59 protein-coding genes, 1 tRNA gene and 3 pseudogenes (1 of these 63 cut by a window edge) are annotated in these 53,992 nt (G+C 62.9%); 30 read left to right on the top strand and 33 right to left on the bottom strand.

The annotated features are described in order from the left end of the window. The 8 genes from QCM77_RS06255 to QCM77_RS06220 all read right to left on the bottom strand — a co-directional run. On the bottom strand, positions 1–897 hold the 5' portion of the coding sequence (locus QCM77_RS06255) for a flavodoxin family protein (RefSeq protein WP_279682444.1). It extends 180 nt beyond the left edge of the window; 897 of the gene's 1,077 nt are visible here — the first part of the coding sequence; its start codon is at positions 895–897; its stop codon lies beyond the left edge, outside the window. Positions 898–1,005: 108 nt separating this feature from the next. Then, positions 1,006–1,212, bottom strand: a complete 207-nt coding sequence (locus QCM77_RS06250) for a hypothetical protein (protein WP_279682443.1) — start codon at positions 1,210–1,212, stop codon at positions 1,006–1,008. A gap of 330 nt (positions 1,213–1,542) precedes the next feature. Further along, entirely contained in the window at positions 1,543–1,743 is a 201-nt protein-coding gene (locus QCM77_RS06245) for a hypothetical protein (protein ID WP_279682441.1), read from the bottom strand. 148 nt (positions 1,744–1,891) lie between these two features. Next, positions 1,892–2,074, bottom strand: a complete 183-nt coding sequence (locus QCM77_RS06240) for a hypothetical protein (protein WP_279662319.1) — start codon at positions 2,072–2,074, stop codon at positions 1,892–1,894. Between the two features lie 181 nt (positions 2,075–2,255). Continuing rightward, positions 2,256–3,002: a Crp/Fnr family transcriptional regulator gene (locus QCM77_RS06235; RefSeq protein WP_279662318.1), complete on the bottom strand. Its 747-nt coding sequence runs from the start codon at positions 3,000–3,002 to the stop codon at positions 2,256–2,258. After that, complete coding sequence (locus QCM77_RS06230; protein WP_279682439.1) at positions 3,002–6,172, bottom strand: CheR family methyltransferase; 3,171 nt, start codon at positions 6,170–6,172, stop codon at positions 3,002–3,004. Before QCM77_RS06230 ends, QCM77_RS06235 begins: the two co-directional genes overlap by 1 nt. 350 nt (positions 6,173–6,522) lie before the next feature. Then, on the bottom strand, positions 6,523–6,789 hold the full coding sequence (locus QCM77_RS06225) for a hypothetical protein (protein WP_279662316.1): 267 nt from the start codon (positions 6,787–6,789) through the stop codon (positions 6,523–6,525). 8 nt (positions 6,790–6,797) lie between these two features. Beyond that, positions 6,798–7,805, bottom strand: a complete 1,008-nt coding sequence (locus QCM77_RS06220; protein ID WP_279682437.1) for a chemotaxis protein CheB — start codon at positions 7,803–7,805, stop codon at positions 6,798–6,800. A 93-nt stretch (positions 7,806–7,898) separates the two neighbouring features. Between QCM77_RS06220 and QCM77_RS06215 the strand changes: the two genes are divergently transcribed. Beyond that, complete coding sequence (locus QCM77_RS06215; RefSeq protein WP_462676075.1) at positions 7,899–8,300, top strand: response regulator; 402 nt, start codon at positions 7,899–7,901, stop codon at positions 8,298–8,300. 348 nt (positions 8,301–8,648) lie between these two features. Here QCM77_RS06215 and QCM77_RS06210 read toward each other — a convergent pair. Then, a pseudogene (locus QCM77_RS06210) lies at positions 8,649–8,750 on the bottom strand (SDR family NAD(P)-dependent oxidoreductase); the annotation flags it as partial. A gap of 31 nt (positions 8,751–8,781) precedes the next feature. Further along, positions 8,782–9,390: a cysteine hydrolase family protein gene (locus tag QCM77_RS06205; RefSeq protein ID WP_279682436.1), complete on the bottom strand. Its 609-nt coding sequence runs from the start codon at positions 9,388–9,390 to the stop codon at positions 8,782–8,784. A gap of 41 nt (positions 9,391–9,431) precedes the next feature. Here QCM77_RS06205 and QCM77_RS06200 point away from each other — a divergent pair, with 41 nt between their 5' ends. The 3 genes from QCM77_RS06200 (at position 9,432) to QCM77_RS06190 (ending at position 11,323) form a co-directional block, all read left to right on the top strand. Continuing rightward, complete coding sequence (locus QCM77_RS06200) at positions 9,432–9,761, top strand: formate dehydrogenase accessory sulfurtransferase FdhD (RefSeq protein WP_347882355.1); 330 nt, start codon at positions 9,432–9,434, stop codon at positions 9,759–9,761. Positions 9,762–9,806: 45 nt separating this feature from the next. Then, complete coding sequence (locus tag QCM77_RS06195; protein ID WP_279662312.1) at positions 9,807–10,436, top strand: DUF1326 domain-containing protein; 630 nt, start codon at positions 9,807–9,809, stop codon at positions 10,434–10,436. Between the two features lie 65 nt (positions 10,437–10,501). Continuing rightward, positions 10,502–11,323: a DUF2182 domain-containing protein gene (locus tag QCM77_RS06190; RefSeq protein WP_279682435.1), complete on the top strand. Its 822-nt coding sequence runs from the start codon at positions 10,502–10,504 to the stop codon at positions 11,321–11,323. Positions 11,324–11,423: 100 nt separating this feature from the next. Here QCM77_RS06190 and QCM77_RS06185 read toward each other — a convergent pair whose 3' ends face one another. Then, a complete protein-coding gene (locus QCM77_RS06185; RefSeq protein ID WP_279682433.1) occupies positions 11,424–11,660 on the bottom strand; it encodes a hypothetical protein in 237 nt (78 codons plus the stop codon). Continuing rightward, positions 11,660–12,484 carry a universal stress protein gene (locus tag QCM77_RS06180; protein WP_279682432.1) on the bottom strand — a complete coding sequence of 275 codons (825 nt, stop codon included), beginning with the start codon at positions 12,482–12,484 and terminating at the stop codon, positions 11,660–11,662. Before QCM77_RS06180 ends, QCM77_RS06185 begins: the two co-directional genes overlap by 1 nt. 130 nt (positions 12,485–12,614) lie before the next feature. On the opposite strand from QCM77_RS06180, the gene QCM77_RS06175 reads away from it, so the two are divergent. Beyond that, positions 12,615–12,776, top strand: a complete 162-nt coding sequence (locus tag QCM77_RS06175; protein WP_279662308.1) for a hypothetical protein — start codon at positions 12,615–12,617, stop codon at positions 12,774–12,776. On the opposite strand, the gene QCM77_RS06170 is transcribed toward QCM77_RS06175, so the two are convergent. The 3 genes from QCM77_RS06170 to QCM77_RS06160 all read right to left on the bottom strand — a co-directional run bounded on the left by QCM77_RS06170 (position 12,773) and on the right by QCM77_RS06160 (position 14,201). Beyond that, a complete protein-coding gene (locus QCM77_RS06170; protein ID WP_279682430.1) occupies positions 12,773–13,051 on the bottom strand; it encodes a metallothionein in 279 nt (92 codons plus the stop codon). The two genes, QCM77_RS06175 and QCM77_RS06170, sit on opposite strands and share 4 nt — an antisense overlap. Before the next feature lie 169 nt (positions 13,052–13,220). Beyond that, positions 13,221–13,556 carry a hypothetical protein gene (locus tag QCM77_RS06165; protein WP_279662306.1) on the bottom strand — a complete coding sequence of 112 codons (336 nt, stop codon included), beginning with the start codon at positions 13,554–13,556 and terminating at the stop codon, positions 13,221–13,223. A 483-nt stretch (positions 13,557–14,039) separates the two neighbouring features. Next, entirely contained in the window at positions 14,040–14,201 is a 162-nt protein-coding gene (locus QCM77_RS06160; protein WP_279682429.1) for a hypothetical protein, read from the bottom strand. 45 nt (positions 14,202–14,246) lie between these two features. Between QCM77_RS06160 and QCM77_RS06155 the strand changes: the two genes are divergently transcribed. Genes QCM77_RS06155 through QCM77_RS06145 form a run of 3 tightly spaced genes read left to right on the top strand, consistent with a single transcriptional unit; the run spans position 14,247 to position 16,965 of the window. Next, a complete protein-coding gene (locus QCM77_RS06155; RefSeq protein ID WP_279682427.1) occupies positions 14,247–15,368 on the top strand; it encodes an erythromycin esterase family protein in 1,122 nt (373 codons plus the stop codon). 2 nt (positions 15,369–15,370) lie between these two features. Further along, positions 15,371–16,699 carry a phosphoribosyltransferase family protein gene (locus QCM77_RS06150; protein ID WP_347882354.1) on the top strand — a complete coding sequence of 443 codons (1,329 nt, stop codon included), beginning with the start codon at positions 15,371–15,373 and terminating at the stop codon, positions 16,697–16,699. After that, positions 16,696–16,965: a hypothetical protein gene (locus tag QCM77_RS06145; protein WP_279682585.1), complete on the top strand. Its 270-nt coding sequence runs from the start codon at positions 16,696–16,698 to the stop codon at positions 16,963–16,965. Before QCM77_RS06150 ends, QCM77_RS06145 begins: the two co-directional genes overlap by 4 nt. A gap of 220 nt (positions 16,966–17,185) precedes the next feature. Here the strand turns inward: QCM77_RS06145 and QCM77_RS06140 are convergent, their stop codons facing one another. Beyond that, positions 17,186–18,139, bottom strand: coding sequence for a ribose-phosphate diphosphokinase (locus tag QCM77_RS06140; protein WP_279682425.1), 954 nt, complete (start codon positions 18,137–18,139; stop codon positions 17,186–17,188). Between the two features lie 429 nt (positions 18,140–18,568). On the opposite strand from QCM77_RS06140, the gene QCM77_RS06135 reads away from it, so the two are divergent. Further along, complete coding sequence (locus tag QCM77_RS06135) at positions 18,569–18,865, top strand: hypothetical protein (RefSeq protein ID WP_279682424.1); 297 nt, start codon at positions 18,569–18,571, stop codon at positions 18,863–18,865. 176 nt (positions 18,866–19,041) lie between these two features. On the opposite strand, the gene QCM77_RS06130 is transcribed toward QCM77_RS06135, so the two are convergent. Further along, positions 19,042–19,494, bottom strand: a complete 453-nt coding sequence (locus tag QCM77_RS06130) for a DUF2267 domain-containing protein (RefSeq protein WP_279662377.1) — start codon at positions 19,492–19,494, stop codon at positions 19,042–19,044. A 462-nt stretch (positions 19,495–19,956) separates the two neighbouring features. On the opposite strand from QCM77_RS06130, the gene QCM77_RS06125 reads away from it, so the two are divergent. Further along, a complete protein-coding gene (locus QCM77_RS06125) occupies positions 19,957–20,361 on the top strand; it encodes a hypothetical protein (RefSeq protein ID WP_279662301.1) in 405 nt (134 codons plus the stop codon). Between the two features lie 32 nt (positions 20,362–20,393). On the opposite strand, the pseudogene QCM77_RS06120 reads toward QCM77_RS06125, so the two are convergent. From QCM77_RS06120 to QCM77_RS06110, 3 genes and pseudogenes are all read right to left on the bottom strand, one after another. Beyond that, positions 20,394–20,953: pseudogene (locus tag QCM77_RS06120) on the bottom strand (NuoB/complex I 20 kDa subunit family protein). A gap of 141 nt (positions 20,954–21,094) precedes the next feature. Further along, positions 21,095–21,817, bottom strand: a complete 723-nt coding sequence (locus tag QCM77_RS06115) for a metallophosphoesterase family protein (RefSeq protein ID WP_279662300.1) — start codon at positions 21,815–21,817, stop codon at positions 21,095–21,097. Positions 21,818–21,821: 4 nt separating this feature from the next. Next, positions 21,822–22,613: a nucleotidyltransferase family protein gene (locus QCM77_RS06110; protein ID WP_462675952.1), complete on the bottom strand. Its 792-nt coding sequence runs from the start codon at positions 22,611–22,613 to the stop codon at positions 21,822–21,824. A 411-nt stretch (positions 22,614–23,024) separates the two neighbouring features. Between QCM77_RS06110 and QCM77_RS06105 the strand changes: the two genes are divergently transcribed. After that, positions 23,025–23,237, top strand: coding sequence for a DUF4167 domain-containing protein (locus tag QCM77_RS06105; RefSeq protein ID WP_279682423.1), 213 nt, complete (start codon positions 23,025–23,027; stop codon positions 23,235–23,237). Positions 23,238–23,347: 110 nt separating this feature from the next. Here QCM77_RS06105 and QCM77_RS06100 read toward each other — a convergent pair whose 3' ends face one another. From QCM77_RS06100 to QCM77_RS06085, 4 genes are all read right to left on the bottom strand, one after another. Beyond that, complete coding sequence (locus tag QCM77_RS06100) at positions 23,348–23,818, bottom strand: YbhB/YbcL family Raf kinase inhibitor-like protein (protein WP_279662299.1); 471 nt, start codon at positions 23,816–23,818, stop codon at positions 23,348–23,350. Between the two features lie 53 nt (positions 23,819–23,871). Beyond that, positions 23,872–25,101 carry a S1C family serine protease gene (locus tag QCM77_RS06095; RefSeq protein ID WP_279682422.1) on the bottom strand — a complete coding sequence of 410 codons (1,230 nt, stop codon included), beginning with the start codon at positions 25,099–25,101 and terminating at the stop codon, positions 23,872–23,874. A 55-nt stretch (positions 25,102–25,156) separates the two neighbouring features. Next, positions 25,157–26,347, bottom strand: coding sequence for an NADH-quinone oxidoreductase subunit D (locus tag QCM77_RS06090; RefSeq protein ID WP_279682420.1), 1,191 nt, complete (start codon positions 26,345–26,347; stop codon positions 25,157–25,159). 323 nt (positions 26,348–26,670) lie between these two features. Further along, complete coding sequence (locus QCM77_RS06085) at positions 26,671–26,868, bottom strand: hypothetical protein (protein WP_279662296.1); 198 nt, start codon at positions 26,866–26,868, stop codon at positions 26,671–26,673. A 392-nt stretch (positions 26,869–27,260) separates the two neighbouring features. On the opposite strand from QCM77_RS06085, the gene QCM77_RS06080 reads away from it, so the two are divergent. The 4 genes and pseudogenes from QCM77_RS06080 to QCM77_RS06065 all read left to right on the top strand — a co-directional run bounded on the left by QCM77_RS06080 (position 27,261) and on the right by QCM77_RS06065 (position 28,911). Continuing rightward, complete coding sequence (locus QCM77_RS06080; protein ID WP_279662295.1) at positions 27,261–27,413, top strand: hypothetical protein; 153 nt, start codon at positions 27,261–27,263, stop codon at positions 27,411–27,413. Positions 27,414–27,646: 233 nt separating this feature from the next. Next, positions 27,647–28,150: an Hsp20/alpha crystallin family protein gene (locus QCM77_RS06075; RefSeq protein WP_279662294.1), complete on the top strand. Its 504-nt coding sequence runs from the start codon at positions 27,647–27,649 to the stop codon at positions 28,148–28,150. Positions 28,151–28,349: 199 nt separating this feature from the next. Further along, positions 28,350–28,523 (top strand): annotated as a pseudogene (locus QCM77_RS06070) (transketolase family protein); the annotation flags it as partial. A 28-nt stretch (positions 28,524–28,551) separates the two neighbouring features. After that, positions 28,552–28,911, top strand: coding sequence for a hypothetical protein (locus QCM77_RS06065; protein WP_279682419.1), 360 nt, complete (start codon positions 28,552–28,554; stop codon positions 28,909–28,911). Between the two features lie 26 nt (positions 28,912–28,937). On the opposite strand, the gene QCM77_RS06060 is transcribed toward QCM77_RS06065, so the two are convergent. Both QCM77_RS06060 and QCM77_RS06055 read right to left on the bottom strand, forming a co-directional pair. Continuing rightward, positions 28,938–29,022: transfer RNA gene (locus tag QCM77_RS06060), tRNA-Leu, on the bottom strand. 177 nt (positions 29,023–29,199) lie between these two features. Then, positions 29,200–29,442, bottom strand: a complete 243-nt coding sequence (locus QCM77_RS06055; protein ID WP_011088012.1) for a FliM/FliN family flagellar motor switch protein — start codon at positions 29,440–29,442, stop codon at positions 29,200–29,202. Between the two features lie 81 nt (positions 29,443–29,523). Here QCM77_RS06055 and lipB point away from each other — a divergent pair, with 81 nt between their 5' ends. Together lipB and QCM77_RS06045 are read left to right on the top strand one after the other, a co-directional pair. Further along, positions 29,524–30,261 (top strand): lipoyl(octanoyl) transferase LipB, encoded by a 738-nt coding sequence (gene lipB, locus QCM77_RS06050; RefSeq protein ID WP_279662293.1) that lies wholly within the window; start codon positions 29,524–29,526, stop codon positions 30,259–30,261. Positions 30,262–30,459: 198 nt separating this feature from the next. Further along, a complete protein-coding gene (locus QCM77_RS06045) occupies positions 30,460–31,173 on the top strand; it encodes a DNA helicase (RefSeq protein ID WP_279682571.1) in 714 nt (237 codons plus the stop codon). A 58-nt stretch (positions 31,174–31,231) separates the two neighbouring features. On the opposite strand, the gene QCM77_RS06040 is transcribed toward QCM77_RS06045, so the two are convergent. Beyond that, positions 31,232–31,654: a tautomerase family protein gene (locus QCM77_RS06040; RefSeq protein WP_279682418.1), complete on the bottom strand. Its 423-nt coding sequence runs from the start codon at positions 31,652–31,654 to the stop codon at positions 31,232–31,234. Between the two features lie 112 nt (positions 31,655–31,766). Here QCM77_RS06040 and QCM77_RS06035 point away from each other — a divergent pair, with 112 nt between their 5' ends. The 6 genes from QCM77_RS06035 (at position 31,767) to QCM77_RS06010 (ending at position 37,897) form a co-directional block, all read left to right on the top strand. Next, on the top strand, positions 31,767–32,621 hold the full coding sequence (locus QCM77_RS06035; RefSeq protein ID WP_279682416.1) for a LysR family transcriptional regulator: 855 nt from the start codon (positions 31,767–31,769) through the stop codon (positions 32,619–32,621). 195 nt (positions 32,622–32,816) lie between these two features. Further along, on the top strand, positions 32,817–32,939 hold the full coding sequence (locus QCM77_RS06030; RefSeq protein WP_279662289.1) for a hypothetical protein: 123 nt from the start codon (positions 32,817–32,819) through the stop codon (positions 32,937–32,939). Positions 32,940–32,972: 33 nt separating this feature from the next. After that, complete coding sequence (locus QCM77_RS06025) at positions 32,973–33,998, top strand: hypothetical protein (protein ID WP_279682414.1); 1,026 nt, start codon at positions 32,973–32,975, stop codon at positions 33,996–33,998. After that, complete coding sequence (locus tag QCM77_RS06020; protein ID WP_279682413.1) at positions 33,995–35,074, top strand: acyltransferase family protein; 1,080 nt, start codon at positions 33,995–33,997, stop codon at positions 35,072–35,074. Before QCM77_RS06025 ends, QCM77_RS06020 begins: the two co-directional genes overlap by 4 nt. A 137-nt stretch (positions 35,075–35,211) precedes the next feature. Next, positions 35,212–36,222: an acyltransferase family protein gene (locus tag QCM77_RS06015; protein ID WP_279682411.1), complete on the top strand. Its 1,011-nt coding sequence runs from the start codon at positions 35,212–35,214 to the stop codon at positions 36,220–36,222. A 154-nt stretch (positions 36,223–36,376) separates the two neighbouring features. Further along, a complete protein-coding gene (locus QCM77_RS06010) occupies positions 36,377–37,897 on the top strand; it encodes a PAS domain-containing hybrid sensor histidine kinase/response regulator family protein (protein WP_279662285.1) in 1,521 nt (506 codons plus the stop codon). Between the two features lie 39 nt (positions 37,898–37,936). On the opposite strand, the gene QCM77_RS06005 is transcribed toward QCM77_RS06010, so the two are convergent. The 4 genes from QCM77_RS06005 to QCM77_RS05990 form a co-directional block, all read right to left on the bottom strand. Further along, entirely contained in the window at positions 37,937–38,236 is a 300-nt protein-coding gene (locus QCM77_RS06005; protein WP_279662284.1) for an acylphosphatase, read from the bottom strand. Then, positions 38,233–39,099 (bottom strand): isocitrate lyase/PEP mutase family protein, encoded by an 867-nt coding sequence (locus QCM77_RS06000; protein WP_279662283.1) that lies wholly within the window; start codon positions 39,097–39,099, stop codon positions 38,233–38,235. Before QCM77_RS06000 ends, QCM77_RS06005 begins: the two co-directional genes overlap by 4 nt. 63 nt (positions 39,100–39,162) lie before the next feature. Continuing rightward, positions 39,163–41,178 (bottom strand): acetyl-CoA carboxylase biotin carboxylase subunit, encoded by a 2,016-nt coding sequence (locus tag QCM77_RS05995; protein ID WP_279682410.1) that lies wholly within the window; start codon positions 41,176–41,178, stop codon positions 39,163–39,165. A 172-nt stretch (positions 41,179–41,350) separates the two neighbouring features. Continuing rightward, a complete protein-coding gene (locus QCM77_RS05990) occupies positions 41,351–42,433 on the bottom strand; it encodes a zinc-binding metallopeptidase family protein (RefSeq protein WP_279682408.1) in 1,083 nt (360 codons plus the stop codon). Between the two features lie 213 nt (positions 42,434–42,646). Between QCM77_RS05990 and QCM77_RS05985 the strand changes: the two genes are divergently transcribed. From QCM77_RS05985 to QCM77_RS05970, 4 genes are all read left to right on the top strand, one after another. Continuing rightward, the gene (locus QCM77_RS05985) at positions 42,647–45,121 is read left to right on the top strand and encodes a PAS domain S-box protein (protein ID WP_279682406.1); all 2,475 of its coding nucleotides are present in this window, start codon (positions 42,647–42,649) and stop codon (positions 45,119–45,121) included. A gap of 203 nt (positions 45,122–45,324) precedes the next feature. Further along, complete coding sequence (locus QCM77_RS05980) at positions 45,325–45,765, top strand: EamA family transporter (protein WP_279662279.1); 441 nt, start codon at positions 45,325–45,327, stop codon at positions 45,763–45,765. Positions 45,766–45,845: 80 nt separating this feature from the next. Beyond that, the gene (locus QCM77_RS05975) at positions 45,846–47,129 is read left to right on the top strand and encodes an MFS transporter (RefSeq protein WP_279682404.1); all 1,284 of its coding nucleotides are present in this window, start codon (positions 45,846–45,848) and stop codon (positions 47,127–47,129) included. Positions 47,130–47,154: 25 nt separating this feature from the next. Beyond that, complete coding sequence (locus QCM77_RS05970) at positions 47,155–48,405, top strand: arsenic transporter (protein ID WP_279682401.1); 1,251 nt, start codon at positions 47,155–47,157, stop codon at positions 48,403–48,405. Positions 48,406–48,499: 94 nt separating this feature from the next. On the opposite strand, the gene QCM77_RS05965 is transcribed toward QCM77_RS05970, so the two are convergent. Both QCM77_RS05965 and QCM77_RS05960 read right to left on the bottom strand, forming a co-directional pair. Further along, entirely contained in the window at positions 48,500–49,864 is a 1,365-nt protein-coding gene (locus tag QCM77_RS05965; protein ID WP_279682400.1) for an MFS transporter, read from the bottom strand. Between the two features lie 25 nt (positions 49,865–49,889). After that, on the bottom strand, positions 49,890–50,654 hold the full coding sequence (locus tag QCM77_RS05960) for a GntR family transcriptional regulator (protein WP_279682399.1): 765 nt from the start codon (positions 50,652–50,654) through the stop codon (positions 49,890–49,892). A 178-nt stretch (positions 50,655–50,832) separates the two neighbouring features. Between QCM77_RS05960 and QCM77_RS05955 the strand changes: the two genes are divergently transcribed. The 3 genes from QCM77_RS05955 to QCM77_RS05945 are packed head-to-tail and all read left to right on the top strand — an operon-like array spanning position 50,833 to position 53,869. After that, a complete protein-coding gene (locus QCM77_RS05955) occupies positions 50,833–52,032 on the top strand; it encodes a mandelate racemase/muconate lactonizing enzyme family protein (protein ID WP_279662275.1) in 1,200 nt (399 codons plus the stop codon). 11 nt (positions 52,033–52,043) lie between these two features. Next, a complete protein-coding gene (locus tag QCM77_RS05950; RefSeq protein WP_279682397.1) occupies positions 52,044–52,811 on the top strand; it encodes an SDR family oxidoreductase in 768 nt (255 codons plus the stop codon). Between the two features lie 26 nt (positions 52,812–52,837). After that, positions 52,838–53,869, top strand: a complete 1,032-nt coding sequence (locus QCM77_RS05945; RefSeq protein WP_279682395.1) for an L-idonate 5-dehydrogenase — start codon at positions 52,838–52,840, stop codon at positions 53,867–53,869. Positions 53,870–53,992: the final 123 nt, after the last annotated feature.

Raw genomic sequence — 53,992 nt, 5'->3', positions numbered from 1 at the left:
GAGCTCGGCGAAGCGGCCCGCCGAGATCAGCTGCATGTCAGTCAGCCAGTCGGACAAGGCGCGGCGCACGCCCTCGGCGCCGACGGCGTCGCCGTGAACGACGAGGCCGAAATGACGGCCAGCGAGATGGCGCGGATACGGCCAGCCCTTCAGCTCCAGCGCCTTGGCCTCGTCCGCCTTCTTGCCGTGGGTCGAGGTCGGATCGGGATTGCCGCCGTCGGCGCAGACCATGCGGTCCATCATCGCCTTGAGCCCGGCGGGCACGTGATACCAGTTCACCGGCGTCACGATCAGGATGCCGTGGGCCGCGACCCACAGCGGATAGATCTCGTTCATCCAGTCGCCGACCTGCCCCAGCGAATAGTCCGGATAGCAGCTGCACGGCCAATGGCAGAGCGGCATCGCGGTTCCGACGCAGGACTTGCAGGGATGGATATTCTTGCCGAACTCCGAAGCGAGGCGCGACAGATCGAGGATGTCGATGGCAAACCCCATCTCGGTGAAGACCGGCTCGGCGAGCTTGACCAGACGCCAGGTCTTGGACATTTCGCCGGGACAGGTGTGCTCGCTGCGGGCCGAGCCGTTGATGATCAGGATGCGCGGGGTCTCGTCCGCATCGTCATGGCGTCGCTGTGCCGCCAGGATTTGCGCGCGCGCATCGAGCCAGTCGACGGCGATGTCATAGTCGGGATCGGAGAAGCCGGCGCCCGCCTTGCGCGTCAGCGGGGCCTTGCGCGAATGGCTGTAGGCATCCCAGGCCGCGCCGACGATGGCATCGAGCTCGCGCTGGAGCGGTGCAAAGGCGGGATCGACAAACTGGCTTCTGTAACGCCGCTCGAACGCCTCGCGCGACAGCTTGACGGGCGGCATCCCCTTGCGAACGTCGGCTTCCGTCATGCTGGCTCCTGGCGAAGTCGGACCAGACCGACCAACCCGGGGCGCAGCGCGCGGTTCCTCGTTGCGCTAGAGCATCATCGGTTCTGATTGAATCAGAACCGAAGCTCGTCACGGTCCTCGTCTCGGGTAGACGGGCGTGCTCAGCCAGTCCGTCAGGGTCGAGGTCATTTCGTTCTGCCTGGCGCGGCGAAGCAGCAGGTCGCGCTCCTTGCCGGGCGGCAGGCTGCGCGCGCGCTCGCGGGCGGTTTCGGCGAACATCGCCAGCCGCTCCTGGAGCGATTGGGTCTGTTTCCTGCGATTGCGTTTGGCGGTCATTGGCTTTCACTGAGCAATTCGGGTGTAAGGAAATCGGCCCCGGCGGGAGGTCGGGCGCCGGGGCTCAGGTTTCTTGTCAATCAAGGCTCCTGCCGGTTGGGTGGCCCAGCCGGCATCATTTGCAGCTTCGGCCGCAACCGCGGGTTCCGCATTTCAATAAGTTAATGGCGCGTTTTTTTTGCTCGCGCGACCTCACCGATCGGCCGCAAAGGACCACGCAAGGCAAATCCCGCGTAGCAAATCCCGCGTACAAGCGCCGCGCAAAGCGGCGAAGCGCCGTTGACTGGCGCACTCATCCCGGTGCGTGCCGCACGTCCCGATCGGCCGCTTCTATTCCGGCGGCTGTAGCCCCGGCGACCGCAGCCACTCGGTCATCTGGGAACCGGTTTCCGCCTGACGCGCCTTACGCAATATCTCGTCGCGTGCAGCGCCGGGCGGAAGCGACTTGGCCTGCTCGCGAAGCCGCTCGGCTTCCGCGGCCAGGCGCATTTCCAGTGCATCCGTTTGCTTAACACGATGCCGCGTCAACATGAGGAGTTCTCCCTGTTCATGGGCAAAGCGCGCCGTTGCGTCTTCTCTGGTGGCTTCCATAGCCAGACCGGAGCGAAGGCTCAACGTTCCGGACCGCGAACGGTTTCTCCATGCCTGGCAAGGCATCGGAGGCAAGGCATCGGAGGCTCTACTCTTCCCGGTTGTCGCGAAGGGCCTTGATCTCCGAGCGCAACATCGCGCTTTCCATCACCACTCGGCGCGCCTCGCGCGTGGCATCATCAAGCTGATCCGCGACCACTCTGCGCTGCGCCCGGAGGGCGCGGCTCGCTTCGATCGCGCGCGCAGCGCGGGCCAGCAGGAGGTCGTTCATGGAACGACGATAGAAGCTTCGGGACGAACGCGCCTTTACGTAAGTTACGTAAACTGCTCAAAACCAGCCACCCGCTCAAAATCTTCCGCGCACGCTAACCTCGATCAAGGATCTCGGAACCCGTCGACCGGGTACGTTCCTCGGCCGAAGACCTACGAGCCGGTCCCAAGCGAGAGAGCCCTCAGCCCCGCCGATACAGTTGCAGATAGCTCGGCGAGAACAGCGCCGCGTCCTTGAGCGCATCGAGATCGGTGACGGTCAGCGTGCGATCGCGCAGCACGATCAGGCCCGAGGCACGCAGCTCCTGGACCGTGCGGTTGAGATGGACCACCGACAGCCCGGTGGCGTCCGCAAGATCCATTTGCGTCACCGGCATCACGCAGGAATTGCCGTCGACCATCCCGACGGGACGCAGCCGTTCGATGATCTCGCAGAACAAATGGGCCACGCGCTCAAAGGCCACCCGGCGGCCGAGATTGATAGCCCATTCGCGCTGGATGGCGGTGTTGACGAGGGTCTCGCACCAGAACGCTTCTGCCAGCGCGCGGTCGCTCGCAACCAGACCCTCGAACCGCGCGCGCCTGATTTCGGTGTAGACGACCGGCGTCATCGCCGCGATGGAATGATCCATCACCGACAGCAGGAACGCGTGCGCGTCGCAACTTTCGCCGGGAAAGAGAAAATTGACGATCTGGCGCCGACCGTCTTCGAGCATCTTGTAGCGGCAGAGCCAGCCCGACAGCACGAGGCGGACACTGTCGACCGGATCGCCCTCCGAGATCAGATCCTCGCCCGATCCTGCGCGCTGGATTCCCTCGAGCATCGCGTATTCGAGCGAGGTGCGGGCCTCAGTCGACAACGGCCGCAGCACGTTCAGCCGGCGAATGACCGGCTCCACCAGACTGCGATCTAGCGTCGACAAGGGCATCAGCTGGCCACCGCCGGCGTATGAAACGCCCGCTTGCTGAGGGGAATGGTGATCGTGCATTGCAGTCCCTTGGGATTGAATGCCATCGTGGTCTGCCCCTTGAACTCGAACGCGAGTGTGCGCTCCAGAAGCTCGGTCCCAAATCCTTTGTGCGGCGGCGGCGCAACCGGCGGCCCGCCGCGCTCCCGCCACTCGAACACAAGCTGCGCCGGCTCGGCGCTCTGCTCAATCCGCCAGGAAATCTCGATGCGACCTATCGGCCGGCTGAGGGCGCCGTATTTCAGCGCGTTGGTCGCGAGCTCGTGAATGGCAAGCGCAAAGGTTTCCGCTGCCTTCGACTGAAAACGCACCGTGGGACCGGTGACACGCACCTGCTCGCCTTCTCTGGCATTATAGGCCAGCAGCTCCTCGACGGCGAGGTATTCGAGATCTACACCACCTTCAGGATCGCGGGTCACCAGCGCCTGGGTACGGGCAAATGCGTTGAGCCGGCCATCGAGATGGGAAGCGAACTCCTCGACCGTCGAGCTCGAATCGGCCGTGCGACGGGCGATCGAGCGCACCACGCCCAGCGTGTTGCGGACCCGATGCTGGAGTTCGGCCAGCAGCAGGCGCTGGCGCTCCTCGGCGCGGGTAATGGCGGTGATGTCGACGAAGGTGATGACGACCCCGGCGATGAAATTGTCGATACTGCGATAGGGCAGGATGCGCACGATGTAGCGCGTACCGCTGTCTGGCGCCCTCAGCTCGCGCTCGGCGCTGGCAAGCGTCCGCAGCACGCCGCGAATGTCGTCGTAGAGCTCCTCGATCGGGATGCGCGCCTTGATGTGCGCGATGGGGCGGCCCGTGTCGGTTTCGACGAGATGCAGAACCTGCGCGATCGCCGGCGTGAAGTTCATCACGCGCAAATCGTTGTCGAGGAACACGGTCGCGATCTGCGTGCTCTCCAGGAAATTCTCGAGGTCGCTGGTGGCGCGCGTCAATTCCTGGACGCGGTGAGCCAGCTCGCCGTTCACGGTGGTCAGCTCCTCGTTGACCGACTGCAATTCCTCGCGTGAGGTTTCGAGCTCCTCGTTTGCGGACTGAAGCTCTTCGTTGAGCGACTGGTATTCCTCGTTCGAGGACTTCAGCTCCTCGTTGGTGCTTTCGAGCTCTTCGATGGTTGCCTGGAGGCGCTCCCGCGTCGCCCGCAGCTCGCCTTCGATGCGCTCGACATGCTCGGTCTGCACCAGCGCATTGGGCTTGCTCTCGTCGGCACCGATGGTGCGCACCGGGCCGTCCTTGAACAGGACGACGAAATTGCGGTGGCCGCTGCCGCCATCCTGGATCGGCTCCACCGTGATGTCGATGAGAATGCGATGGCCGTTGTCGCCGAGCTGCACCTGCTCGGTATGGGCGGGCTCGTTGGTCTCCGCCGCGCGGCTGAGCACCGTGCGCAGTTCCAGGCGGAGATCGCGATGGACGAGTTGAAGCAGGTCGAGCGTGGCGGCGCCTGCCGTCGGCTCGATGTAGCGGCCGGTGCGCCCGGAAAAGTGCAGGACCTGAAAGTTACCGTCGGTAATGACATAGGCGGGGGCGTAGCGCTCCGCGATCCGTTGCGCGCGGCGCTCCAGCCCGACGTCGGGGCGGAACGAGCGCGACGGCGGCACCTCGACGGCTGCTGCCCTCCCCGCAGCGGCGGTGATCGGAAATTCCGGCGGCAGCCGCGTTCCGGTCTCGAGCTTCTTGAAAATGCGGGCGCGGCGGTCGATCGGCACGAACAGTTTCGGATGCCGCGTCACGTTCTCGGAATTGCCGAGGAACAGAAAGCGATCCGGCAGAAGCGCGAAGTGGAATAGCGGGATCACCCGGTTCTGCAATTCGGCATTGAGGTAGATCAGCAGGTTGCGGCAGGAGACGAGATCGAGCTTCGAGAACGGTGCGTCCTTGATCACGTTGTGCTGCGAGAAGATGCACATCTCGCGCAGCTCCTTGACCACGCAATAGGTATCGCCCTCGCGCACGAACCAGCGCGCCAGGCGCTCGCTGGTCATGTCCGCCTCGATCTTGGTGCGGTAACGGCCGACGCGCGCGGTCGCCAGCGCCCGTCCGTCGATGTCGGTAGCGAAGATCTGAACCTGCGGCGCGGAGTCCATTTTGGCCATGTGCTCGCGCAGGAGGATACCGATCGAATAGGCCTCCTCTCCGGTGGCGCAGCCGAGAACCCAGACGCGTACTTGCTTGCTCGCGTCCTTGCCTTCGAACAGCTTCGGGACGATCTGCTTCTCCAGCACCTCGAATTCGCGCTTGTCGCGGAAGAATTCGGTGACGCCGATCAAGAGGTCGTTGAAGAGGTGCTGCGCCTCGTCCTTATCGTTGCGCAGGAAATCGACATAGGCGGAAATATCGGCGATCTGGACCACCTGCATCCGCCGCTGCACGCGGCGCAGGAAGGTGTTCTGCTTGTAGCCGTGGAAATCATTGCCGGTCTTGCTGCGTAGGATATCGGCGACGCGCGCGAGCGAGGTCGCTGCAGCGGCCAGCACCTCGTCGAACCCCTGCTTGGCGTCCAGCCGCCGCAAATGACGGGCATAGACCTGGATGTGCTCGGCGATCTCTTCCGGAGAGAGCACATAATCGGCGATCGCCGCCGGCGTATTGGCGTCCTTCAGATGGTCAGCCTCGTCACTCGCCCCCTTTTCGGCGATGGCGAGACCACCGTGGTCCTTCAGCGTCGCGGCACCCAGCGTGCCGTCGCCGCCGATGCCGGACAGGATCACGCCGATCGATTGCTCGGCGCGTTCTTCCGCCAGGGACACCAGGAAGCTGTCGATCGTGGCCCGCTCGCCGGGCGCCTGCTCGGCCTCGCGCACCGCGAAGCGACCGCCCTGGATCGTCGTGATCATCGCCGGCGGGCACAGATAGATCGTGCCGCCCTCGATGGTCTGGCCGTCGCCGACGTCGGAGATCTTGCCGCCGTTGGAATTTTGCAGGATCTGGCGCAGCCGCGGCTCGTCGAGGGCCTCATGATGTTGAAGCGCCAGCACGATGGCCTGGTCGGCTCCTACGGTCAGCTTGGCAAAGAAGCGCTTGATGCTATCCAGAGCGGTCGGCGGGGCACCCACCCCGATGATCAGCGGGGGGCTGATCTGGCGCTCTCTTTCGACCGGCTGGTCGCCGACTTCATGCATGGTCTCGGTAGCTCTCATTCAGTGACGGGAACCAGCGGACGCCCGCTCGCCGCAAATAGCAGAACTGATGTTACCCCAACAGGTGAAAGCCGGAAACGTCACGCTGCGTTCCATACAGCGAGCATCGTTGTCTATTCCCGACCAAAGGCCCATAGTTGCCTACGGCAGGAGCCCCGTCATGCAGACGTCGGAAGAACTCGCGGCCCTGATCAGGCGGGCCGAGGACGCCACCGCCACCGCCCGCCGGCTGCTCCGTGAGAACGATCGTTTGCGCCGCAGCGTCGAGCGGCAACTCGACTTTATGTACGAACTCGGCGCCGATTTCAGGCGGCCTTTCAACGCCCCCCGGATCACTCCGGGTCGACTTGCTGCCGAAGATAGGCAATACGCTGCTCGATCAGGACGCGATGGCGCAGCCATTGCGTCAGGGTCTGCTTCAGCGCCTCGACCAACCGCTCCGCCTGGCCCGCATCGCAGCCGCCGGCACTGAGTTCACGGACCCGGTCCTCCTGGTCGCGGATGCGCTGCCAACCCTCCTCGATATCCCGATCGGCCTTGATCAGATGGCGGCGCTCGGAATCGAGCTGCTCGGTCCATTCGGCGAGGGAAATGGTCATGGCGACCCTCAAGCCTCCCGCTTGCGAGCCGGAGGATCGAGGGACTTTAGCACGACCCGCCGGATCATGTCGGCATATTCGCGATATTCGGCCGCCCGCGTCTGGTACATCTCGGCAACCGCAGGCCGGCCGCTGCGCCGGCCGTCGGCGGCCATGCGCTGCACCAGCTCAGCCCGCTCCTCGATGATGCGCAGCGCGACCCGCAGGGCTTCATCCACTTGCCCCTCCTGCTCTTTTGCGAGGACGTCGATGGTGAAGGCGTGACCGACCTGGCAACGGAAGCGCATCGGATGCGATGCCTTGATCTCGGACAGCACGCCCCCGCAGGCCGGGCAGGTCAGCGCAACCGGATCGGCCACCGATGTGAGCTTGTCACTGCCGATCCGTTCGCCGGCCGCGATCTCGACCTCGAGCCGGATCTCCGGCGGGATCGGCAGTGCGGCGCCCGCAACCTCCCTGGCGAGATCGGACAGAACGTCGCCCATTCCGGCGCCGGGGACGCAAAGATCGACGATGGTCGCCTCCAGGGCGCTTCTTGGCATTTCATCGGCGATGGCGTCCGAGGGGTCCTGCACCACCGAGATCCCGCCGCAACGCTTGATGGCGCTGAGACCGGCCGCACCGTCGGACAACAGGCCGCTGAGGAGCACGCCGATGACGCGCGGGCCGTAACTGATGGCGGCCGAGCGAAACAAGGCGTCGATGGCCGGCCGCACCATGTTCTCGCGCGGACCGCGCCCGAGGGACACGTGATCCTGGGACAGCAGCAGATGATGGTCCGGTGCGGCCAGATAAACCTGGCCGGGCTCGATCTTCATGCCGTTTTCGGCTTGCCGGACCGGAAGCGGCCCGGCGCTGCTGGCGACCGTCGAGAGAATGCCGATGCCCTGCGCCGGGATGTGCAGGACGACGAAAACGGCTGCCGGCAGATCCGGCGGCAGGCGGCCCAGGATCTGCTTCAGCGGTGCGGTCGCGCCGGCCGAGCCCCCGATGACGATGATGTCGTGGTTGCTCATGGAACCCGCCTTCGTTTGCATCGTTTGTACCAAGGCGGGTCACCGCCCTATGTTCCTATGGACCGAAAAGGAAGCATGGGAGGCACCATGGCGATGTCGGGCAGCATGCCGTCACGTCCGCGGGCGTCGCTCAGCGGGCGGCGGATCTTCATTGTCGAGGACGAATATTTTCTCGCCGATGACATTGGCAAGGCATGTCGCGCGCTCGGCGCAGACGTCGCTGGCCCGGCGGGTGATCTCCACGACGCACTCAGGATCCTGCACGACGGCAGCATCCTGGATGCCGCCGTGCTCGACGTGAACATCCGCAGTGAGATGATCTTTCCGGTCGCCCGTGAGTTGAAGGCAAGGAGCGTACCCTTCATCTTCACGACCGGATACGACAAGGTCACAATCAGTCCGGAATTTCACGACGTGCCGATCCTGGAAAAGCCGATCGATCTGCCGGCTATGGCACGGAGGCTGGCCGCGCTCATCGCCGATCCGCAAGGTTGAGCAGAACGGCGATCAGAACAGATGCGCGAAAGCGAGCCAAGCGGTCACCGCCAGGCACAGGACCACGGCTGCGTAAGGCAGCATGACGCGCAAGACATAACCCCTTCCCGCCGTCAGCCCATCATCATCCACACCATTGCTCCCACCATCAAGAGGAAACCCGTGATTGCCGTTGCGACAAAAGCCTGTTCGACGCGATCCATCGCCATCGCAGCCCCCTTTTTCCAGCCGAACCAATCTGACGGCTTGGGAAGCTTCGCGCATTAGGCTATGTGAATCGGCATCCTCCTTTGTCGGTCCGCGGGATTGGCCGCGCTGCTGCGCGCAGATTGCGACGGCGTCGTTCCACGACTTCGCCGTGCCCGGCTCCGCCATCTTGCGATGCTGCTTGGCCAGCATTTCGTTCGGCGTGACGTTGGCGACGGTGGTGTGGATCTTGTTCTTCAGTCCCCTGCTGGGCGAACCTTATCCGCTTCGCATCCTACTCGCGCCAGAACTCCGCCAATTCCTCGGCGGTCATCAGATCGACCTGGCCGTGAAAGCGGGTGCGGTACATCGTCATGAGCGCATCGTGGCCGACGTCGGACGAGCTGCACAGCGCATCCTCGACGATGACGACCCGAAAGCCGAGATCGACGGCGCTCAGGACCGTCGAGAGCACGCAGACGTCCGTCTCTGCGCCCGTGATCACGACCGTGCCGACGTTCTTGTCGATCAGCAGGCTGGCGAGGCCGGGATTGCTGAACGCGGAATAGGCCGGCTTGTCGATGACAGCTGCGGGAGGAACGAACCGGCACAGGGCCGGCAGGAGTTCGAGAGCGGACGGAGGCAGATGCTTGCGGGTCGCCTGTCGCCAGCGATGAAAATAGCTCCGCCATTGTCCCGGACGATCTTCCGGGTCTTGGGGCGTGATGAATCGCGTGAAGATCGTTCTGGCCGGACGGCGCGAAACGATCGAGGCGATGGTCGGCAGGACGCGTTCCATCCAGGGCGTCGCCCACAAGCCGCCGGGCGCGAAGATGTTCTGCATGTCGATGCACAAGTGAACGGCGTCGCTGATCTCGGCAACTTCCGACGCGCTGTCTCTCATCGTCCGCCACCCCTGACCTTGTGGGCATCAGCAGGACCATAATGGTGCGCGAGAACGTGGGCCGACACAACGCTCTCGACAAGCTTGCTGGCGCTCTCGCCATGGAAGGGGCATCGCCGTCATCCTCACCATCCGGGGAAACGCGTTCGAGATCTTCAGCCATCCGGCGAGGGTGTTCATGCCGGCGGCCGCACAGATCGAGCTGCCGAGTTTCGACCGTACCTGTCGGACCCCTCAGCACGGGCGAACTGAGGGAACTCCGGCGTCAGGGGAATAGAGAACTTCGCCGCGCTCACCCTCCTCGACGCATTTCGATAGTGGAATCGGCTTGCGGTGCTTCGCCACGAAGCGTAATTTTCAACTCTACGTAGCTCATTCGAAAGCATCTATCGGGTTCGGCCAAGCGGGAGACAGCAATGGCGGATGTCCCATGGCACCTTTCCGGTGACTATTTCGAGAATTGCAGTTGCAGCATCGTGTGTCCCTGCCTGGTGTCGGCGGCGCCCCCGTTGACCGCGCGACCGACCGAGGGCTTCTGCAACGTACCGCTGATCTTCCACATCGAGAGCGGCCGCTATGGCGATATCGTGCTCGACGAGCTGAATGTGCTCGTCATCCTCCACGCACCTGGGGTCATGGCAGACGGAGACTGGTCGGTGGCCGCCTATATCGATCAGCGCGCCAATGATGAGCAGACCGAGGCCCTGGCTGCAATCTTCACCGGCGGTGCCGGCGGCCCGATGGCCGCGTTCGCGCCGCTGATCAGCAAGAACCTGGGCGTGCGCAAGGTCCCGATCACGTTCCGGATCGACGGCAAGACGCGGTCCGCGGAAATTCCCGGCATCCTGCACATGTCCGTCGATCCCCTACCGACCATGCATCCGAGCGGCGAGATGTGGACGAACATCGGCCATCCGGTCAGCCCCGACGCCATGGTGATGGCCGTCGGCGCCGCCGGCAATACCTTCAGCGATCATGGCATGCACTGGGATAATTCCGGCAGGAACGGCCTCTATGCGCCGATCCGCTGGTCGAACCAGGCGTGATGTAAACTCCCGATACCGGCCTGCATCAGCGGCCGGCAACATCGATCGCACAACATCGATCGCAAATGACGGACAGCCCCCTGGAAAGCGTGCTGCGGCGCGATCGCTGGATCGTCGGCAGCGCGATCGGCCTCATTGTCGCGCTAGCATGGAGCTATGTGCTCTGGCTCGCCAACGACATGGACATGGGCGGCATGGACATGACCGAATTCCGGATGATCCCGGCCGGGATCGGAATCATGCTGCCAGCCGACGAGCCGTGGCGAACGATCGAGTTCGCCTATGTGTTTCTGATGTGGGCGGTAATGATGGTCGGAATGATGGCTCCCTCGGCCGCGCCCATGATCCTGATGTACGCCCGCGTAGGTCGACAGGGCAAAGCGCAGGGCAAGCCATTCGCCGCGACCGGCTGGTTTGCCGCCGGTTATCTCCTCGCCTGGTGCGGCTTTTCGCTGGCAGCCACCTTGCTCCAATGGGCGATCGAGCGGGCCGCCCTGCTGGATCCCCGGATGGCGATCGCGAACAACCTGCTCGGCGCCATCGTGCTGATCGCGGCGGGCGCCTATCAATGGACACGGCTCAAAGACGTCTGTCTCGCCCAATGCCAGTCGCCGTTTCTGTTCCTGATGCGCCACGGCGGCTTTCGCGGCGACCTGCGAGGCTGCCTGCTGCTGGGCGTTCGGCACGGAGGCTATTGTGTCGGCTGCTGCTGGGTTTTGATGGCGCTGTTGTTCGTGGGCGGAGTGATGAACGTGCTCTGGATCGCGCTTTTGGCGCTGCTTGTACTTTTGGAGAAACTGACGCCGGTGGGAAGCTGGATCGCGCGCGCTGCCGGCATTGCCTGTGTGGCCGCGGGCACCTGGCTCCTGCTGACCTTGCCGCAGTGAGTCCCGCAAAGACAAAACGACCCCGCCAGTTACCGTAGTAATCTGACGGGGCTTGTGAAACGATCTTTGGTTTGATTTGCCGTTGCTCTCGTCTGGCTTGTCATTCCGTCGACCACTCACTGACTAAATAACGAGGCGCGCTGGTTGCCGTTCCGCGGTCGGCGCAATTTTTTCGCGCCTCGGCGACAATAGGTTTCGACCAGCTCAGCCCGGCGGCGAAGCCCATCGCCATCACGGGTTGCCGCGCTTTACCCCTATATCGCCAGGCATCCCAGAACGCGCCGAATTTCGGCTGCACAATATTCGTCGGTGCATCGACGATGGCGTCTTTGCTCATCAGTGCGCGAGGAAGGAACACTTTGGACTGCCTGTCAGCAAGTCGGACGTGACGCCGCCAAACACCCATTCGCGCAGCCGCGTATGTCCATATGCACCTGCGACAATCAAATCGGCATCGCGTTGCTCCGCCGCTAGCATGAGTGCGTCCGCCACCGATCGTTCCGCGCGCACACGCGGCTCCGCGTCTGCGCGGACATCATGACGGCCAAGAAACGCCGCAACGTCCGTGACCCTCGCTTTGGCAGCCTCGATTTCAGATTCATCGACGACTTCGACGACCGATACGAGATCGGCCTTCTGAAGCAACGGCAGCGCATCGTGACATGCGCGGCGCGCTTCTCGCGTATCCTTCCAGCCGACGACGATGCGCTTCGCATCCAGGCTCCGTGTTCCGTCTGGGACAACCAGCACCGGTCGGCCAGCGTGCATCAGCACGTCGCCTAAGTCCATTAAGCTGAAAACGCCAAGCTGGGCGGGGGCCCGGCCGAGAACAATGACATCGGCCGCACGGCTTTCGCGTACTACTACGTCTTCGGGCAACCCAAACATGGAGCGCCATTCAATTTGCAGCCCGTCGACCGCGGGAGAGTTCCGGAAACTGGCCTCCGAGTTTTTAAACCCCGTTCGAATGCGCTCCTCTTCTGCCTCCATCTCGACTGCGATGGCAACTCCGCCGTAATTATCGACCAACGGTGCCCGCAGCTGAGCTGCGGCTACACCGATCAGTTTGGCGTTAAAACGACGCGCGACTTGCGCGGCGCATTCGAGGCGGTTGCGCGATATGTGATCCGGTTCGATATGAACAAGAATGGATGTCAACATCCGATTTCCCTCGGTTGCTTGCCGTCGGCGGTAAAGGCGATTCAGCTATCGCCATCCGACGCAGAACGCTCAAGGCTGGATGCAAAATGAAAGGCCACGATCCCGCGCGGATCTTTTCGAAGATTCCACAATGAGCAAAGCGATCACCCTTAAAGCGATCACCCTTGCAGGCACATTCTCGCATCACCACCACGCCATCAAACGCGGCGATTGTGAAATCAACTGGCGGTCAAACCGTTCCCGGAAAATCAGAGATCCCGGTTCAACCACCGGCGTCAGGCGCGCGGGCTAGATTCGATCACGCAGGCCTTTGACACCCTCGTCTTGGGCGCAATGCTCGCAACAGAAAAACGTACCGGCCTTCTCCAGGCCGTGTCCGACGATACGGATTCCACAATGTTCGCAGGTCGGCGCGAGCGCGTGAATGGCGCATTCGAAACTATCGAACGTATGCGCTTTGCCGTTCATCGAGACCTGAAAGGTCTTGTCATAATCATTGCCGCAGGTTTCACATGTCGCCATGATCTCGCCTCCGCTGATGTCGCAGATGGATGCTGAATTCGCCAAACGGCACCCGGTTCCAATTGGGTGATGCGGCTAGACGTCCCACAGATACGGCAGCGAGATCGTAGCCCGCGCATACCACCCACAGCGTATTGAATGATGATATTTCGGGTCACGTTTCCATTCATGCGATCCACTTACCGAAATGGATCAGTCGTCCGGAAGCCGTTTGTCAACCGATTGCCTCGCGCCGATCGGCTGAACGGTTCTCGATAAACTTGTGAAGACGGCTGGCACAGCAATAAGCCCGCTCCGGCTGCTGTGAAAGAGGCCAAGAACTGAATATCCGGCGGTTGTGCGGGATTGCGCGCGATTGATGCTGCTTCATATTGAAGTCTTGCGTTGCAAGCGCAGCTCGGAAGGGCATTCGAACGTCCGCAGGCATCGTGGCGCATACAAGCAGCATCCAGAGCGTCAACAGGGCGAGTTCCTGGTCGGTTGCCCGGGCCACAGTAATTCCCATGGAATAACAAACCGCCGGGGTCGATGTGATGGCCGTCTCCAGCAATCGGTTGCCCCACAGGGAATTGCCGAGCTTCCCTCCCTGCTATTGGCGCAACCGACGCGCATAGCAGGAAAACCGCGCACAAGCATTCCCGCCGAAAACGCATGGCATAAGACCTCATCTGAACCCACCCAAACGCGGGTCGGCTGGAAACTCCACTGAGTCCAATGTGCGAGGCGTGCCTCGGTTCCAGATGAAGTCCGCCAAAGTGTGAGATCGCTCTGACTTGTCCATTCGGGGTACGGACCTCCTGCTATCACCGTTCGGCTGCAAACGCCCGGAGACAGATCCTTGCGAGACAGATCCTTGCGAGCATCGGCTCCTCCGGCCGATGCGAAGGAACGTCCAGGAGCGGGGTGAGTTGCGCACATGAAGAACAGCGATCGTCAGCTTGCCGATCGACCCGCCCTGGGTGCGGGGGTCGCGCACCGGTAACGCTAATGGAGCGCCGAACCACCATCACGGAAGGAATTCGGCATGGCCCTCTCACCAGCAGCCGAGCGCATTCGCGAGCAGACCGAGCGCGAATTGATCGAGCTCCTGCATCGGGCCGGTGAGCACCTCCCTGCACCCGAACGCGACGATTTCGGATCTTATTTCGAGCGGTTTTCTCCCGCGAAAGTCGTTCTGCTCGGCGAATCGACGCATGGCACATCGCAATTCTATCGGGCGCGTGCGGCGATCACGCGCCAGTTGATCGAGCGGCACGGTTTCAACATCGTCGCGGTCGAGGCCGACTGGCCGGATGCGGCGACCCTCGATCGGCTGGCACGGCAACTACCACCCGGATCGCCCGGGGAGCGGCCGTTCGAACGCTTTCCGACCTGGATGTGGCGCAATGTCGAGGTAAGCGCGTTCATCGATTTTCTGCGAATCCATAACGACGCGCGCCCGATGGCGCAGCGCGTCGAGTTTCGAGGCCTCGATGTCTACAGCCTCAGCGGCTCGATCGCGGCCGTGATCGACTATCTCGAACGGGTGGACCCGGAGCGCGCCCGCGCAGCGCGCGAACGCTATAGCTGTCTAACACCTTGGCAATCGGATCCCGCGCTTTATGGCCGTGCTGTCCACTCGGGCCGGGACACTTGCGAAGATGAGGTGGTCGCGCAGTTGCGCGAGTTGCTCGAGAGTCGTCTTACCTATGCCGGGCACGATGGCGAAGCCTTCTTCAACGCGGCACAAAATGCGCGCATCGTACGGGCGGCGGAGCAGTATTACCGCATCATGTATCGCGGTTCGACGGAATCGTGGAATCTGCGCGATCGGCACATGTTCGACACGCTGCAATATCTGATGCAGCGGCGTGGGCCGCAGGCCAAAGCCGTGGTCTGGGCGCACAATTCCCATATCGGAAATGCCGCAGCTACCTCCATGGGCTGGGCCGGCGAGTTCAACATCGGAGAACTCACGCGCAATGCCTATGACGACGAGGCTATCATGATCGGCTTCGGCACCGATCGTGGGACGGTCGCAGCCGCCTCCGACTGGGGTGGCCGGATGCAGATCAAGTCAGTGCGGCCGGCGCGCGACGATAGCTATGAATACCTGTTCCGACGCACGGGGCTTGCACGATCATTGACCGATTGGCGGCCGCCCGGCCGAAGCGGTCTGCGCGAGGCCTTGGCGGGGCCGCGGCTTGAACGGGCGATTGGCGTCGTCTACCGCCCCGAAACGGAATTACTCAGCCATTATTTCCAGGCGGTGCTTCCGGAACAATTCGACGCATTCGTTTGGTTTGAGGAGACGCAGGCCGTGACCCCGCTTGCGGCGAAGCCGGCCAAAGGCGCGGCAGAAACGTATCCGTTCGGGTTCTGATCATGATGTCCGGAAAAGACCAACTTGGCGAAGTCTCGATCGGGCCGCATCGTCTTGCGGCGATACTTGGTGTGCCCAACGTCGCGACCGGCATCGTGATCTTCGCCCATGGTAGCGGCAGCGGCCGAACGAGCCCGCGCAACAATCAAGTGGCGGCGGGACTTCGAAAGGTCGGTCTCGCCACCCTATTGCTGGATCTTCTCACGGTCGAGGAAGAGCGGAACCGTCGCAACGTGTTCGATATCGGGCTGCTGGCCTCTCGGCTCGCCGAAGCTGCCGAGTGGACCCGCAATCAACCCGAATTGGGTTCACTGCCCTTCGGCTATTTCGGGGCGAGCACAGGTGCGGCCGCGGCCCTGGTGGCGGCCGCCGAAGGGCAGAACGTCGCGGCAGTTGTTTCACGCGGCGGTCGCCCGGATCTCGCCGGTGAGGCATTGCGGGCCGTCGGCGCACCGACATTGTTGATCGTGGGCGGGGCCGATCGGCCAGTGATCCCTCTCAACCAGTCCGCTTTCGAGCAGCTTTCGTGCGAGAAGGACCTCGTCATCGTGCCGGGAGCGAGCCATCTTTTTGAAGAACCCGGCACGTTGGAGCAGGTCATGCAACACGCCAAGCGATGGTTCGGCCGATTCTTGTCTTCGCCATTGCAGAGCGCGCCGGACGATATGGTGTTCGCGGATCGGCGCGAGGCTGGCCGACGCCTCGCGCCGCTACTCATGAAATACAAGGACCAACACCCGGTGGTACTCGCGCTGCCGCGCGGCGGCGTACCCGTCGCTTTCGAGGTGGCACAGGCCTTGATTGCACCGCTCGACGTCGCGCTCGTGCGCAAGATCGGTGCACCCGGCCACGACGAGCTTGGGCTTGGCGCGGTGGTAGACGGTGCCCACCCGCAGATCGTCTTGAACGACGAGATCGTTCGCGCGGTCCAGCCCGGAAACGCCTACCTGGAGGCGGAGACATCCCGCCAACTGGCTGAGATCGAACGCCGCCGTCACCTCTACCGGGACGGCGAACCGCCGATCGACGTTGCCGGACGGACGGCCATCGTGATCGATGACGGGATCGCGACCGGCGGAACCGTCAAAGCAGTCCTGAAGGCACTCGCCAGGGCAAAGCCAAGCCGCCTGGTGCTTGCGGTGCCGGTCGCACCAAAGGACTCCCTCGCCGATCTCAATTCTGAGGCCGACGAAATCATTTGTCTGGCCACCCCCGATCCATTCTATGCGGTCGGCCTGAATTACCGGGATTTCCGTCAGACTTCAGATCAGGAAGTGGTCGAACTGTTGCATCGTTCGAAAGTGAGCAGCCATTTGCACGAGAGCCCATGATGTCTCTCCAGATTTTCGCAAGGCTACGCAACGAGCCAAGCTGGAGATTTGCGGCGAGTCGCATGGCAAGGATAGGCAAACGTGGAGGATATCATCCGATGACAACGGTTGCGACCCTGCTTGCCCGGAAGCAACAGCTATTGGAGCGGCTGCAGGAGAATCCCGGCCCGAACGAGCGGGACGAAATTCAACGCCTTCTCGAACAGATCGAATCCGCACTCGATGCGCTCGAACGCGCGCGGCCTAGCGACCGCAGCGCGCAATAACGCTGCAATACATCTGAACCTAACAGAGCGATCTATACCGATGATCGAGGCAACGGCCTTGAGTTTCCCGAACATGGTTGAGCAAGCATGCACTGCGTTCCTGGCCGTTGTTGGTTGTTCACCGGCCGGAGCGCCGATACGGCACCCACGTCATGCGCGGTGGGTGCGTGATGCGGGCATCTCTCACGTACGCAGCAACCATCGGACACAGCCAGGACGCTTACGCAGCGACAATGCTGCGAATACCATCCGCGATCAGCTGGCTGGCCGACAGGATCGTGACCTTCTCCGTTACCAAGCCAGCATCGAGACGGAACGGCGGTATCGTATCCGAGATAATGATCCGATCGACCAAGCTGCTCGCAACGAGCTTCTGCGCGCCGGGAAGAAACAAGCCATGTGTCGCCGCCAGGATGACATAGGCAGCGCCGCCCCGGCGGCAGGCCTTCACGGCGCGCAGCATGGTCGAGCCGCTGGCGATCATATCGTCGAAGATGACCACGGTCCGTTCGCGGACGCCGCTTGGAGTCTCCTCATCGCTGACGATGTGATCCAGTCGGCGTTTACCCAGCGTGCCCAATTCGACATCTTCATTCATGGTCATGCTGAGAGCGTCGCGGAAGCGCTCGGCGCGCTTCACCCCACCGATATCGGGCGAAATGACTTCGATATCCTGGTCAGCGAGAGCTTTGCCGAAATGCGCGGCGAAGAGCTCGGTACATTCGATGTTCGCCGTCGGTATCCGAAATGCGTTCTCGAAGGCGGCGGGATTGTGCACGTCCAGCGTCACGATCGCATCCACCCCGGCGGCTTCGATCAATTGCGCAACATACCGCAGAGACAGTGGCTCTCCGGGTTTCGTGCGCCGATCCTGCCGCGCATAGCAAAGATAAGGCGCGATCAAGATCACGCGCGCTGCTCCGGAATCCTTTAAAGTGCCCGCGAACAGCAAGGCATCGCATAGCTTGTCATGCACGCTGCGCGACGGTCCGTCATATAGCGACTGGACAACGAGTGCATCCCGCCCGCGTGGGTCCACCAGTGGCCGCACCTTGCGCTCGCCATCTTGGAATATCCTTTCTTCGTGCTCCGCCAAGCTGGTGCCCAGGCATCCGGCGATGCCCTCCGCTTCAGGACGGCCGGCGTCGTAGGCGAAGATAAGCGGCTTATCCATCACAACCCCGCTGCGATGCGAATGCCCAGCACCAGAAGCATGCAGCCCACGAGTCCGGCAATGAAAACACACGCATCCACGGCTTGCGCAGGATGATCTCGCCCTGCCGCGCCTTCTCGGCGGGATAGCCGCGGGCACCCTCATTTGTAGGCGAATGCGTCATATCCCGCGTTTCAAGCATCTGCACCGACCGTTGCAAGATGTTCCAATAAGGAACCTCAAAGGACTTCTTTGACTAGCGTCTCGGCGTCTGCCCAGGATAATAACTACCCAGGGCAAGATGCGATCCCTGGACGAGGCAATCCGAAGAGTTGGCCAAGACAAGAGAAGAGTCGGCCAAGACAAGCGTCAGTTCCGAGCATCACTTTATGGAACGGTGATTTGGCTGAGGCGTTCGTTTGTTGGGGCTCGCAGTCAGAGGAGACAGACATGAGAAAGCTCATGCTGATACTGCTCGCCGGCGCGGGTGCTCTTGTCATGTCGAGCGCTTACGCTGCCGACGACTTTCAAATCGGAGACGGGTCGCCTCTGCTCCATCAGGCACGACTCGTTTGTGATGACGCCGGCCGATGCTGGCACACCAGGGGAGATCGCCGCGTGATTATCGGGGACGGCTATTATTCCGGACCGCGCAGGTACGATTATTACGATCGCGGCTACTATGACCGGCCAGGCGTCGGAGTTCATGGGCCGGGCTTCAGCTTTGGCATCGGCCCAGGCTGGTGATATTGTCGCGATGCGGCCTTTCCACCGATCGGCGCCGCCGAGCCCGAGTTAAGAGTTCGGCGGGCCGTCTGGCTTTGCGCACGTACCTCGATGGATTTCCTTGCCTCGATGGATTTCCTTGCGGTTTCCTTGCGGTCAAGGCCGCACTTCTTCTTCAGCGAGTGGTCCCGTGCCGGTTAGGCGACAGACCGTCCTTGTTGATGACCGACTGTCCAGAGAGCCCGCACTTCTTCAGGCAATGCGTGGCGGACCTTCTCGACCTGATTTGGGTCAAGGTGATGGTTCAAGACCTGGAACGTCGCGTGCGCGGCATCACCTGCGCCGATCGGCCGCAACGAGCTCAATTCTGCTGAAATGATCCCGAGAAACTCGGCGGCGGAACGCCAGTTTTTCGGGACTTCACTCGGCCGCCACTGATCGTAGTAGACGCCTCGGATCAGCAACGGAAGTTGAGCACCCAGGTGTGCGGCAAGATTGACCGGGATCCGATCGCGAATGGTTCGAAGCACTGTCCCCAACGCATGCCAGGCAAGTTGCTTGTCATGCGGCAGCGTCGTCATCATCTCATCCAGCCACGTGTTTGTGAGGTGGATCGTTCTGTCGAATACATCGAGACCTGTCGCACTCATGATAGCGTCCCCTTTCTCGAAGATAGCTAGACGGACAACGTCGTCCGCGACCATCGGTTCTCGCTTTTTGGGATTGATACCGGCTGCGATATCCGTCGAAGCTTTCGACGGCGCGACGAACGAGTTAACGGCGAAATCCTGGGGGCATGGATGCGGGGAACCAGCGACTGAAAGCAAACCGAGTGAGCCCTTCTCGCGTTATCTTGGATTGACTGCAGACGAACTTGATTCGTCGGGCGGCTGACCCAAGTCACGATCAAGGAGCTCTCTCTTACTTGTCACAGCACAGTGAACCGCGCCGAAGAGCCAACCGCCATTGCGTGGATTTTCCTGGTCAATTCGCTGGCGCTCAACCATCTTTCATGAAACTTCTGCACGACAAATTCGATTGTCGTTACACCAATGCCCGTGTGCCACTGCTCCGGCGGGCATCTGTTCTCACGATTGAGCTGGAGAACGGCAATGAATGAGCCTCTTGAGCAGCGTCGCGAACCCTCGTTGGACGCCCCATCGGGATTCCACCCCCTCGTCTACAAAGCCGCAATCGGATTTGTGGCTCTTTTCGTCGCAGCAGCCTGGGTGGCCTTTGATCGGCAAAGCGATATCGAACTTCCTCTCGCTATGCTGAGCGTCCTGCTGTTTGTTGCGGTGCTCCTTCCTTACCTTCTTTGGAGGATATGGCGCACAGGTCAGACACGACCACCGACGCTGAAGACCAACAAGGGCTTCCGGAAATGGATGAAAGGGTCCACCCAAGTCTGGCAAAGCAGACTCAAGAACAGCGACGCTGCGATCGATATGCTGTTACCTCTCGCGGCCGTCGCGCTCGGCCTCGTTGCGCTGGGCATCGTGTTCGAATTGAGCTGAGCGCGGCTGACGGGGGCGCCCCGCACTCACGCTCAACGCTCGATCGTTCCGGTCCGGCGGATCTTCTTTTGCAGGAGCATCACACCGTAGAGGAGCGCCTCTGCAGTCGGCGGGCAACCGGGGACGTAGATGTCCACGGGAACAATGCGGTCGCATCCGCGGGTCACCGAATAGGAGTAATGATAGTAGCCCCCGCCATTGGCGCATGACCCCATCGAGATCACATATCGCGGTTCCGGCATCTGGTCGTAGACCTTGCGCAGCGCCGGCGCCATCTTGTTGCACAGCGTGCCGGCCACGATCATGACATCCGACTGCCTTGGGCTGGCACGTGGCGCAAATCCGAACCGCTCTGATCATAGCGCGGCATCGCCATTTGCATCATTTCGATCGCGCAGCAGGCGAGCCCGAACGTCATCCACATCAACGAACCGCTTCGCGCCCAGGTGATGAGGTCATCAGCCGCGGTGACAAGGAAGCCCTTGTCGGCGAGATCGCTCCTAACAGCGCCGAAAAACTCGTCGCTTATCGGTTTGCCGGTTCCGGGGTCCAGGAGCCCTCTGCCAGCAGGCACGATCAACGGACGGTCCATGCGCCTCTCCTGTGCGGCACTCTTTCATGCAACGCACAGACGGCATTACCGTTCGTTTCGTGAGAAATGCTTCGCGGGAATGCGATGAACTCGCCTCCGTCTCCTGTACTCGGATCCCGATGATGACTCCAAACAACCAGCCTAGACCTCGATCAAGGCATAAGGTCGACCTGTGGGCTTTTCGATCGATCGGGCCACGTTGTATACCAGCGCGCCGCCAGGCGTGCGGCCTTCATAACGGCCCTGATGAGCATGGCCGTGCACCACCGCACTCACCTTAAATCGATCGATGGTTTCGCCGAGACGTGACGAGCCGAGGAACGGAAGAATCTCCATGGGCTCGCCCTCCACCGTATCGAGAATCGGCGCATAATGAAGAACGACGACAGCCTGCTTGCTCGCCACGGCGCGCATGGCGTTTTCGAGGCGCGTCGCTTCGTTGACGGCTTCGGCGACCACGCTCTTGACGACGGCCTCGCCGAACGAAGCAAGCATGCGGCGGCCAAACCCACCGATGAAGCCCTTCACCCCGACGAAGGCGACGCCATCGATTTCGTACGACTGCCCATTGAGCAAATGCATCCCGGCCGCCTTCAAAATGCTCTTTACCTCTTCAGTCTGCCCGGACTCATAGTCGTGGTTTCCAAGCACGCCGACAACGGGAATGGAGCAGGCGCGCAAATCCTCTGCCAGAAGTTTCGCTTCCGACGGCCTACCGAGGTCCGTGAGGTCGCCGCAAAGGACGAGCACCTGGGCCTTGGTCGAGAGCTCGGCAAAGAGTTCGCGGAACGATAACGTACGGTCCTCCTTCACGTGGAGGTCGCCAATGGCAGCGAAGGTGAGCTTGTCGGGCCTTTCGGACATCGCGCTACTCACTATCCTCGTCTGCGTTGACAAAGCCCCATTGCTCAACGGCCGGCTGATAATCGACCTGGGAAAACATGCGCCCCCGACATATCCTCACGCGCGGAGGAGGAAGCTCGAACTGTGCCTTCAGCCGGGCGACCAGTTCGTCCATCAGCCACCGTGGCACGCAGTCACGCTCGCTCGGATAGGCCCAGCGGAAATTGAGCAGATGTGCCAGGAGCACCTCCCAATGCAACTCCATGTAGCCAAGCAGACGCCGCCAGTCGATCTGATCGTGCTGTTTGAGAATGAGATGCGCAATATCCGCGCCGTCATAACGGTGCCGTAGCTGAACGAAGGCCTTCGACCAGATCAACTCGGTCGGCGCGATGATGCGCATCTTCGTGCCGAACACCTCGACGTGGGGCGCGGATTCGAACCATTGGTCGGCAACGGGAGCCATGCCATGCCAGAACGCGAAGATCACGTCGAAGAAGTGCTCGTCCTGGAAGACTTTTCCGAGCCAGCGTTCGTCCTCGATTGCGACGGTGTATCCGAGGTTCCGGAAGTGGCCAAGGACACGGGGATAATCTGCCGGTTTGCACACGATATCGAGATCTTTGGTCGCGCGCGTCACGCCGGTATAGGCGCTGAGCGCATACGTGCCCGCCAACAGAAACGGAAGATCGAGCTTCGCGAGCTCGCGCAAGGCCAGAGCGTAAAATGCCTCGGCGCTGGCCGATGTGACAACCGGCGCGGCGGCTGCGGTGACCATCTCAATAGATCCGGTGACCGGTCTGATGTCCTTCACCATCGAGGTTCACTCGAAGCTCATCGGCTTCGGCCATGAAGCTACCCATTTGACAATCGAATAGACCGTGCAAAGTTCCGCGGTCGCCGAGGTCGCATTGCGCCCTTGCCGCTTCGGTCGCAATGGCGCGGTCCGTCGAGTTGGACGCAACTTGAATTGTCGGCCCAGCTTCCTATATTGTGTTTAGCAGTTGATTTGGATCGCTTCGGTCCTCGCCGAGGTAAGGCTTCAGCGGATGGTGACGGTCGATCGTCCCGAAGTCCATGACTGCACTCAATACAGTATGCTCAATACACTATGGATGAACGTCGCGCGGCTTCAGCTGGGCGACTATGGACGGACATGACAACTTCTGAACTCAGGGGGGTGGCGGTCGAACCGCGACCCAACATCAAAATGCCGCGCAAGCCTCACATGCGGAAAGCCAAGCACGCCGCCCAGAACAGCATCGGGACCAATTCGTCCCGGAATGCACAAAGACACTACGAGCGCTATCTGGCGCTAGCCCGCGCCGAAGCCTTGAAGGGTGATCGGATTGCTGCGGAGAATTACTTTCAACACGCCGAGCACTATCTGCGATCGATGCACGAGAATGGTGCGGCCGCTCCCTCCGGTGGCCGCTCGTAGTGGTGGACTTTGCCACGAGCAGCGTGCTTGCAACCCGCGCGAGCTGCTGCGGGTAACAGCTCTTCTGGATCACCGTCGTAGGCGCTCTCAAATCGTGCCCCCCGTTTGCGTCACCGACTATAGATGCCGATGAGCTCGGCCTGCCCGAGCATGTGCTTTTCAGCCGACTTCCAGATATCGGCAACGGACATCTTGGGCCCTCGCGAAAGCGCTTCGACATCCAGCGCCGCCAGCTTGAAGTGGTAGTGATGGGTTCCGTGTCCCTTCGGCGGGGCGGGTCCGCGGTAACGCGGCTCGCCGAAATCATTGACGCCCTTTCCGAGCTTCTCCGTTTTGGTCTTGGCGCCGTGGCCGATTCCCTCCGGCAGCAACGTTCGTTCGCCCATGATGTTGTAAAGACCCCAATGATGAAAAGTGCCGGACGGCGCGTCCGGATCCTCAACAACGAGGGCGAAGCTTTTGGTTCCCGCCGGCGGATCCGACCACTCCAGCGGAGGTGACAGGTCGTCTTCATCCGCCGTATATTTCGCGGGAATTCGGCCGCCATCGCCGAATGCAGGGCTTTTCAAGCTGAACGTCATTTGCGTTCTCCTGATATTCGCACCATCGATCTCTTGGCGGGACTGCAATCCCGCTATCTTGGAATGCTTGGGAAGACATTGGGTTCATTAGGCAGCTGGCCCACGATCACGCTCAATGGGTTCACTTTTCCCTGTCTAAGCATAGTGAACTGAAGCCGAGAGCCCGGCGCCGTCGCATGGACCTTCTTGGTCAATTCACCGGCGTTCTTGATCGGCTCACCATTCACCGAAGTAATCACATCCCCGGTCCTCAATCCTGCCTTCGCCGCGGGACCATTCTTTTCAACGCCTGCCACGACCACGCCGTGGAGATCGCTTCCACCCACGCTGTCGGCAAGTTCCGGAGTGACCGACTGAACCTCGACCCCCATCCACCCGCGGGTCACCGCGCCCTTGTCTTTCAATTGCGGTATCACCGCCTTGACGGTCTCGGCGGGGATCGCAAAGGCAACGCCGACCGAGCCTCCGGACGGCGAAATGATCATGCTGTTGACGCCGATGACTTTGCCGCTCGTGTCAAAGCTCGGCCCGCCAGAATCGCCCTGGTTGATCGGCGCATCAATCTGGATGAAATCCTGCGCAGAACCAGTCTCGATGTTGCGCTCGCGCGCCGAAACAATGCCGGCCGTGACCGAGCCTCCGAGCCCGAACGTATTGCCGGCGGTGAGCACCCAATCACCGGCGCGCGGCTGTTGATCGGCGAGCTGCACGTAGCTGAAGTCGTTGCGACCGTCGACTTTGATCAAAGCGATATCGCTCAAAGAATCCTTTCCCACCACTTTCGCGGAATAGGTCTTCTTGTCATTGGTGCGGATCTCCGCCGTATCGCTGGCTTCCACGATGTGATTGTTGGTCACGGCATACCCGTCAGGCGAAATGAAGAAACCTGATCCAATGTTGACCCTGCCTGTCGTTTTTGGAGCGGTACCGTGATCGGGGGCAGCCGGCGCGGGATTCTCGCTTTGCGGCGATTCCTCGTCGGGCTGACCGAATTCGAACGATTGATCGGGCAAGGAATTGGGCATTGCAGCTTTGGAGCTGACCGCTACCACGGCCGGTACAACTCTTTCGGCGATATCTGCGAAGCTACCCGGTCCAACATTGTCGCCACGTTCCGCAATCTGACGTATGAAGTTCATGGCTATCCCCGCGGATAGGGCCTGTTGCGCCGGATTGTTGGCCAGCGCCTGCCCGCCAGTCGCAACCGACACGATCGCGGACGCGATCACACCGCTGACGATGGACGCCCGGCGGCAGTTGAAAGGTCGTTTTTCATGAACCATTTCCGCTTCCCTTCCACTGCTTGTCAGCTTTAATCGCGGTCTCCTCTTCGAGAGATCAGCGATCGATTTCGCCGAACACAATGTCCAGCGAGCCGATGATTGCCGAGACGTCCGCCAACAAATGGCCGCGGCTGAGCAAATCCATCGCCTGTAGATGCGCGAACGAGGGTGCGCGGATCTTGCACTTATAAGGTTGGTTCGTGCCATCGGAGATCAGGTAGACGCCGAATTCGCCCTTGGGGGCTTCCACCGCGGCATAGACCTCGCCGGCCGGCACGCGAAACCCTTCTGTATAAAGCTTGAAGTGATGGATCAGGGCCTCCATCGAGCGCTTCATCTCGCCGCGCCGCGGGGGAAAGACCTTATTGTCCTGCACCGCGACCGGACCCTGTCCGTCGCAAGCGCGCAGCTTGGTGATACACTGTCGCATGATGCGCACCGATTGGCGCATTTCTTCCATGCGGACCAGATAGCGGTCGTAGCAGTCACCATTCTTGCCGATCGGAACGTCGAATTCCATTTCCGGATAGCACTCATAGGGCTGCGCCTTGCGCAGGTCCCAGGCCGCGCCCGAACCGCGCACCATGACGCCGGAAAAGCCCCACTCCCAGGCTTCCTTCAGCGTCACCTTCCCGACGTCGACATTGCGCTGCTTGAAGATGCGATTTGGCGTCAGCAGCCGATCCAGGTCGTCTACCACGCGAAGGAACGGATCACAAAACGCTTCAATGTCATCAATCAGCTTCGGGGGAAGGTCCTGATGCACTCCGCCGAACCGGAAATAATTTGCGTGCATGCGCGCGCCAGAGGCACGTTCGTAAAACACCATGAGCTTCTCACGCTCTTCAAATCCCCACAACGGCGGCGTCAGCGCACCGACATCCATGGCTTGGGTCGTGATGTTGAGAAGATGCGAAAGCAGACGCCCGATTTCGCAGAACAGCACGCGAATCAGTTGGCCGCGACGCGGCACTTCGAGGCCAAGCAGTCTCTCTCCTGCGAGGCAGAATGCGTGCTCCTGGTTCATCGGCGCGACGTAGTCGAGCCGGTCGAAATACCCGATCGCTTGCAGATAGGTCTTGTTCTCAATCAATTTTTCGGTCCCGCGGTGAAGCAGACCAATATGAGGATCGACCCGCCGCACAACCTCACCGTCAAGTTCCAACACAAGCCGAAGCACACCATGGGCCGCAGGGTGTTGCGGGCCGAAATTGATGGTGAAATTGCGAAGGCCGGCTTGTTCCATGGGCGAGTTCAAAGCTTGTCGCGGGCAGCTCGGCTGGTCGCTGAGCTTTAGCCATGAAGCGCCAATGGCCTTGGTTGTTCCAACGCCAGGATCGCGTTGTTGACCGTCACGCGAGCGTCACGTGCCGCGCGCCCGAGAGGGGCCAGAAACTAGCCACGCAAATGGGGTCGCAAATGGGGTCGTGGCGATAGCCGGCATCTATGCCACGCCCGTCGTGGCGCGCGCTGTTGCCGCGCCGCCCGCAACAATAATGGTCTGTCGGCGCCTTATGGAACTCCCGCGCCATCATAACGCTTGCCGCAAAACGGCGATACCGTTCCTCGTCAATCAAGTCCGGTGCGTAACATGGTTTGCGCGACCTGGAGTTCGCTGATTGCGCCGCGCAGCGATCTCCGCGCTGCGGCCTTGTCGCCGTCCGCGCAGGCTGCACAGAGTTTCTTGAGATGGTCGGTCGCAGCCTCCGCGTGTACGACAAGCTCCGCGGCGCCTGCAAAACTACGAGGGCGTTTCGTATCCGTCATGGGAACCACTTCCAGCCTGATCTGCTTAACGCCTGCACATTCGTGAGCGTGCCCTACGCGACTCGCTCCCTCCGTTCGGGCGCTACGCAGCGCCGGTTGGTCAGGAGAGGCCAACAAGGCGGCGTTGCGGAGCAATCAGCGCAGAAAACGATTCACTCGGCCCAAAGCTCCATCTGGAAGCGCAATTGGCAAGATTAAATCCGCAAAGGTGCTGGCGAGCAGCCGGGACCAAAAGCGCCATACGCGGCGTCTGTCCGCTGCGGAACCCAGGCCGCCGCAATCAGTTCTGTCCGATGCAAACGGCGGAATGAGGCCGCCAGCTAAGAGCTGACAAGAACAAGCATTACATCGGATGTCGACCAATGTTCCGGTATCACGAACTCGAACCTCAGATGACCAGCATTGCAGCGCTCTTGATGCAAAAGCAGCACCTGCTCGGCCGCCTGGAAGAATGTCCCGGCCCCAACGAGCGGGAGGAAATCGAGCGCCTCCTCGACAGAATCGATGCTGAACTGAACGCCCTGGATAGAGCAGATCGGCTGTGAGCCTGCGGCGATGAAGCACCGGGCCGCCCGCGGCGCGTCGTGTTCCCTTTGGCCTCGTCAGCACAAAGGGTTCGTCACGTCGGTACTCGCCCTGGTTTTGGAACCCAAGCAGGTCGTCCCTGTTCTGGCAGATAGCCTTGGCTGCTGCGACGCAGGCACCTCCGTTGAGCGCTACCGGGCCCGGCGCGGCCTGACCAGGGCGTCAACCCTGATCAAGATGGAGGGATCAGAACATGGCTGGAGAGAGCAAATTACCAGTCCGCAGCGAACCTGCCGGTAGCGTCGCGGAGTGGCGTCCGTTTGAGTCATTCCGTCGCGACGTCGATCGCATGTTCGATGACTTCATGAGCGGGTTCGGGCGGTTTCCGTCTCGCTTGTTTGCGCGAGAAGAGCTTCCATTCATGACCTCGCCGCCCGTCGACGTGGTTGAAACGGCGGATGCATTCCAGATTACCGCCGAACTCCCCGGTATGGACGAAAAGGATGTCGAGGTGAAATGCACCGACAGCACTCTGACAATCAAGGGGGAGAAGAAGACAGAAAAGGAGGAGAAGAGAACCGACTATTATGTTTCCGAGCGCCGCTTCGGCTCCTTTCAGAGGGCGTTTCGTATCCCTGAGACCGTTGATGCAGGAAAGATCGACGCCGCATTCAAGCACGGTGTGCTAACGCTGACCCTTCCGAAGACGGTCGAGGCGCAAAAGCGCGAGAGGAAGATCGAGGTCAGGAATTCCTGACCCATCGGACCTCGTCTGAGGCGAAACTCAGCTGCGTCGTTCGCACCGGGATCGCTCGTGCCTGCTAACCCGAGCGATCCCGCATGATTGGAGCGCCAACGGCCGGCATCGCCGCCCACGCCTTCCACCTGGCTGGGAAAACACGAGGCCGTTCGAACCGACCGGTCACTGAAATCGCCGACAACGTCTTCATTATCCGGATCGTTTGTTCGAGAGCTTTATCGCCGAGCAGAATATGATCGGTGTCGCGCTTGGCCTTGCTGCGGCGGGTCACGTCCCCTATGCGTCGACGTTTGCGTGCTTCCTCACGCGCGCCTATGACTTGATCCGCATGGCGCAGTATTCGCGACCTGCCCACCTCGTCCTTTGCACCGTGGCCCCTTGGTACTGGGGCGCGGCTGATGTTCGACATCCTGCACTACACGTTCCCGCGGCTTGGAGATGCCCACCGTTTCGGGCCCCTCACCTGCGGCCAGAAGAGCTGTCATGGCGTGTGGCAGACCCGAGCCGAGGTTGCTGCTTACGCCGACTGCGCCGAGAGCCAGACGATGGCTATGTTTGGCTGGACCAACCCAAAAATGCCCGCGCATTACATCGCTCAGGCGAATCGAGAGAAGCTTGGCCTGAGTGGGATGGAAAAGATCGTTACGTTCGATCAGGGCCAGTTACGCGACGGTTTTGTGCCCGAGGCGGACAACGTGCGAACACCGCGCGCGAACGAAGTGGTAACTTTCCCGGGTCACTTCCGGAAAAAAGTCTAATGACTTCAATGTGAAATGTGGGTTTATGGTGCGCTCGGAGGGACTCGAACCCCCACGATTTTACTCACTGCCACCTCAAGGCAGCGCGTCTACCAATTCCGCCACGAGCGCTTTTGGGGATGCCGGCTTGAGACCTGAAGGCCGACCGGATCAACGGCGCCGATCTAACAAATCCATCAGGGGGGTACAAGCCTGCAAAGGCCCTTAATCCCACAAGCTTGGGAAGAAAATTTCGTCCTTCCCGGCTGCTTTACGGGGTGCCCAGGCCGCTACCGCGTGGCCGGGCCGCTACCGCGTGCCGGGGGTGCGCGGCAGCATCTGCTTGACCTCGACCGCGATCCGGTTGCGATCGACCAGGACGACGCCGGAGGCGACCGGCAGATTATTGGCCAGAACCTTGACCTCGTCGGCCTCGGTTGCGTCCAGCTCGATGATGGCGCCGCGGGAAAGACGTAATACTTGATGGATCGGCATGGTGGTCGTCCCGAGGACGACCATGAGATCCACGGTGACTTTGTCGAGAGTAGGCACTTCAGCACCACCGCAACTTGGGACTTAGACCAAAGAACTTGGCATTTGCGCCTGGGATCATCACCCGGTTATGGTTAGCCAATGGTTAATTCACCTAAAAACCACCGCCAAGACCTCGATTTGGCGTCGTTTTCCGCCGCAGACGGCGAACCCGTGGAGTGGCGGATTTCGGACGCGCCCGTGCCCTATCCGGAGGCCGTGGCCGACATGGAGGCGCGCGTCGCGGCGATTGCGGCCGGTGAAGCCCCGGAGCTGGTCTGGCTGCTCGAACATCCCCCGCTCTACACCTCCGGCACCTCGGGCAAGGCCACCGACCTGCTCGATGCGCGATTCCCGACCTTTGCCACCGGGCGCGGCGGGCAGCTCACCTATCACGGGCCCGGCCAGCGGGTGGCCTATATCATGCTCGACCTCAAGCGCCGCCGGCCGGACGTGCGGGCCTATGTCGCGAGCCTGGAGGAATTGATCCTGCGCACGCTCGGCGCCTTCAACGTCCGCGGCGAGCGGCGCGAGGACCGGGTCGGCGTCTGGGTCAAGCGGCCCGACAAGGGACCCGAGCACGAGGACAAGATCGCGGCGATCGGCGTCCGGCTGAAGCGCTGGGTCTCGTTCCACGGCATCGCCATCAATGTCGACCCGGAGCTTTCGCATTTCGCCGGCATCGTGCCCTGCGGCGTCGCCGATCCCCGCTACGGCGTCACCTCGCTGGTCGATCTCGGCCAGCTCGTGACCATGGCCGATGTCGACGTCGCGCTCCGGCAGGCCTTCGAGGAGCTGTTCGGGCCGACCCGGGCGCTGCTGCCGGAAGCCGTCGCCTGACACTTTCCTGTTGGAGACGCGCTGCCCGCGTTCTCCGTATGCGTGGAATCGGTTACACTTGGTTCCGGTGTCGCCCACGCCTCCCCCCTCCGCCGGGAAAGTAGATGTCATGCCGGGCGAAGTGACCATCGGACCGACTGTTCGAGCGCCAGGCATAAGGAGGGATTGCGATCATGCTCGCAATGGGAGGTTCTCACGATGAAGCTGTCTGCACCCATCTATCATCTGAAGCGCAACGCGAAGCGCCTGTCCCGCGAGGAAGGCATTCCGTTGCACGATGCGCTTGACCGCATCGCCGCGACGGAAGGGTTTTCCGCCTGGAGCATGCTCGCGGCGAAAGCTGCCGCAGCGACGCCGGCCAGCAGGCTTTTCCCGCAATTCCAACCGGGCGACCTGGTGCTGGTCGGCGCACGCCCCGGCCAGGGCAAGACCCTGATGAGCCTCGAACTTGCCGTGGAGGCGATGCGGTCGGGCCACCGCGCCGCGTTCTTCTCGCTCGAATACACCGAGAAAGACGTTCAGGATCGCTTTCGGGTGATCGGCGTGGACCCGGCGCAATTCGAAAAACTCTTCGAGGTCGATTGCTCCGACGCCATCAGTGCCGATTACGTCGTCAAGCAGATGGCCGCAGCACCGCGCGGCACAGTCGTGGTGATCGACTATCTGCAACTGCTCGACCAGCGGCGGGAAAATCCCGATCTCACCGTTCAGGTGCGCGCGTTGAAATCATTCGCGCGTGACAAGGGATTGATCGTCGTCTTTATCTCGCAGATCGACCGTTCCTATGATCCTTCGATCAAGCCCTGCCCTGATCTCGACGATGTCAGGCTGCCGAACCCGCTCGACCTCAAGCTGTTCGACAAGACCTGTTTCCTGAACAATTCCGAAGTTCAGTTCCGAATAGCGAGCTGACGATTCCTCGCAACCGGTTCAGGCCGCGGGTGCGATTGTTCACCCGCGGCCTCCGTCCTCACGCCTTCTCCAGCGAAACCTCGAGCTTGCCGGCGATGTAGCGACGCTCCTGGGTCAGGCCGCCAAAGCCGTAGGCGTCGCCCTTGACCTCGTCGACGTGCAGATAGGTCTCGGGATGCAGCGGGCCCAGGATCCCGGCCATGCGCTTGAACATCGTGGCGAGATAGGCGGCCTTCTCGTCCTTGGTGTTGGTGCCTTCGCTGACGTGGATGTCGATCCAGTAGCTCGCGAGCTTCTGCTCCGCGAGCGACTTGCCGCCGGCGAACCAGTCGCCCGCGTCGACCGGTTTCACGATGATGGCGGTGACCCCGGGGTCCTTGTGCAGGATTTTTGCGGTGAGCTCCGACACGGCGGTCGCGATATCGGCCTTCAGCGAAGGCGACTGGCGCGAGGTGGTATAGGATACGGTGATCAGCGGCATGTCGTTCTCCTCATGATGTCGCGCAGGTCTTGCGCGGCGTTGGCGAGAAGCTAGACCTGCCCTCGCCATTTTGGTATCTTATCTTTATTGATACCAGTGATAAGATATCGTAATGACAGCAACGCTCGACATCGCCACCGTCCAGGCTTTCCTGCTGGTCGCCGACCTCCAGAGCTTTACCCGCACCGCCGAGGCGCTCGGCACCACACAGGCGGCGGTCAGTCTCAAGCTGCAACGGCTGGAAACGCTGCTCGGAAAGCGCCTGGTCGAGCGCTCGCCGCGCGCGGTCCGGCTCACGGCCGACGGCGCGACGTTCCGCGATCGCGCCCGCGCACTGATCGCGGCACATGACCGCGCACTGTCGGGCGATGCATCCGCCGCACAGTTGCTTTCGCTCGGCATCTCCGATCACGCCGCAGGCCCCGAGTTGGTGCCGCTGCTGGAACGCCTGCACGCGATTTCCTCAAACCTCACGCTCGCCGTCACCATCGGCTTTTCGCGCGAGATGCAGGAGGCCTATGATGCGGGGCGGCTCGATGCGGTGATCGTGCGCCAGGAAGGCAGCCGCCGCGGCGGCGAAAAACTCACCGAGGACGAATTCGGCTGGTTCGCATCGAGACGCTTCGCCCTACCGCACGGCCAGCCGCTGCCGCTCGCAACGCTTGCCCCGCCCTGCGGCGTCCGCGCCATCGCCGTTCGCGCGCTCGACAAGGCCGGCATCGCCTGGCGCGAGCGTTTCGTCGGCGGCGGCGTCACGGCGGTGGTCGCAGCCGCGCTTGCCGGACTTGCGATTGCGCCGCTGGCGCGGCGGATCGCGCCTCCCGGGCTGGTCGACGTCGGGCCAGCGCACAAGCTCCCAAAACTCGGAAGCTCGAAGGTGATGCTCCATTCGAAGGTCAGCGACCCCGTCAAGCTGGCGGCGCTGCGCGCGGTGGCCGCGACGTTTCGGAGCGCGGCGACGGTCTGACGCCGCGTCGCCAGCACATAGTCGGCCCACAGGCCGTACCAGCCGATCGCAGGCCGCTGACAAGCACCTCGGGGTGCATTGCGGAGAAGTCGCGGAACTGCCCGCTGGGATTGATTCAATTAGACATTGAGGCTAACAACACGAGCAACTATTCAATTGCTCGCATCGCGTGTGGCGCATAGCGTATGAGCCCGAATGAAAAAGCTGTTCAAGAACAAGTCTTTCCTCGCTTTGCTGGCGCTGATCGCCGTGCTCGCTGTCCTGCTGGTGCTGTCCGATCCGACGCTCTCGTCCAAGTTCCGATACCAAAACTTCTGATCAATGCACTTCAGTCTTCGTTCAGCAATTAAGTTGGCCGCGACCCTCGCAGCGATCGAGGTCATGTTCTGGAGCTTCGGCACGCTCTCCATGAGCCGTGGCAATCCATACCGGCTCTACGACGTCAGTCGCCTCCGTGACGCCATAGCAGCCAATCTCGAGACGGAGCGCCGCGGCTCACAGGCCGGATGGCCAATAGGCAACGCCTACGTTCCGAGGCCGCATCCTCCGACCTCGCCGGCGGTCTGCGGCGGCGCATGGGGCGGCTCTTTCACTTTCGGCGACGACGTCGCCGATGCCGACACATGGCCCCACCGCCTCTCCGTCAGCCTCGGATGCCAGGTGCAGAATTACGGTACGGATGGCTACGGCCTCGACCAGACGCTTATCCGACTCCGTGCGGCACCGACCAACCAGCCCATTACCATTGTCGCCATTGCGCCGCCCATGATCATGGCCGGCGGCGCTTCGTCATGGGCGTTTGTCGACCTCGACAACGGCAGGCCGCGCGTCCGGTTGACGAAACCCCGCTTCGCGCTGGCTGCGAACGGATTGACGACGATTCCGCGGCCCGCCCCCGATGTCGACGACATCCTCGCCAATATCACCAGCGATATGCCGTCGCGAGACTGGACAGCGATGCGCTTTCCGTTCTCGCTTTCGGTTGTCCGCGCCATCCATCGCAAGCTGCGCGGCCCCCGTCCCTTCAATGAGCTCGGCCCAAATGCCGAGACCCCAGAAGGCGAGCAGTTGCGGCAGATCGCTGCCCGGATAGTCAGCGAGATCGCGGCGACCACGCGTGAACGCCATTCGCACCTGGCGGTGATCCTGATTCCGCAACCAACAGCCAGCCTCGACGCCGGCGAGCAATATGCGGATTTCCGCCGCAGGCTCGAACAAACACAGCCGGTGCCCTGCGTTATCGATCCAACCGACGAGCTGCGGCGCCTGACGCCCGCTGCAGCCACGACGGACAGCGGCCACTTCACCGCAGCGGGCAACGCGGCGATCGCCGAAGCCGCCATGCGCGGGCTGCGCACCTGCGGCTTCACGTCGTGACCGCCGCGCGCATCGCGTCGCTCGACCTGCTGCGCGGCCTCGCGGCCCTGTCGGTCGCCATCCCGCACTTCCTGATGACCGCGCAGATCGCACCGGCCGCCGCAGAGACGATCTCGATCCTGGGCGTCGAGATATTCTTCGTGCTCAGCGGTTATGTGTTGGCGCCGCAGATCATGACCTATTTGATCGAACGACCGAGCGTCGCCAGCCTCGCAACATTCTGGTTCCGGCGCTGGATGCGAACAATCCCGCCCTATTTGGTCGCGCTGGTAGCCGCATCCATCCTCGCGCGCCAGCTGATGACAGTGGATTTCCTGCGCTACGTGTTCTATCTGCAAAACGTCGCCGTCCAAGCCAACACGCAGGACTATTTTCCGATCGCTTGGAGCCTGGCGGTCGAGGAGTGGTTCTATTTGCTGTTTCCACTCGCCTGCCTCGGCCTCGCACCGATGCTTCCAGCCGGCCGAAGTCGGCCCTGGATCATCGGCACGGCCTTTATCGTTGCAGTCACCATCGCCAGGACAATAGCGCCCGCAACCGAACATTGGGGGAACGATATCCGTCGCGTCGTCGCGTTCCGTATGGACGCGATCGGCTATGGCTTCCTGCTGCATCTCACCCTGATGCGTCTTCGCCCGCAGCCGCTCTTCGCCTGGTGCACGCTGGCGGCCGCAAGCGTCATCACCCTTGTCCTCACATGGACCCTCGCCAAAGCAGGATCAGACCCCCTCATTGAGGCTGCTTTTCCGTTCTACAGCGCCGCACTCGGCGCCAGCGCGATTGCCGCATTCCTGACACTCGATCTGCAGGGCCACCTGGCCCGCCTCGGGCTGTTTCTCGGGCGCATATCCTATTCCGTCTACCTGTTCCACGTCATCGCACTCACCGCGATTTCCGGGCTCGACGCACCGTGGCCACTGAAACTCGCCGCTTTTCTGGCCATTACCGTGCTGATCGCCACACTGATGTCGGTTGCGATCGAGGCGCCCATCCTTGCTGCACGCCCGCGGTATTCCGAACCGGGCCAGCCGACGGCGCACCCTTCGGCCAGTCGACCGACGATGCCACGACCGTGATGCTGCCCGTCAACCCTTCGTGCTTGGATCGCGCGGAGAAACATAACCCGTCACGAGAGCATCTATCAAAAATTGAGCTTAATTAATCACTCTCTTTTTAATTGCGGATATTGCGAGCCGCGTGATACGCCGGACGCATGGACAAGGATCAATTGCCGGGCATCCAGGCCGGCCGTGCCGTTGCCGCTCTCTCCGTTCTTTACTTCCACTCTTATGTGGCGCTCGGCTATTTCGACCCGGCTTCGCTCCACACGTGGTCATGGCTGGCGACTTATGGCGCGACCGGAGTTGACCTGTTTTTCGCCATCTCAGGATTCATTATCTGCCTCGTCGCCGAGCGGCCCGGCTTTACCCGCGGCGACTTCGCGCTGCGACGAGCGCTACGCATCTATCCGCTCAACGCCCTCGTCACGGTCGCGATGCTGGTCATGTTCTCCTACCGCATCGCCGGCTCTGCGGCCGACATCGAGCCGCTGCGGATCCTGCGCTCGCTGCTGATCTTGCCGCAGCACGCGCCCATCAATTCGGTTGGATGGACGCTGGAGCTGGAAGTTGCCTTCTACCTGGTCGCCGTGGTCTTGCTGCCGATCGGCGGCCGCTTCCTGCTCCTCGCCTACTGCGTGGCGTCAGGTCTCGTCGGCAACTGGCTTGCCCCGGAATCGCCGTGGATCGCGCGGTTCATCGGCGGTCACTACCTCGATTTCGGCGCGGGCATCGCCGCTTGGATCGCCATAGGCCGCACCCGACAACACTGGCCACTGTCGATCATCATGATCGCCTGCGGCGTAGGCGCCTATCTCGCCGGAGGGCGACTGGCGGTGTCCGAGATGACGCCTCTGGCCTGCGGCCTCGTCGTCGCGGGTCTTGCGGTCCTCCCGGCGGTCCCTCGTCCTCTGCTGACACTCGGCAACATCTCCTATGGCGTTTACCTGATCCACTGGCCGATCATGAACCTTGCGACCTGGTATGCCTTCACCTACACCCCCGCACGCGATCTCGGCGAAGCCTACCGCTGGCTGACGATCGGCCTCGTCATCCTCATGGCCGGACTGTCATGGGTGCTGTTCGAGCGCCCATTGATCAGGCTCGGCCGGCGGCGGAAGCAGCCGCCGCCAGCCTTCGGTAAACCGTTGGCGCAAGAACCGTGATGGCGCCGCCGGCGGTCTGCGCCGTGAAGTTGATTGCCTCGTTCTCGCCTGCAGTAACGTGCATACCGGCCGCGATATTTGCCTAAAATGGTTCCAGGTTCGGGGAACCATCTGCTACCTGCGACGTTTGCTCCCGTCGAGGCAGGGTGCCGGAATGGTCGAGAAGTTCAGTCAGCAGCGAGACTTGTTCGAGAGCGAACGCAGTTTCCGCCTGTTGGTTGATGGGGTTGCGGACTACGCCCTCTACATGCTCGATCCCACCGGGATCATCACCAGCTGGAACATCGGCGGCGAGCGCATCAAGGGCTATTCGCCCAGGGAGATCCTCGGCCAGCATTTTTCCCGCTTCTACACCGAGGCCGACCGCGCCAACGGCAAGCCCGCCCGTGCGCTCGGAATCGCGCGGGAAAAGGGCCGCTACGAGGAGGAAGGCTGGCGGGTCCGCAAGGACGGCACCTTCTTCTGGGCGAGCGTCATGATCGATCCGATCTACGAGGACGGCCAGCTGGTCGGCTTCGCCAAGATCACGCGCGACATCACCGAGCGCCGCAATACCCAGATCAAGCTCGAGGCGATGCACAAGCAGCTCGCCGAATCCCAGAAGTTCGATGCGCTCGGCCAGCTCACCGGCGGGGTCGCCCACGACTTCAACAATCTCCTGATGATCATCAGCGGCAGCCTCCACATGCTAAAGAGAGGGGCCGACGACGAGGCCAAGCTTCAGCGCGCGATCTCGGCCATCGAGACCGCCACCAAACGCGGCGCGGCGCTGACCAACCAGCTCCTCACCTTCGCACGGCGGCAGAGCGTCAATCCGCAGGCGATCGACTTCGCCGACCGCATCGCGGCGATCCGCGAGGTGCTCGATGCCGGCGTCGGCAGCTCCGTGCGCCTGGCCTTCGACGTCAGCCGCGACGTCTGGCCGATCAAGACCGACGTCTCCGAGCTCGAGACCGCGCTGCTCAACCTCGTCATCAATGCCCGCGACGCGATGCCCGACGGGGGTACGGTGACGATCTCTGCGCGCAATCTCGTGCTCGACGAGGCGCTCCTCGCCGGCGATTTCGTCGCGATCGACATCACCGATACCGGGCTCGGCATTCCCTCCGACGTTCTCGACAAGATCTTCGAGCCGTTCTTCACGACCAAGCCGATCGGCAAGGGCACCGGCCTCGGCCTCTCCCAGGTGCACGGCTTTGCCCATCAGGCCGGCGGCACGGTGCGGGTCGCGAGCGTGCTCGGCAAGGGCACGAGGTTCACCATCCTCCTGCCACGCGGAGGAGATGCGCCATCGCGCGAGGCGGCGGGAGAACCGGCGTTCCACGGCAGCGGCACGGTGCTGCTGGTCGAGGACAATCCGGACGTCGCCGCCGTCAGCATCGGTCTTCTGGAGCAGCTCGGCTATCACGTGCGCCGGGTCGCGGACGCCGAAGCCGCCTTGCGCGAGATCGAGAAGAACGGCGTCGACTTCGTGTTCTCGGACATCGTCATGCCCGGCAAGATGGACGGGCTCAGCCTTGCCCATCATCTCCGCCAGATCCGCCCCGGCCTGCCGATCCTGCTCGCCACCGGCTACAGCGACGTCGCCGCCGGCGTGCGCGGCGACTTTCCGATCCTGCGCAAGCCCTACGAGATCCACGAATTGAGCGAAGCGATCGCCAAGCTGCCGCGGTAATTCTTGACCTCTTGCCCCGCCCGGCAAGAGGCCTGGCTCTCACACCGTCGGCAACACCGAAAACGCCTCCCCTGCCCCGCGCAGGTTCAGCTCATCGACATCGGCCGTTTCGCTGGTGACGCTGTCCACGCGCGCGGACGGCGGGCCGTGGCGGCACAGCGCGACCATGTCGGCGACGTGCTTCGGCGATCCCGCGAACAGCGCTTCGACGCTGCCGTCGCGGCGGTTGCGGACCCAGCCTTCGAGACCGCACGTCGTCGCCTGATACTCGACCCAGGCGCGATAGCCGACGCCCTGCACGCGGCCGCGGATCATGACCTGGAGGATCGCCCGGCTCATTTCTTCAGTCCGAGGAGATCGGCGCTACGCGCCTTGACGTCGGCCTCGCGCGTGACGCGGGCAGTCAAGTCGGACGATGGCAGGCCTTTGAGATTCTTCGGCGCCGTGCCGTCGCGCAGCGCCTTCTGCGTCTCGTAGACGGCCTGCGTTGCGGCCGCGATCGGCGCGTGACCCTGAAGCGCAATGCGCACGCGGTGGCCGGCTAGGTAGTCGGTCGCGTTCAGTTCGTCCGGCGCACCGCCGAGCACGATCGGCAGGCGCGTGGCGGATGCGACCGCCTTGAGCTCGGCGCGCGACTTGATGCCGGTGAAGAACAGCGCATCGACGCCGGTGGCTTCATAGGCCCTGGCGCGGCGGATCGCATCCTCGATCGAGGTGATCGAGGCCGCACCGGTGCGACCCATGATGACGAGCGAGGGATCGCTGCGGCCGCCAAGCGCGGCCTTCATCTTGCCGACGCCCTCCTCCAGCGAGATCAGCTGCGTCCCTGCTTCGCCGAAGCCGGCCGGCAGCAGGGTGTCCTCGATGGTGAGGCCGGCGGCGCCCGCCGTCTCCAGCTCCTGCACCGTGCGGCCCACGTTGAGCGCATTGCCATAGCCGTGATCGGCATCGACCAGAACCGGAAGTGTTGCCGCACGCGACATCCGCCGCATCTGCTCGGCAAGCTCGGTGAGCGTGATCAGCGTGATGTCGGGGTCGCCGAGCACCGCGAGCGAGGCCACCGAGCCGCCGAACATGCCAAGCGGGAAACCGAGATCCTCGGCGATGCGGATCGAGATGGCGTCGTAGACCGAGCCGGGATGGACGCAAGTCCCGCCCGACAGGATCGATCGCAGTTTTTCGCGGCGGGAACGAAAGGCCATGATGCCCTCTCAACTGCTCGCAATGACGAAGTTCGCGGGGTCCGCTGAGAGCCCCCTCACACCCTACGCAAATTCCAAGATCAGTGCGTCCACCGCGAGCGTCGCGCCGGCGCTGGCGTGGATCTTCTTCACGGTGCCGTCCTGCTCGGCGCGGAGCACGTTCTGCATCTTCATGGCTTCGACCACAGCGAGCGTCTCGCCCGCCTTGACCTCCTGCCCTTCGGTCACCACGATCGAGACCACGAGACCGGGCATCGGACAGAGCAGCTTCTTGCCGGTGTCGGCAGCCGTGGTCACCGGCATCAGCCGCGCCGAGGCTGCTTCCGCTTCGGTCCAGACATAGACCGGCACCTCGACGCCCTGATGCGCGAGGCGGATGCCGTTCGCGATCGGGCGCACCTGCACCGCGACGAATTGCCCGTCGATGGTGCCCTGCCAGACCGGATCGCCCGGCTTCCACGGCGACTGCAACAGATGTGCATTGCCGGCCTTGCCGTCGGCATCGACGAAACGCACGGCGACCGCATCGCCCTCGCGCGCGACCTCCAGCTGAATCTCCTGGCGCTCAAGCCAGACCGCACGGCGCCGCTCGCGCTGCACGACGCGGCCGCCCATCTGGCCCGAGATCTGCCGCTTGCGCTCGCCGAGCACGTGATCGATGGCGGCGCCGACCGCGGCAAGCCGCCGTGCGACCTCGCCTTCCGGCACGCGCACGGCAAAGCCCTTGGGGAATTCCTCGGCGATGAAGCCGGTGGAGAGCCGGCCTTCGCGCCAGCGCGGATGATGCATCAGCGCCGACAGGAACGGGATGTTGTGGCGGATACCGTCGACATAGAACGAGTCCAGCGCGGTGGCCTGCGCCTCGATCGCGGCCGCGCGCGACGGCGCGTGGGTGACGAGCTTGGCGATCATCGGATCGTAGTGGATTGAGATCTCGCCGCCCTCTTGCACGCCGGTGTCGTTGCGCACGGTGATGCCGTCCTGGCTCGCTTCCGCCGGCGGGCGGTATTTCACCAGACGACCGATCGAGGGCAGGAAGTTGCGGAACGGGTCTTCGGCGTAGAGACGCGACTCCACTGCCCAGCCCGTCAGCGTGACGTCCTTCTGCGTGATGGCGAGCTTCTCGCCGGCGGCGACGCGGAGCATCTGCTCGACGAGGTCGACGCCGGTGACGAGCTCGGTGACGGGATGCTCGACCTGGAGGCGCGTGTTCATCTCAAGGAAGTAGAAGCTCTTGTCCTGCCCCGCGACGAATTCGACGGTGCCGGCAGAGTCGTAATTCACGGCCTTGGCGAGTGCGACCGCCTGCTCGCCCATCTTGCGGCGGGTGGCTTCGTCGAGCAGCGGCGACGGCGCTTCCTCGATTACCTTCTGGTTGCGGCGCTGGATCGAGCATTCGCGCTCGCCGAGATAGATCACGTTGCCGTGCTTGTCGCCCAGCAGCTGGATCTCGATGTGGCGGGGGTCGACGATGAACTTCTCGACGAAGACACGGTCGTCGCCGAACGAAGCCTTGGCCTCGGCCTTGGCGAGATTGAAGCCCTCGGCGACCTCGGCTGTCGAATGTGCGATGCGCATGCCTTTGCCGCCGCCGCCGGCAGAGGCCTTGATCATCACGGGATAACCGATCTCGTCGGCGATCTTGACCGCGTGTCTGCCGTCCTCGATGACGCCGAGATAGCCCGGCACGGTCGAGACCTTGGCCTTCGCCGCGGCCTTCTTGGATTCGATCTTGTCGCCCATCGCCGCGATCGCGCCCGGGTTCGGGCCGATGAAGACGATGCCGGCCGCCTCCAGCGCGCGCGGAAACGCCTCGCGCTCGGACAGGAAGCCGTAACCGGGATGCACGGCCTCGGCGCCCGTCTTGCGGCAGGCCTCCACGATCTTCTCGATCACCAGATAGCTCTCGGCGGCTGCGGGCGGGCCGATCAGCACGGCCTCGTCGGCCATCTCGACATGGAGGGCGTCGCGGTCGGCCTCGGAATAGACCGCGACCGTTTGAATTCCCATGCGGCGAGCGGTCTTGATGATCCGGCAGGCGATTTCGCCGCGATTGGCGATCAGAATGCGTTTGAACATGCTTTTCTTGAGGCTCGACCTTGGGCGGGACCCTTCCCTGGCCGTTGGGACCTGTGGGATGGGCCGTGTGGCTCCCGTGGTACATCAAAATCGGCCGGAGGCAACGGTCTAAATCCGGCCCCTCTGGCGTACCAGCGCAAGACCGAAACGGGCCAGGCAAGCCCCGGACGGCCTACGGCTTCCCGGCCTTGGCCGCGTTCCGGAGCAAGCCGTGAATGAAGCCGAGTTTGGCGACAACGGCCGGCGACAGGATGAAGGGATAGAGGTCGCGCATGCCCATGGCGCGGTTGACGCTGTTCATGGCGAAGGTGAAGGGCAGCCATGCGTTGACGATCGCCTCGACGTCCCTCGCCTCATAGGGGTTGAAGCGGATGCGCGTCGTCAACTCCCCGTCGCGATCGACCTTGGGACGCACCTCCATGCCGAACTCGCCAGCCATCTCCAGGGTGTCGACGATGTGCAGATAGTGCGCCCAGGTCTCGGCGAAATCCTCCCAGGGATGCGTGGTCGCGTAGGCCGAGACGAAGTTCTGCTGCCAGTCCGGCGGGGCGCCCTCGGCATAATGGCGCTGCAGGGCCTGGCCGTAATCGGCGGAATCGTCGCCGAACACGGCGCGGCATTCTTCAAGCTTGCCGCCGTCGTGCACCAGCACGTCCCAGAAATAGTGCCCGACCTCGTGGCGGAAATGCCCAAGCAGCGTCCGATAGGGCTCGCCCATCTCCAGCCTGCGCCGCTCGCGCTCGATCTCGTCAGTCTCGGTCAGGGCGATCGTGATCAGGCCGTTGTCGTGGCCGGTCAGGACCTTCTGCCCGCTCTGCGGATCGTCGGCGAGGAAATTGAAGATCAGGCCATGTTCGGGATTGTCCTGCCGGGTCTGGAGCGGCAGCTTCCAGCGGATCAGGGAATAGAACAGCCGGTGCTTCGCCACCTCCAGCTCGCGCCAGCCTGCGAGCTGAACCGGATCGGACAGATCAGGCACGATGCCATTGTGGCGGCAGGCGCGGCAATAGCCGGTGCTATCACCTGCATCCGTCAGCCAGTTGCAGGAATCGTGCTCGGCATTGTTGCACAGCATGCGACTTTCGCCCTTGCTGGCCAGCGTCCTCCAAGTCCCACCTTGAGCCTCCCCGTCGGGCTCGATCGCCGACATCGTCTCCTTCTCCGGCAGGAAGGCGACGCGATGGCCGCAGCGTTCGCAGGCGCGGTTCTCGAAATAGAGGACGTTGCCGCAGGCCTGGCAGACAAAGAGCTTCAAGATTAGCCTCTTCGGAAAGGGAGTTTTGTCAATCAAAGTTGCGGCGCCTCGCAGATACGCGCGCGAGGGCTCATCGTTCCAAGGTTCGGAACAAATAGCCAGAGCCAGCGTTCGTTCATACCCGCCGCACTGCATTCGGTGGCGCCTTTCCTTCCATATTCCCTTTTGAGCGATGGCCATCACGCTTTGTCTGTGTGATTATCGGTCCGGCACGTGCGCTCTCGCATCACAACGGCCGACGCCTTGAACGATCCTTTGCCCGAGACCATTGCCGCCGAAAGGCTGCGCCAGCACCTCGAAGAAATCGCGCGCGAGCGCGACAATGCCTATCGCTCGCTCCAGGAGCGCGAGGCCGAGCTCGCGCGCATCCAGCGCATCGGCAAGGTCGGCGGGCTCGAGGTCGACTTCCGCGAAGGCTTCAAGAACCGCCGTTCGCCTGAATATCTGATGCTCCACGGCCTGCCGGCGGAAGCCGCCGACGAGTCGCACGAGGACTGGGTCAATCGCGTCCATCCCGACGACCGCGACGCTGCGGTGAAGCACTTCTTCGATGCGCTGTTCGGCACCAGCGAGGACTACACCGCCGAATACCGCATCGTCCGTCCCAACGACGGCGAGACCCGCTGGATCCGCGTCGTCGCCAAGATCGAGCGCGACAAGAACGGCCGCGCCATTCGCCTGGTCGGCGCCCATATCGACATCACCGCCCAGGCGCTCGCGCGCGAGACTCTGCGCGAGAGCGAGGAGCGTTTCCGGCTGATCGCCGACAGCGCGCCGGTGCCGATCTGGGTCACGAAACTCGACCGCACACGGTCCTTCGCCAACCAGGCCTATGTCGATTTCGTCGGCCTGCCCTACGACCAGGCGATTGCTTTCGACTGGCGCAAGGTGCTGCATCCGGACGACCTGCCGCATGTGCTGCAGCAGTCGGTCCAGGGTGAAGCATCGCTCAAACCGTTCGTGCTGGAAGCCCGCTACAAGAACGCCAGCGGCGAATGGCGCTGGCTGCGTTCGGAATCGCAGCCGCGGTGGGACCCGACCGGCAAGCACATCGGCTTCATCGGCGTCGCCCACGACATCACCGCGGCCAAGCAGGCCGAGATCGAGCTCCGGCAGCTCAACGAAACGCTGGAAGAACGCATCGTCGAGCGCACCGCCGAGCTCGAATCCAACGAGGCACGGCTGCGCACGATCCTGGAGACCAGCAACCAGTATCAGGGCCTCGTCGACCTCAGGGGCGAGCTGCTCTACGCCAACAACACTGCGCTCGACGGCATCAAAACGCGCTCTGAGGACGTGATCGGCAAGCCGCTGTGGGAGACGCCCTGGTTCACCGGCACCCATGGCATGAGCGCAATTGTGCGCGAGGCCTTCGATACCGTGCTCAAAGGCGAAGCGGTGCGGCTGGAGATGCGCCTGCGCCTTCCCATCGGCGAGCGCGATTTCGAGTTCGGCATGCGCCCGGTGCTCGATCGCCACGGCAATATCACCGGCGCGGTGCCCGAGGCGGTGGACATCACCGAGCGCCGCCGTGGCGAGGAAGCGCTGCGGCAATCGCAGAAGATGGAGGCGATCGGCCAGCTCACCGGCGGTGTCGCGCACGACTTCAACAATCTGCTCACCATCATCCGCTCGGCCACCGATTTCCTGCGCCGCCGCGAGCTGCCGGAGGAGCGCCGCCGCCGCTATGTCGACGCCATCTCCGACACCGTCGAGCGTGCTTCCAAGCTGACCGCACAGCTGCTGGCATTTGCGCGCCGGCAGCCGCTGAAACCGCAGATATTCAACGTCGGCAGCCAGGTCGAGGGCGTCGCGCAACTGGTCCGGCCGCTGGTCGGCCGCATCGAGATCGCGGTGGAGGTTCATGATGCCGATTGCTTCACGGTCGCCGATATCGCGCAATTCGAGACCGCGTTGATCAACCTCGCCATCAACGCCCGCGACGCCATGGACGGCGAAGGCCGCCTCACCATCGCGGTCCGGAAAGTTCAGTGTATCCCTAACCTGCGCGCGCAATTGGCGCGCCGCGGCGACTATGTCGCGATCTCGGTCGCCGACACCGGCAGCGGCATCGCGCCGGAAAATATCGAGGCGATCTTCGAGCCGTTCTTCACCACCAAGGAGGTCGGCAAGGGCACCGGCCTCGGCCTGAGCCAGGCCTTCGGCTTCGCAAAGCAGTCCGAGGGCGACATCGCCGTGACGAGCACGCATGGCGAAGGCGCGACCTTCACCATCTATCTGCCGCAGGCGCAAAGCCCCGCGACGGACCAGGAAGCCGCGGCGCTGACCTATGAGGCCGCGGCCACCGGGCGCGGCTATCGCGTGCTCGTGGTGGAAGACGATAACGAGGTCGGGCGCTTCTCCACCGAGCTGCTGGAGGATCTCGGCTATGTCGTCCAGCGCGTCGCCAACGCCAATGCGGCGCTCGCCATCCTCGGCGAGAACGAGTTCGCCGTCGACCTCGTCTTCTCCGACGTTATCATGCCCGGCATGAACGGCGTCGAGCTCGCCGGCATCATCCGCGAGCGCTATCCGGGCCTGCCCGTCGTGCTCACCTCCGGTTACAGCAACGTTCTCGCCGAGAACGCCCATCGCGGTTTCGAGCTGATCCAGAAGCCGTATTCGGTGGAATCGCTGTCGCGCATTCTGCGCAAGGCGATCACGGCAAAGCTGTCGGTGACGCGGTGAGTGCTAGCCACAATACAATGTCGTCCCGGCGCAGGCCGGGACCCATACCGCGTGATCTCTCTTGTGGCACACGCAATGTCGTTCTTCGCCAAACACCTTTTCGTGGTTATGGGTCCCGGCCTTCGCCGGGAAGACGGCGGAGTGTTAGGATGCAGTTGCCCACATGACGACGATTGAAGCGTAGCGCACCGGATATCCACTCCATGAAACCCGTCCTCCTCTCCACCTGGCAAGCCTGGGCGCTGCTCTCCGCCTGCTTTGCGGCGCTGACTGCGATCTTCGCCAAGGTCGGCGTCGAGAACATCAATCCGGATCAAGCGACGTTCATCCGCACCATCGTGGTGCTGCTCGCCTTCTCGGTGCTGCTATTCTTCACCGGGCAATTCGCCATGCCGTCAGAAGTCTCGTCGAAGACCTGGCTGTTCCTGGTGCTGTCGGGACTTGCGACCGGTGCGTCCTGGCTTTGTTATTTCCGCGCGCTGAAGCTCGGCCCCGCCACGCTGGTGGCGCCGATCGACAAGCTCAGCGTCGTGCTCGTTGCCCTGTTCGCATTCGCCTTTCTCGGCGAGCGGCCGACGGCCCAAGGCTGGGTCGGCATCGCCATGATCGGCGCCGGCGCAGTGCTGCTGGCCGTGAAGTTTTGAGGAGCCCTCCAATCCGCGGAACCAGACCGGCATCATGAGGGTTGCTGCCGGGGCGAATTTGAGCCTCGATCGAGAGACCGATGTCGAGCCAAAACCCCGATCAGGCAAGGCGTGCCGGGCGCGGGCTCGATGCGGCCAATTTCTTTCTCGCCGACGTCCGCGACGGGCTCGGCCCCTATCTCGCCGTCTATCTCCTCACCGAGCGACGGTGGGACGAGGCGCGCATCGGCCTCGTGATGTCGATTGCGACGATCGCCGGCATCGTGGCGCAGACGCCGGCCGGCGCGCTGGTCGACGCCACGCGGGCCAAGCGGCTGGTCATGGTCATCGCCGCCATCATGGTGACATCAGCTTCGCTGTCGCTGCCGCTGTTGCCAGGCTTCCTGCCGGTCGCGATCTCGCAAGGCATCGCGCAGGCCGCCGCCGTGGTGTTTCCGCCTGCGATCGCCGCCGTCTCGCTCGGCATCTTCGGCCATGCCGCCTTCACCTGGCGGATCGGCCGCAACGAGACGTTTAATCACGCCGGCAATGCGGTCGCAGCCGGGCTCGCGGGTCTCTCCGCCTATTGGTTCGGCCCGACTGTCGTGTTCTACCTTCTCGGCGCCATGGCCGTCGCAAGCCTCGTCAGCATCCTTGCGATCCCAGCCAGCGTCATCGACCACGATCTCGCCCGCGGGCTCCACGACGCCGACGCGAACGAGCAGCCCGAACATGCCTCCGGTCTCAGCGTACTCCTGACCTGTCGTCCCCTGCTCGTCTTCGCGATCTGTGTCCTGCTCTTTCATCTCTCCAACGCCGCGATGCTGCCGCTGGTCGGGCAAAAGCTCGCCCTGCAAGACAAGAACATGGGCACCAGCCTGATGTCGGCCTGCATCGTGGCGGCGCAATTGGTCATGGTCCCGTTCGCGATGTTGGTGGGCGCTAAGGCCGACCGCTGGGGCTACAAGCGCTTCTTCCTTGCCGCGCTCCTGATCCTGCCGCTTCGGGGGGCCCTCTATACGCTCTCCGACAATCCGTTCTGGCTGGTCGGCGTGCAGCTGCTCGACGGCGTCGGCGCCGGCATTTTTGGCGCGATCTTCCCCGTCATCGTCGCCGATCTCATGCGCAACACCGGCCGCTTCAACGTCGCGCAAGGCGCGGTCATCACTGCCCAGAGCATTGGCGCGGCGCTGTCGACGACGCTCGCCGGTTTCGTCGTGGTTGGCGCGGGTTACAATGCGGCGTTCATCACGCTCGGCGTGGTGGCCGCAATCGGCGCCGTCGTCTGCTTTGTCGCCCTTCCCGAGACGCGGCAAATCACAGATGGCGGTCCGCGCCCGCAGGGGAAGACAGCGGCGGTGGCTTCCGCTATCGCTGCCGAATGAAGCCTTTCCATTTCGAGGACTGACCGTGCCGTCTGACGCCATCCTGGCCTGGAGCATCATCGTCGCCGCGACCGCAGGCGTCATCATGCGGCCCTTTCGCCTGCCGGAAGCAGTGTGGGCCGTCCTCGGCGCCAGCGCGCTGGTGCTGCTCGGCTTGCTGCCGTGGCGGGATGCGTTGACGGGCATCGGGAAAGGCGTCGATGTCTATCTCTTCCTGATCGGCATGATGCTGATCGCCGAGCTGGCACGGCTGGAAGGCCTGTTCGACTACCTCGCAGCGCTCGCCGTGGAATATGCCGGCGGCTCGCCACAACGGCTATTCCTGCTGATCTACATCGTCGGCACGCTCGTCACCGTCCTGCTCTCGAACGACGCCACCGCGATCGTGCTGACGCCCGCCGTCTATGCCGCGACGCGCGCGGCCGGCGCCAAGCCGCTGCCTTATCTGTTCGTCTGCGCCTTCATCGCCAACGCCGCAAGCTTCGTGCTGCCGATCTCCAACCCGGCCAATCTCGTCGTGTTCGGGGCCCACATGCCTGAGCTGACCGAATGGCTGCGCCTGTTCGCCCTACCCTCGGCGGCCTCCATCCTGCTGACCTACATCGTGCTGCGCCTGACCCAGCACCGCGCCCTGAAGGAAGAGACGATCGCGCGCAGCGTGCCGCATCCAAAGCTCGGCCGCGGCGGCAAGCTGACGGCAATAGGCATCGTGGCGATCGGCGTCGTGCTGGTCACGGCCTCGGCGCTGGACAAGCAATTGGGCCTGCCGACCTTCGTCTGCGGCGTGGTGACAGCCGCGATCGTGCTGCTGATCAGCCGGCAATCGCCGCTGCCCGTGCTGCGCGGCATCTCCTGGAGTGTGCTGCCGCTGGTCGGCGGGCTTTTCGTCATGGTGGAAGCGTTGATCAAGACCGGCGTGATCGGGCAGCTCAGCGCGCTGCTGCATGAAGCTGTCGGGCAATCCGTGACGAAGGCGGCCTGGAGCGTCGGCATCGCCACCGCGATCGCCGATAACGTCGCCAACAATCTTCCCGTCGGCCTTGTCGCAGGCTCGGTCGCCGCCAGCGATCATTTGCCCGCGCCGGTCGTCAGCGCCATCCTGATCGGCGTCGATCTCGGGCCCAATCTGTCGGTGACCGGTTCGCTCGCCACCATCCTGTGGCTGGTGGCGCTGCGGCGGGAGAAGATCGAAGTCGGCGCCTGGCCATTCCTCAAGCTCGGCATGCTGGTGACGCCGCCGGCCCTGATCGCGGCATTGGCTGCCGCGATCAGGTAACAAGCATGATCCGGAAAAGTGTGCAGCGGTTTTTCCGACAAGATCATGCTTAAAACAAAAGGCTGAAGCGCGATGAAATCATCGCGCTTTGCCCTCAGTCGTTCTCGTAGCCGTAGACTTCCGGCAGGATGAAGATCGCGGCGAGCAATCCGATCAGCGGGAAGATCGCGACCATCAGCGTGGCATTGGCCTGCCCGATCGCAGCGAACACCGTCGGGAACAGGAAGATCGCCAGGAACGACGGCAACTTCACGAACATGTAGGCGAAGCCGCTGGCGGTGCCGCGATATTTCGGCTTGGCGACCATGGTCGGGATCGTCATGCAGTTCGACGCGTCCCAATAATGGCCCCACAGCATCGCGGCGGCCGCGAACGGCAGCAGGATCTTGTTGTCGGTGTAGAGCGCGAAGGCCGCGACCAGCAACGAGACCAGCACGATCGAGAAGCCCGCGATCGAGATGCCGCGGTGGCCGATCTTCGGCGTCAGCAGCGGACCGACCCAGCCCGACACGGCGGCGAAGGAGAATAGCGCCATCGTCACCAGATTGATGCCGAGCACGCTCGACACGCCGACCATGACAAAGAGTACCGGCAGATAGAACGCGAAGGTCGAGAATTCGCTGGCTTGCGCGAAGCAGGCGATCCAGCCGTAGATCGTGGCACGCCAGCGGATCGGATCCTTCTTGAGGTCGGCGAGGAACGCGCGGGTGGAGACCTTCGGCATCTCCACGTCGTGGTCCGGCAGCATGGCGAGATCGTCGTTGAACATCTCGCGCGCGACCTGCTTGGCCTCGCGGTAGCGTCCCTTCTGCACCAGCCACACCGCCGTCTCCGGCACGTCGTGCCGCATGATCAGGATGATCAGCGCCGGCACCGCACCGAGGCCGAGCGTCACTCGCCACAGCGTCTCGTGGTGAATGTCGAGCAGTAGGAAGATGACGATGACGCCGATGGTGAGGACTTCACCGACCGCGAACATGAACTGCCAGCGGTTGCCCATAACCTCGCGCTCACCCTTGGCCATGGATTCCATGATGTAGGTGTAGCCGGTCGAGATGTCCGAACCGAGCGGAATGCCGAGCAGGAAGCGGATCACGACGAGCCAGAACACATTGGGCACGAAGGCCTGCGCCAGCGCGAGCACGATGAATAGCACCATCGTGGCCAGGAACATGATGCGGCGGCCGATCTTGTCCGAGAGCCAGCCGCCGAGCAGCGCGCCGATCAGGGCGCCGCCCTGCGTACCGGCGGCGGCCAGGCCCAGCATCAGCGGATCGGGATTGAACTGCTCCTTGATGAAGATCAGCACGAAGGCGATCGAATAGAGGTCCCAGGCCTCGACCAGGATCGAGGCCATCATCAGCCAGCCGACCTTGTTGCCCTTGGGACTGTAGTTGGTGATGAGGTAGCGGACCGCGGCTTCGCTCGCGGTCGGTTGTGGCATCGCCATCGTTGACATATCTGGTCCTCTCCTGAAAACTCTTCTACGTGCCGAGCAGCGGCTCGATGCTGCAATCGAGCAGGCGCGGGTCGATCCCCACCTCCATGCCGGTGAACATCTCGCCCATGTAGTCGATCAGTGCATCGCTCGCCTTCACCGCCTCCTCGACGCGGCGGCTGGCGACCGCGGTGAGAATCGCGAGGTGATGATCGATCGTGCCTGACAGTTCGGCCTGTCCCGGCATGAACCGGTGGTGGATGTAGCCGATGCGTCGATACAGCGTGTGCAACGGCCGCAGCGTGTGCACGAGAAACGGTTCGCCTGCCGCCTCCAGCACCAGCGCGTCGATGCGGCGGTCGATATTGTTGAACTCGTCGAGGGTCAGACTGGCGCGGCGCTCGCGCAAAAGGCGTTCGATGTGCAGCGCCTGATTGCGGTGCGAGAGGCTGGCGCGATCGGCCGCGAGCCGGATCACGAAGCGCTCCATGTCGCGGCGCAACGCCAGCAGCATGCGCTCGCGCGCCAGATCGATCGGCGCAATGCGCAGACCGTGGCGCGGACGGATGATGATCAATGTATCGGCGGAGAGACGATTGACGGCGTGATGAACCGGCGTGCGGCCGAAGCCGGTGATGTGCTGCAATTCCAGCATCGTCATGAACTGGCCGGGCTTGAGCTCGCAATGGACGAGCAGCTCTTCGATCCTCTGATAGGCCAGCTCGAAGAAGTTGAGGCGGTTGCGCCGGGAGGGCTTGCCCTCGCCGTCGTCGTTCCTCACCACATCGAGCGCGCGCTTGTGCCTTGCCATGTTGTGCTCTCCCCTCAGCCCGCGCCGTCGTTGCAGGACGGTGCCTTGTTGGTGATATCCCTAAAACATGTTGTGATATATTACAAGCAGGCGTAAGACTCGCGCTTGCCCGCACCATGTTGCGGTGCGCAATGACAACAAGACGGCGCTGCGCGCCTGCGATGGGAGGACAATTGCTGTGAAGATCACGTCGATCGAGACGCTGCGCACCGAAGAATTCTCCAACGTCATCTGGGTGCGCGTCCACACCGACACGGGCATGATCGGTCTCGGCGAAACCTTCTACGGCGCCGGCGCCGTCGAGGCGCAGATCCACGACACCTTTGCCGGCCGCCTGCTCGGCCGCAATCCGCTGCACATCGAGGCGATCCATCGCGACATGCTCAACCTGCCGATGGCGCAGTCGTCCACCGGCGTCGAGTATCGCGCAGCCTCGGCGATCGACATCGCGCTGTGGGACCTGTTCGGCAAGGTCTGCAATCAGCCGGTGCACCAGATGCTCGGCGGTCTCTGCCGCGACAAGCAGCGCATCTACAACACCTGCGCCGGCACCCAATATGTCCGCTCGACCAATATCAGCCCGGTCGCGAATTGGAATCTCGGTGGTTCCAAGGGGCCCTACGAAGACCTCGACGGCTTCATGAACCACGCCGATGCGCTCGCCGAAAACCTGCTGGAGAGCGGCATCTCCGCCATGAAGATCTGGCCGTTCGATCCGGCGGCACAGGAGAACAAGGGTCTCTACATCACCGCCGCGCAGATGAAGCAGGCGATCGAGCCGTTCGAAAAAATTCGCAAGGCCGTCGGCGACAAGATGGAGATCATGGTCGAGCTTCATTCGCTCTGGAACCTGCCGACCGCAAAACAGATCGCGCGCGCGCTCGAGCCCTACAAGCCGACCTGGTACGAAGACCCGATCCGGATGAACTCGCCGCAGGCACTCGCCGAATACGCCCGCTGCACCGACGTCTGGGTCTGCGCCAGCGAAACGCTCGGCTCGCGCTTTCCCTACAAGGACATGCTCGACCGCGATGCCATGCATGTGGTGATGGCGGATCTGTGCTGGACCGGCGGCCTCACCGAGGGTCGCAAGATCGCGGCGATGGCCGAGACCTATCACCGGCCCTTCGCACCGCACGACTGCATCGGCCCGATCGGCTTCATCGCCGCCATCCACATGTCGTTCAGCCAGCCCAACACGCTGATCCAGGAATCGGTGCGCGCCTTCTACAAGGGCTGGTACAATGAACTCGTCACCACCATGCCCACGATCAAGGACGGTTATGTCTATCCGATGGAAGGCCCCGGCCTCGGCGTCGACCTTCTGCCCGCCGTATTCGACCGCTCCGATCTGACCGTGCGCCGCTCCAACGTCTAGGGATATTTGAGATGAGCACCGCCCTCTTCGACCTTTCCGGCCGCACCGCGCTCGTGACCGGCTCCTCCCGCGGCCTCGGCCGCGCCATTGCCGAGGGCATGGCCAAGGCCGGCGCCAAGCTGATCATCAACGGCGTCGATCCGAAGCGTGTCGAACAGGCCGTCGCCGAGTTTCGCGCCGCCGGCCATCAGGCCGAAGGCGCCGCGTTCAACGTCACCGATGAGCCCGCGATCGTCGCGGCCTTCGAGAATTTCGACAGGCAAGGCCTGGCGGTCGACATTGTCGTCAACAATGCCGGCATCCAGCACCGCAAGCCGCTGGTGGAGTTCACCACCGACGAGTGGCGCAAGGTGATCGAGACCAACCTCACCAGCGCCTTCGTGATCGGCCGCGAGGCGGCCAAGCGCATGATCCCGCGCAAGCAGGGCAAGATCATCAATATCGGCTCGCTCGGCAGCGAGCTCGCGCGTCCCACGATTGCGCCCTACACCGCCGCCAAGGGCGGCATCAAGAACCTGACCCGCTCGATGGCGGTGGAATGGGCGCAGCATGGCATCCAGGCCAACGCGATCGGCCCCGGCTACATGCTGACCGACATGAACGAGGCGCTGGTCAACAACACCGACTTCAACAACTGGCTGATGGGCCGCGTTCCCTCCAAGCGCTGGGGCAGGCCGGACGAGCTGGTGGGCGCTGCGATCTTCCTGGCGTCCGATGCGTCGACCTATGTCAACGGCCAGATCATCTATGTCGATGGCGGCATGATCGCCGCGATGTGACCCGCGAAACGCTAAAGGAACAGGCCATGCGCGCCGTCGTCATTCACGCCCCGAAAGATTTGCGGATCGACCTCTATCCGGATGCAGCGCCCGGTCTGGGTGAAGTCCGCGTCAAGATCGCGAACGGCGGCATCTGCGGGTCCGATCTGCACTACTATCATCATGGCGGCTTCGGCGTCGTGCGGATCCAGCAGCCGATGGCGCTGGGGCACGAGATCGCCGGCGTGGTCGCCGCCGTCGGTGACGGCGTCGCCAACGTGAAGCCGGGCACCCGCGTCGCGGTCAATCCGAGCAAGCCGTGCGGTCAGTGCCTGCATTGCCAGGAAGGCATGCGCAACCAGTGCCTCGACATGCGCTTCCTCGGCAGCGCGATGCGCTTTCCCCATGTGCAGGGCGGTTTTCGCGAATTCATCACGGTCGATGCGGCGCAGGCCGTTCCGATCGCCGACAGGCTGTCATTGGCCGAAGCCGCCGTCGCCGAGCCGCTGGCGGTATGCCTGCATGCCGGCAAGCAGGCCGGCCCCCTTCTCGGCAAGCGCGTGCTCATCACCGGCTGCGGCCCGATCGGCGCGCTGATGATTCTGGTCTCACGCTTCGGCGGCGCGGCCGAGATCGTGGTCACCGATGTCGCGGAGGCGCCGCTTGCGGTCGCCAGGAAGCTCGGCGCCACTCACGCCATCAATGTCGCGGCCGACGCCACGGCGCTCGATCCCTGGCGCACCGGCAAAGGTGTGTTCGACACGCTGTTCGAAGCCTCGGGCAACCAGGCCGCGCTGCGCACCGCGCTCGACGTGCTGCGGCCCGGCGCTACATTGGTGCAGCTCGGCCTCGGCGGCGAGATGACGCTGCCGATCAATTCCATCGTCGCCAAGGAATTGCAGCTGCGCGGCACCTTCCGCTTCGATCCCGAGTTCGAGCTTGCGGTGCGGCTGATGGGCGAAGGCCTGATCGACGTGAAGCCGCTGATCACGGCGACCATGCCGTTCGAGAACGCGGTCGCAGCGTTCGAGCTCGCCAGCGACCGCTCGCAGTCGATGAAGGTGCAGTTGACGTTCTAGGGTCTGTTGAGATTCAGGATTCACAGATTGGAACGTCCGTGATTCAAGCTCCGAAAGGAGTTTTGGATGCAGCGATTCGTTTTGACGGACGCCCAGTGGGCGAAGATGCAGCCGCTTTGTTTG

The organism is Bradyrhizobium nivariense, assembly GCF_029846695.2.
GTDB lineage: Bacteria > Pseudomonadota > Alphaproteobacteria > Rhizobiales > Xanthobacteraceae > Bradyrhizobium.
This window is presented reverse-complemented; position numbering and strand designations above follow the sequence as displayed.

Excerpts from the sequence above, each read along its gene's own strand:
- QCM77_RS06250 (WP_279682443.1), bottom strand. The coding sequence starts at position 1,212 with ATGACCGCCAAACGCAATCGCAGGAAACAGACCCAATCGCTCCAGGAG.
- QCM77_RS06245 (WP_279682441.1), bottom strand. The coding sequence starts at position 1,743 with ATGTTGACGCGGCATCGTGTTAAGCAAACGGATGCACTGGAAATGCGC.
- QCM77_RS06240 (WP_279662319.1), bottom strand. The coding sequence starts at position 2,074 with ATGAACGACCTCCTGCTGGCCCGCGCTGCGCGCGCGATCGAAGCGAGC.
- QCM77_RS06235 (WP_279662318.1), bottom strand. The coding sequence starts at position 3,002 with ATGCCCTTGTCGACGCTAGATCGCAGTCTGGTGGAGCCGGTCATTCGC.
- QCM77_RS06230 (WP_279682439.1), bottom strand. The coding sequence starts at position 6,172 with ATGCATGAAGTCGGCGACCAGCCGGTCGAAAGAGAGCGCCAGATCAGC.
- QCM77_RS06225 (WP_279662316.1), bottom strand. The coding sequence starts at position 6,789 with ATGACCATTTCCCTCGCCGAATGGACCGAGCAGCTCGATTCCGAGCGC.
- QCM77_RS06220 (WP_279682437.1), bottom strand. The coding sequence starts at position 7,805 with ATGAGCAACCACGACATCATCGTCATCGGGGGCTCGGCCGGCGCGACC.
- QCM77_RS06215 (WP_462676075.1), top strand. The coding sequence starts at position 7,899 with ATGTCGGGCAGCATGCCGTCACGTCCGCGGGCGTCGCTCAGCGGGCGG.
- QCM77_RS06205 (WP_279682436.1), bottom strand. The coding sequence starts at position 9,390 with ATGAGAGACAGCGCGTCGGAAGTTGCCGAGATCAGCGACGCCGTTCAC.
- QCM77_RS06200 (WP_347882355.1), top strand. The coding sequence starts at position 9,432 with ATGGTGCGCGAGAACGTGGGCCGACACAACGCTCTCGACAAGCTTGCT.
- QCM77_RS06195 (WP_279662312.1), top strand. The coding sequence starts at position 9,807 with ATGGCGGATGTCCCATGGCACCTTTCCGGTGACTATTTCGAGAATTGC.
- QCM77_RS06190 (WP_279682435.1), top strand. The coding sequence starts at position 10,502 with ATGACGGACAGCCCCCTGGAAAGCGTGCTGCGGCGCGATCGCTGGATC.
- QCM77_RS06185 (WP_279682433.1), bottom strand. The coding sequence starts at position 11,660 with ATGAGCAAAGACGCCATCGTCGATGCACCGACGAATATTGTGCAGCCG.
- QCM77_RS06180 (WP_279682432.1), bottom strand. The coding sequence starts at position 12,484 with ATGTTGACATCCATTCTTGTTCATATCGAACCGGATCACATATCGCGC.
- QCM77_RS06175 (WP_279662308.1), top strand. The coding sequence starts at position 12,615 with ATGAGCAAAGCGATCACCCTTAAAGCGATCACCCTTGCAGGCACATTC.
- QCM77_RS06160 (WP_279682429.1), bottom strand. The coding sequence starts at position 14,201 with ATGCGTCGATTCGCCGAGCAGAACGACTTTCGCGGGAGAAAACCGCTC.
- QCM77_RS06150 (WP_347882354.1), top strand. The coding sequence starts at position 15,371 with ATGATGTCCGGAAAAGACCAACTTGGCGAAGTCTCGATCGGGCCGCAT.
- QCM77_RS06145 (WP_279682585.1), top strand. The coding sequence starts at position 16,696 with ATGATGTCTCTCCAGATTTTCGCAAGGCTACGCAACGAGCCAAGCTGG.
- QCM77_RS06140 (WP_279682425.1), bottom strand. The coding sequence starts at position 18,139 with ATGGATAAGCCGCTTATCTTCGCCTACGACGCCGGCCGTCCTGAAGCG.
- QCM77_RS06135 (WP_279682424.1), top strand. The coding sequence starts at position 18,569 with ATGAGAAAGCTCATGCTGATACTGCTCGCCGGCGCGGGTGCTCTTGTC.
- QCM77_RS06130 (WP_279662377.1), bottom strand. The coding sequence starts at position 19,494 with ATGAGTGCGACAGGTCTCGATGTATTCGACAGAACGATCCACCTCACA.
- QCM77_RS06125 (WP_279662301.1), top strand. The coding sequence starts at position 19,957 with ATGAATGAGCCTCTTGAGCAGCGTCGCGAACCCTCGTTGGACGCCCCA.
- QCM77_RS06115 (WP_279662300.1), bottom strand. The coding sequence starts at position 21,817 with ATGTCCGAAAGGCCCGACAAGCTCACCTTCGCTGCCATTGGCGACCTC.
- QCM77_RS06110 (WP_462675952.1), bottom strand. The coding sequence starts at position 22,613 with ATGGTGAAGGACATCAGACCGGTCACCGGATCTATTGAGATGGTCACC.
- QCM77_RS06105 (WP_279682423.1), top strand. The coding sequence starts at position 23,025 with ATGCGGAAAGCCAAGCACGCCGCCCAGAACAGCATCGGGACCAATTCG.
- QCM77_RS06100 (WP_279662299.1), bottom strand. The coding sequence starts at position 23,818 with ATGACGTTCAGCTTGAAAAGCCCTGCATTCGGCGATGGCGGCCGAATT.
- QCM77_RS06095 (WP_279682422.1), bottom strand. The coding sequence starts at position 25,101 with ATGGTTCATGAAAAACGACCTTTCAACTGCCGCCGGGCGTCCATCGTC.
- QCM77_RS06090 (WP_279682420.1), bottom strand. The coding sequence starts at position 26,347 with ATGGAACAAGCCGGCCTTCGCAATTTCACCATCAATTTCGGCCCGCAA.
- QCM77_RS06085 (WP_279662296.1), bottom strand. The coding sequence starts at position 26,868 with ATGACGGATACGAAACGCCCTCGTAGTTTTGCAGGCGCCGCGGAGCTT.
- QCM77_RS06080 (WP_279662295.1), top strand. The coding sequence starts at position 27,261 with ATGACCAGCATTGCAGCGCTCTTGATGCAAAAGCAGCACCTGCTCGGC.
- QCM77_RS06075 (WP_279662294.1), top strand. The coding sequence starts at position 27,647 with ATGGCTGGAGAGAGCAAATTACCAGTCCGCAGCGAACCTGCCGGTAGC.
- QCM77_RS06065 (WP_279682419.1), top strand. The coding sequence starts at position 28,552 with ATGTTCGACATCCTGCACTACACGTTCCCGCGGCTTGGAGATGCCCAC.
- lipB (WP_279662293.1), top strand. The coding sequence starts at position 29,524 with ATGGTTAATTCACCTAAAAACCACCGCCAAGACCTCGATTTGGCGTCG.
- QCM77_RS06045 (WP_279682571.1), top strand. The coding sequence starts at position 30,460 with ATGAAGCTGTCTGCACCCATCTATCATCTGAAGCGCAACGCGAAGCGC.
- QCM77_RS06040 (WP_279682418.1), bottom strand. The coding sequence starts at position 31,654 with ATGCCGCTGATCACCGTATCCTATACCACCTCGCGCCAGTCGCCTTCG.
- QCM77_RS06035 (WP_279682416.1), top strand. The coding sequence starts at position 31,767 with ATGACAGCAACGCTCGACATCGCCACCGTCCAGGCTTTCCTGCTGGTC.
- QCM77_RS06030 (WP_279662289.1), top strand. The coding sequence starts at position 32,817 with ATGAAAAAGCTGTTCAAGAACAAGTCTTTCCTCGCTTTGCTGGCGCTG.
- QCM77_RS06015 (WP_279682411.1), top strand. The coding sequence starts at position 35,212 with ATGGACAAGGATCAATTGCCGGGCATCCAGGCCGGCCGTGCCGTTGCC.
- QCM77_RS06010 (WP_279662285.1), top strand. The coding sequence starts at position 36,377 with ATGGTCGAGAAGTTCAGTCAGCAGCGAGACTTGTTCGAGAGCGAACGC.
- QCM77_RS06005 (WP_279662284.1), bottom strand. The coding sequence starts at position 38,236 with ATGAGCCGGGCGATCCTCCAGGTCATGATCCGCGGCCGCGTGCAGGGC.
- QCM77_RS06000 (WP_279662283.1), bottom strand. The coding sequence starts at position 39,099 with ATGGCCTTTCGTTCCCGCCGCGAAAAACTGCGATCGATCCTGTCGGGC.
- QCM77_RS05995 (WP_279682410.1), bottom strand. The coding sequence starts at position 41,178 with ATGTTCAAACGCATTCTGATCGCCAATCGCGGCGAAATCGCCTGCCGG.
- QCM77_RS05980 (WP_279662279.1), top strand. The coding sequence starts at position 45,325 with ATGAAACCCGTCCTCCTCTCCACCTGGCAAGCCTGGGCGCTGCTCTCC.
- QCM77_RS05975 (WP_279682404.1), top strand. The coding sequence starts at position 45,846 with ATGTCGAGCCAAAACCCCGATCAGGCAAGGCGTGCCGGGCGCGGGCTC.
- QCM77_RS05965 (WP_279682400.1), bottom strand. The coding sequence starts at position 49,864 with ATGTCAACGATGGCGATGCCACAACCGACCGCGAGCGAAGCCGCGGTC.
- QCM77_RS05960 (WP_279682399.1), bottom strand. The coding sequence starts at position 50,654 with ATGGCAAGGCACAAGCGCGCGCTCGATGTGGTGAGGAACGACGACGGC.
- QCM77_RS05950 (WP_279682397.1), top strand. The coding sequence starts at position 52,044 with ATGAGCACCGCCCTCTTCGACCTTTCCGGCCGCACCGCGCTCGTGACC.
- QCM77_RS05945 (WP_279682395.1), top strand. The coding sequence starts at position 52,838 with ATGCGCGCCGTCGTCATTCACGCCCCGAAAGATTTGCGGATCGACCTC.